The 57,671-nt window shown below is 39.1% G+C and carries 46 protein-coding genes (1 of these 46 running past the window's edge); 33 read left to right on the top strand and 13 right to left on the bottom strand.

The window, feature by feature from the left end; all coding sequences use genetic code 11:
• Positions 1-489 precede the first annotated feature (489 nt).
• From BANA01_RS21095 to BANA01_RS21150, 11 genes are all read left to right on the top strand, one after another.
• Positions 490-1,098 (top strand): DUF3267 domain-containing protein, encoded by a 609-nt coding sequence (locus BANA01_RS21095; protein ID WP_034673028.1) that lies wholly within the window; start codon positions 490-492, stop codon positions 1,096-1,098.
• 619 nt (positions 1,099-1,717) lie between these two features.
• Positions 1,718-1,987, top strand: coding sequence for a CD3324 family protein (locus tag BANA01_RS21105; protein ID WP_034673023.1), 270 nt, complete (start codon positions 1,718-1,720; stop codon positions 1,985-1,987).
• Between the two features lie 405 nt (positions 1,988-2,392).
• On the top strand, positions 2,393-3,043 hold the full coding sequence (locus BANA01_RS21110; protein WP_034673021.1) for a FusB/FusC family EF-G-binding protein: 651 nt from the start codon (positions 2,393-2,395) through the stop codon (positions 3,041-3,043).
• 106 nt (positions 3,044-3,149) lie between these two features.
• On the top strand, positions 3,150-5,066 hold the full coding sequence (locus BANA01_RS21115) for a BglG family transcription antiterminator (RefSeq protein ID WP_034673020.1): 1,917 nt from the start codon (positions 3,150-3,152) through the stop codon (positions 5,064-5,066).
• Between the two features lie 397 nt (positions 5,067-5,463).
• On the top strand, positions 5,464-7,410 hold the full coding sequence (locus BANA01_RS21120; protein ID WP_034673017.1) for a PTS fructose transporter subunit IIABC: 1,947 nt from the start codon (positions 5,464-5,466) through the stop codon (positions 7,408-7,410).
• Positions 7,411-7,476: 66 nt separating this feature from the next.
• Entirely contained in the window at positions 7,477-8,436 is a 960-nt protein-coding gene (gene manA / locus BANA01_RS21125) for a mannose-6-phosphate isomerase, class I (protein WP_034673015.1), read from the top strand.
• A 178-nt stretch (positions 8,437-8,614) separates the two neighbouring features.
• Positions 8,615-9,493 (top strand): aldose 1-epimerase family protein, encoded by an 879-nt coding sequence (locus tag BANA01_RS21130; RefSeq protein ID WP_034673013.1) that lies wholly within the window; start codon positions 8,615-8,617, stop codon positions 9,491-9,493.
• Between the two features lie 566 nt (positions 9,494-10,059).
• On the top strand, positions 10,060-13,587 hold the full coding sequence (locus tag BANA01_RS21135) for a right-handed parallel beta-helix repeat-containing protein (RefSeq protein WP_034673011.1): 3,528 nt from the start codon (positions 10,060-10,062) through the stop codon (positions 13,585-13,587).
• Positions 13,577-15,718 (top strand): dynamin family protein, encoded by a 2,142-nt coding sequence (locus tag BANA01_RS21140; RefSeq protein ID WP_034673010.1) that lies wholly within the window; start codon positions 13,577-13,579, stop codon positions 15,716-15,718. The genes BANA01_RS21135 and BANA01_RS21140 overlap by 11 nt, the downstream gene beginning before the upstream one ends.
• A gap of 71 nt (positions 15,719-15,789) precedes the next feature.
• On the top strand, positions 15,790-16,758 hold the full coding sequence (locus tag BANA01_RS21145) for an HNH endonuclease (protein ID WP_052106278.1): 969 nt from the start codon (positions 15,790-15,792) through the stop codon (positions 16,756-16,758).
• Positions 16,759-17,144: 386 nt separating this feature from the next.
• Positions 17,145-18,398, top strand: a complete 1,254-nt coding sequence (locus tag BANA01_RS21150) for an SH3 domain-containing protein (RefSeq protein WP_063254617.1) — start codon at positions 17,145-17,147, stop codon at positions 18,396-18,398.
• Positions 18,399-18,465: 67 nt separating this feature from the next.
• Here the strand turns inward: BANA01_RS21150 and BANA01_RS21155 are convergent, their stop codons facing one another.
• Positions 18,466-18,945 carry a hypothetical protein gene (locus BANA01_RS21155; protein ID WP_063254618.1) on the bottom strand — a complete coding sequence of 160 codons (480 nt, stop codon included), beginning with the start codon at positions 18,943-18,945 and terminating at the stop codon, positions 18,466-18,468.
• A 650-nt stretch (positions 18,946-19,595) separates the two neighbouring features.
• On the opposite strand from BANA01_RS21155, the gene BANA01_RS21160 reads away from it, so the two are divergent.
• Together BANA01_RS21160 and ndk are read left to right on the top strand one after the other, a co-directional pair.
• On the top strand, positions 19,596-20,111 hold the full coding sequence (locus BANA01_RS21160) for a type 1 glutamine amidotransferase domain-containing protein (RefSeq protein WP_063254619.1): 516 nt from the start codon (positions 19,596-19,598) through the stop codon (positions 20,109-20,111).
• Between the two features lie 212 nt (positions 20,112-20,323).
• Positions 20,324-20,779: a nucleoside-diphosphate kinase gene (gene ndk / locus BANA01_RS21165; protein WP_063254649.1), complete on the top strand. Its 456-nt coding sequence runs from the start codon at positions 20,324-20,326 to the stop codon at positions 20,777-20,779.
• A gap of 162 nt (positions 20,780-20,941) precedes the next feature.
• Here the strand turns inward: ndk and BANA01_RS21170 are convergent, their stop codons facing one another.
• The 4 genes from BANA01_RS21170 to BANA01_RS21180 all read right to left on the bottom strand — a co-directional run bounded on the left by BANA01_RS21170 (position 20,942) and on the right by BANA01_RS21180 (position 23,213).
• Entirely contained in the window at positions 20,942-21,910 is a 969-nt protein-coding gene (locus BANA01_RS21170; protein WP_063254620.1) for a YbgA family protein, read from the bottom strand.
• 15 nt (positions 21,911-21,925) lie between these two features.
• The gene (locus tag BANA01_RS21175) at positions 21,926-22,234 is read right to left on the bottom strand and encodes a hypothetical protein (protein ID WP_063254621.1); all 309 of its coding nucleotides are present in this window, start codon (positions 22,232-22,234) and stop codon (positions 21,926-21,928) included.
• A 231-nt stretch (positions 22,235-22,465) separates the two neighbouring features.
• Positions 22,466-22,618, bottom strand: coding sequence for a hypothetical protein (locus tag BANA01_RS29630; RefSeq protein ID WP_157411847.1), 153 nt, complete (start codon positions 22,616-22,618; stop codon positions 22,466-22,468).
• A gap of 379 nt (positions 22,619-22,997) precedes the next feature.
• Positions 22,998-23,213, bottom strand: coding sequence for a spore germination protein (locus BANA01_RS21180; RefSeq protein WP_063254622.1), 216 nt, complete (start codon positions 23,211-23,213; stop codon positions 22,998-23,000).
• 668 nt (positions 23,214-23,881) lie between these two features.
• Here BANA01_RS21180 and BANA01_RS21185 point away from each other — a divergent pair.
• From BANA01_RS21185 to BANA01_RS21210, 6 genes are all read left to right on the top strand, one after another.
• On the top strand, positions 23,882-24,055 hold the full coding sequence (locus tag BANA01_RS21185; RefSeq protein ID WP_063254623.1) for a hypothetical protein: 174 nt from the start codon (positions 23,882-23,884) through the stop codon (positions 24,053-24,055).
• A gap of 491 nt (positions 24,056-24,546) precedes the next feature.
• Positions 24,547-25,224, top strand: coding sequence for a FadR/GntR family transcriptional regulator (locus tag BANA01_RS21190; protein WP_063254624.1), 678 nt, complete (start codon positions 24,547-24,549; stop codon positions 25,222-25,224).
• 16 nt (positions 25,225-25,240) lie between these two features.
• Positions 25,241-26,410 carry a trans-sulfuration enzyme family protein gene (locus BANA01_RS21195; RefSeq protein ID WP_063254625.1) on the top strand — a complete coding sequence of 390 codons (1,170 nt, stop codon included), beginning with the start codon at positions 25,241-25,243 and terminating at the stop codon, positions 26,408-26,410.
• A gap of 66 nt (positions 26,411-26,476) precedes the next feature.
• Positions 26,477-27,802, top strand: coding sequence for an ABC transporter substrate-binding protein (locus BANA01_RS21200; protein ID WP_063254626.1), 1,326 nt, complete (start codon positions 26,477-26,479; stop codon positions 27,800-27,802).
• 67 nt (positions 27,803-27,869) lie between these two features.
• Positions 27,870-28,802, top strand: coding sequence for a carbohydrate ABC transporter permease (locus BANA01_RS21205; protein ID WP_235847197.1), 933 nt, complete (start codon positions 27,870-27,872; stop codon positions 28,800-28,802).
• Positions 28,802-29,635: a carbohydrate ABC transporter permease gene (locus BANA01_RS21210; RefSeq protein WP_063254627.1), complete on the top strand. Its 834-nt coding sequence runs from the start codon at positions 28,802-28,804 to the stop codon at positions 29,633-29,635. Before BANA01_RS21205 ends, BANA01_RS21210 begins: the two co-directional genes overlap by 1 nt.
• A 235-nt stretch (positions 29,636-29,870) precedes the next feature.
• On the opposite strand, the gene BANA01_RS21215 is transcribed toward BANA01_RS21210, so the two are convergent.
• Positions 29,871-30,158, bottom strand: coding sequence for a hypothetical protein (locus BANA01_RS21215; protein ID WP_218008410.1), 288 nt, complete (start codon positions 30,156-30,158; stop codon positions 29,871-29,873).
• Positions 30,159-31,264: 1,106 nt separating this feature from the next.
• Between BANA01_RS21215 and BANA01_RS21220 the strand changes: the two genes are divergently transcribed.
• Positions 31,265-33,841, top strand: a complete 2,577-nt coding sequence (locus BANA01_RS21220; protein WP_063254629.1) for a glycoside hydrolase family 84 protein — start codon at positions 31,265-31,267, stop codon at positions 33,839-33,841.
• A 64-nt stretch (positions 33,842-33,905) separates the two neighbouring features.
• Complete coding sequence (locus tag BANA01_RS21225) at positions 33,906-36,101, top strand: glycoside hydrolase family 84 protein (protein WP_063254630.1); 2,196 nt, start codon at positions 33,906-33,908, stop codon at positions 36,099-36,101.
• A gap of 464 nt (positions 36,102-36,565) precedes the next feature.
• On the opposite strand, the gene BANA01_RS21230 is transcribed toward BANA01_RS21225, so the two are convergent.
• Both BANA01_RS21230 and BANA01_RS21235 read right to left on the bottom strand, forming a co-directional pair.
• Entirely contained in the window at positions 36,566-37,708 is a 1,143-nt protein-coding gene (locus BANA01_RS21230) for a hypothetical protein (RefSeq protein ID WP_063254631.1), read from the bottom strand.
• 11 nt (positions 37,709-37,719) lie between these two features.
• The gene (locus BANA01_RS21235) at positions 37,720-38,901 is read right to left on the bottom strand and encodes a hypothetical protein (RefSeq protein ID WP_063254632.1); all 1,182 of its coding nucleotides are present in this window, start codon (positions 38,899-38,901) and stop codon (positions 37,720-37,722) included.
• A 228-nt stretch (positions 38,902-39,129) separates the two neighbouring features.
• Between BANA01_RS21235 and BANA01_RS21240 the strand changes: the two genes are divergently transcribed.
• From BANA01_RS21240 to BANA01_RS21260, 5 genes are read left to right on the top strand one after another with little or no spacing between them, the layout of a single operon-like run.
• Positions 39,130-40,023, top strand: a complete 894-nt coding sequence (locus BANA01_RS21240; protein ID WP_063254633.1) for a hypothetical protein — start codon at positions 39,130-39,132, stop codon at positions 40,021-40,023.
• 30 nt (positions 40,024-40,053) lie between these two features.
• Positions 40,054-41,436, top strand: coding sequence for a hypothetical protein (locus tag BANA01_RS21245; protein WP_063254634.1), 1,383 nt, complete (start codon positions 40,054-40,056; stop codon positions 41,434-41,436).
• 2 nt (positions 41,437-41,438) lie between these two features.
• A complete protein-coding gene (locus BANA01_RS21250) occupies positions 41,439-42,203 on the top strand; it encodes an ankyrin repeat domain-containing protein (RefSeq protein WP_063254635.1) in 765 nt (254 codons plus the stop codon).
• A 15-nt stretch (positions 42,204-42,218) separates the two neighbouring features.
• Positions 42,219-42,761, top strand: a complete 543-nt coding sequence (locus BANA01_RS21255; RefSeq protein ID WP_063254636.1) for a hypothetical protein — start codon at positions 42,219-42,221, stop codon at positions 42,759-42,761.
• Entirely contained in the window at positions 42,745-47,289 is a 4,545-nt protein-coding gene (locus BANA01_RS21260) for a WD40 domain-containing protein (RefSeq protein ID WP_063254637.1), read from the top strand. Before BANA01_RS21255 ends, BANA01_RS21260 begins: the two co-directional genes overlap by 17 nt.
• Here the strand turns inward: BANA01_RS21260 and BANA01_RS21265 are convergent.
• On the bottom strand, positions 47,286-47,969 hold the full coding sequence (locus tag BANA01_RS21265; RefSeq protein WP_063254638.1) for a hypothetical protein: 684 nt from the start codon (positions 47,967-47,969) through the stop codon (positions 47,286-47,288). The genes BANA01_RS21260 and BANA01_RS21265 overlap by 4 nt on opposite strands.
• A gap of 80 nt (positions 47,970-48,049) precedes the next feature.
• On the opposite strand from BANA01_RS21265, the gene BANA01_RS21270 reads away from it, so the two are divergent.
• The 5 genes from BANA01_RS21270 to BANA01_RS30675 all read left to right on the top strand — a co-directional run bounded on the left by BANA01_RS21270 (position 48,050) and on the right by BANA01_RS30675 (position 51,749).
• The gene (locus BANA01_RS21270; protein WP_063254639.1) at positions 48,050-48,415 is read left to right on the top strand and encodes a hypothetical protein; all 366 of its coding nucleotides are present in this window, start codon (positions 48,050-48,052) and stop codon (positions 48,413-48,415) included.
• A gap of 90 nt (positions 48,416-48,505) precedes the next feature.
• The gene (locus BANA01_RS21275) at positions 48,506-48,802 is read left to right on the top strand and encodes a RyR domain-containing protein (protein ID WP_063254651.1); all 297 of its coding nucleotides are present in this window, start codon (positions 48,506-48,508) and stop codon (positions 48,800-48,802) included.
• Positions 48,803-48,808: 6 nt separating this feature from the next.
• Entirely contained in the window at positions 48,809-50,761 is a 1,953-nt protein-coding gene (locus BANA01_RS21280; protein WP_063254640.1) for an NAD-binding protein, read from the top strand.
• Between the two features lie 128 nt (positions 50,762-50,889).
• Complete coding sequence (locus tag BANA01_RS21285) at positions 50,890-51,621, top strand: CBS domain-containing protein (protein ID WP_235847198.1); 732 nt, start codon at positions 50,890-50,892, stop codon at positions 51,619-51,621.
• Positions 51,618-51,749 carry a hypothetical protein gene (locus BANA01_RS30675; RefSeq protein WP_268875105.1) on the top strand — a complete coding sequence of 44 codons (132 nt, stop codon included), beginning with the start codon at positions 51,618-51,620 and terminating at the stop codon, positions 51,747-51,749. Before BANA01_RS21285 ends, BANA01_RS30675 begins: the two co-directional genes overlap by 4 nt.
• A 258-nt stretch (positions 51,750-52,007) precedes the next feature.
• On the opposite strand, the gene BANA01_RS21290 is transcribed toward BANA01_RS30675, so the two are convergent.
• From BANA01_RS21290 to BANA01_RS29635, 4 genes are all read right to left on the bottom strand, one after another.
• On the bottom strand, positions 52,008-52,673 hold the full coding sequence (locus BANA01_RS21290; protein WP_063254641.1) for an HAD family hydrolase: 666 nt from the start codon (positions 52,671-52,673) through the stop codon (positions 52,008-52,010).
• A 136-nt stretch (positions 52,674-52,809) separates the two neighbouring features.
• A complete protein-coding gene (locus BANA01_RS21295) occupies positions 52,810-53,316 on the bottom strand; it encodes a sigma-70 family RNA polymerase sigma factor (protein ID WP_063254642.1) in 507 nt (168 codons plus the stop codon).
• A gap of 517 nt (positions 53,317-53,833) precedes the next feature.
• The gene (locus BANA01_RS21300) at positions 53,834-54,748 is read right to left on the bottom strand and encodes an HD-GYP domain-containing protein (RefSeq protein WP_063254643.1); all 915 of its coding nucleotides are present in this window, start codon (positions 54,746-54,748) and stop codon (positions 53,834-53,836) included.
• Between the two features lie 821 nt (positions 54,749-55,569).
• Positions 55,570-55,737, bottom strand: coding sequence for a hypothetical protein (locus tag BANA01_RS29635; protein ID WP_157411848.1), 168 nt, complete (start codon positions 55,735-55,737; stop codon positions 55,570-55,572).
• A gap of 711 nt (positions 55,738-56,448) precedes the next feature.
• On the opposite strand from BANA01_RS29635, the gene BANA01_RS21310 reads away from it, so the two are divergent.
• Together BANA01_RS21310 and BANA01_RS21315 are read left to right on the top strand one after the other, a co-directional pair.
• A complete protein-coding gene (locus BANA01_RS21310; RefSeq protein WP_063254644.1) occupies positions 56,449-57,165 on the top strand; it encodes a hypothetical protein in 717 nt (238 codons plus the stop codon).
• Between the two features lie 6 nt (positions 57,166-57,171).
• On the top strand, positions 57,172-57,671 hold the 5' portion of the coding sequence (locus BANA01_RS21315) for a class D sortase (RefSeq protein ID WP_063254645.1). 142 nt of this gene lie beyond the right edge of the window; 500 of the gene's 642 nt are visible here — the first part of the coding sequence; its start codon is at positions 57,172-57,174; its stop codon lies beyond the right edge, outside the window.

The raw sequence follows: 57,671 nt of genomic DNA on the forward strand, positions 1-57,671 counted from the left end.
GATGCATGAGGACGATCCTGTTGCCTTTTTAGCTTGTGTCTAAATAAAGGTGCCACCTGTCTAGTAAGTGCACCAATATGTATTAGTGGAACCATGCTAACCCTCCCCATAGCACCCTTTTTAAAAGATCATACCAATAAGTAATTTAATCCACCCGAAAAACGCAATCCATAACGGGATACTTAGAGAGGTACCCCAAACTAGTCCATAAGCGAAATTTCCTTGCTCGTCCATAGAAATCCACTCCCTGATAATAGTTGTAATTTAAGTTCTACAGTATCTTTTCCCGTTAATAGATATATTAAACTATAATACTCTCCGGCTTCTGTCGATGGGACTTGGAGGCAGCCCTAATTAAAGGTTGAAAGTACCACATTCTAAAATAAAACCTGTTAAGGTAGTTGGATAAATATGTTAATATGTAGAGGGTATGCAGGGTGTGTTCATTAAACTTTTACTGAATGGAGAAATGAGTGGAGGGGTGTATGAATGAAATTGGTGAACAAACTGCCAAAGAGTGATCCTCATTTGCATCTGGACTTAATTAACAGTGATTGGGTTCCAATGAAAGAACCTAAAAATTTAATCAGTGCTATTTTGTTATCGATTCCTTTAATGATTGTCGCTGCCATGATCTCGATTGGGATGATTACTATCTTTTCTCCCCTTTCCTTAAGCGATTTCGGAATGACATCCGGTACCATATCAATATCCATTAACGTAGGCATTATATTTTGGCTAGTTTTATTTGTGATCCTTCATGAATTACTTCATCTGATTTTCGTTCCTCATTTTATTCAATCCAAAAAAACATATGTAGGTCTAACTCTTTTTGGAGGGTTTGTTGTAACGGAGGAGGAGATTTCAAAATCAAGATATCTCTTCATTACGATTGCTCCTTTCATGATTATTTCAATCATTTTGCCATTACTATTAGGTATATTTGGACTATTAACTCCGACATTAAAATTTTTAATCATTCTAAACGCTATGGCCTCATCCGTTGATCTCCTTAATCTCATTCTGATAATGAAACAGGTTCCGCAGCATGCCATTTTAAAAAATAATGGGGCCAATACTTATTGGAAACGAGGATAATTTTAGTTGGGGATTTCGACATATATTTTATAAAAAAAACAGTTCAATATTCTTTATTCATAAGGGTTTAGAGCGCTTTTAATTAAACGTTTAGTTGGTTTTCATAGTGTAGAAGTTTGTCAGGAAACCTACCTTTCTAGTTTCTATTGTCATTTTTAAGGATCATTTGTCCTTTATGTTAGCTTTTTTTCACCAATAAATTTACCTAAAAAAAGAGAAAATCCCTTCAAATAAGGGATTAAATTGATTTTAATTAAACGTTTAGTTGGTAAAATTATGGCTAACCAAACGTTTGATTAGATTCGCTGTAACCGTTGTTATATCAACATTTTTGTAATTTTACAGACATGTAGATTGTCGAAGTCGGGGATAAGTAGAAAAGAGTGAAAGTATACTTGATTACCAGGTTCCTTATGCGTAAAATTCAATTTAAAGGGGGTGCTTACAGTTGGATAATCACTTACGACTATCTGATACTTCTTCCACTCATGCAAAGCCTAATATTGGAAAGGCGATACTTTGCATGGGGCGAAACCGTTAACATTATCGCTCAAAAGGCTTTTCTACTATTTTGGCTTTGCACCTTATTTTTCAAAATCAAAATAAGGAGCGAGCAAAATTGAAATATATGAATGCAAACCACGTTTTACCCGAAAAGCTCATTGTAGAAATTCAAAAGTATGTCCAGGGAGAAACTCTTTATATACCTAAGCCGGAAACGGAGTATCAGAAATGGGGAACCTCAAGCGGCGGAAGACGGATGCTTGATCGCCGTAATGAAACCATTCGAAATTCTTTTATTAATGGCAGCAGTATTCAGCAGCTGGCTGAGGAATATTACCTTTCCACTGAAACCATTAAAAAAATTGTTTATTCACATAAAAAGTAGACGAACAGCACTGGTGAAGCTCTTTCATCGGTGCTTTTTCTTATGTAAGGCTGTGTTAATTTTAAGAATCTAAATAAACGGAAAAATCTCGCTTAACTAGTAATAATTCATAAAAGTAGCCTATATAGACGGAGAGATTCCGCCTGTTGACCCGAAATACGTGAAAACGGATAAATTTGCTTTGCTTAACCGGAAAACCTCCCCTTATTAACCCTGAAACAGGCTCCATTCTGCATTTAACCGGAAAGTCTCCGCTTATCTTTCTTCGCTGGTTACTGGAGCGGAAACCAACAGCCTTATTTAACATAGCCTTATGTAAAAAACGTGTATAAGTCATTTTTTCTATAGTAGAAGATTGCTGTATTATTTAAAATAAATGTAGCCAAATGATTGGAGATAGATAGAATGACTGAAAAATTCATTAAAAATGAACAGTTAAATTTTATAAAAAAGCAGATCGCTTTTATTAAAGACAGTACTAAAAAGAACATTCCCCAAAATGTTTTGGCTTCTGTAATTGAATTAGCGAATGCCAAAATCTTAGAGCACTTTCCAAATGTATCATTGGAACAACAAGAAATGCTGAATCTTTCTAACCTGAAAACAGATAAAGAATACGAGCAATATATCCAGCATCTTTCAGGCTATTTGCTGCCCTTTCCAACCATCACCGAGCAGCAACTGAAAAAAATGTTTCCGAAACATAAAAAACTTAAACTGCCTGATTTATCAACGATAGACCACAGCCAGTTGACCTATTTAAGTTGGAATGATCTGAGATCCAATAAGAAATTTATTGTCTATGAGCTCGAGGGGGAAATGGTCGGCATTGAATGTGAATTTGCTCCAACGAGTAAAAAAAATCTTTGTTCCTTTTGTAATAGTTTTGGTGAGGTTGCCTATTTTTCCACGGTAACAAAAGCGAAAAAGTCGAATAACCCGGATTATTACAAGGCCATCGGAAATCTTATTTGTGCCGACAGCTGCGAATGCAATAAAAAGATAACCAATGTCGATTATTTAGCAAGTTTTCTAGAAGACTCGCTAGGAAAATGATGACTTCCGATTGTCTCCTATAGCAACGGTCGCATATCGTTCTCGTTTGATTTGGTCTACATTTCAGAGTACACTTTGTATATTGTAATTTTGAGCAGGTGCAAACATGAACAGTAGACAGAAGGAATTGTTGAGATTGTTGCTTCTTCATGAGGAAGGGGCATTACAAATAAAAGATTTGGCCGAGGAACTGAGTTGTGCGGAGAAGACGGTGCGGAATGATTTGGACCGGCTTGAAGAGTTTTTAGAGGAATACGAAAGCGCGCATTTGTACCGTAAGCCTGGGATTGGAATCGGGATTGAAATCGATGAGCACGACCGCTCGGAAATCATGCGCAGTCTGTTAATGAATGAGCCGAAGACACTGGAAGAGCGCTTGTTTGAAATGGCTTTTCAGTTGTTAACGAGTCGGAAGCCTCTCACGCTCCAGTATTGGGCGGACCGCTATTATGTGCCGAAGGCCTCCATAAAAAGAGATATTGAAACGATTACCAATTGGCTGAAGCGCTTTGGACTTGAGTTGATTTCAAAGCAGCGGCTAGGGAATGTCGTTCAAGGTCCAGAGTTGAAAAAACGCAACGCTTTGGCCCACTTACCAGAATTAATTCCTGCTTTTTCGAACGGAACCAACGTCGTGCTCGATTTATTTTTGCCTTATGAAATCGACGCCGTAAGAAAGGCCTTACTCGACATGCAACATACCTATTCTATCGCTTATACCGATGAGGCATTGGATAGTTTATTGGTGCATGCTTTGATTATGGTGAAACGGACGAGGCAAAAATCACCGGTTTTTATTGAGCAGAGCGAAACGGCGGCAACTCCTGCACATAAAGAGTATCAGTATGCCACATGGCTTTTCCATCAGCTGGAAGCGGCCTTTGGGTTGAAATTTCCAGATGAGGAAAAGGTGTACTTTACCTGGCATTTGATTAGCGCGAAACGGATGGGAGAGGGTCCGCAGCAGGATCTTCCATACAATCAAGAAACAAGTAAAGTGGTTCAAGCGCTGATGGAGAGAATGGCGAAGTTGACGCTCTTTCCTTTTGAGAAGGATTTGATCTTACGGAATGGTCTTATGGTCCATATGCATTCGGTCATTAGTCGCATTCGCTATCACTTTACGATTACCAATCCGCTGCTTGCGAATATTAAGCGAATGTATCCGTACATGTTCAGTATGGTTATTTTGTCTTTAGAGGAAATCGGAAAAACCTTTGATATCGAAATCCCAGAAGATGAGGCGGCGTATATTCTCCTACATTTTCAAGCCTCTATTGAACGGCTCGAAGGGAAGCGTGAGTCTGAGAAAAAGAAAGCACTCATTGTTTGTCATATGGGAATTGGGATGTCCCATTTGCTGGAGGCGAAAATTGAGCAGCAATATCATGACATTGAGGTAGTCGCTTGTGTCGGGAAAGCGGAGGTCCATGAGTTTTTAAAACAGAATTCCGTTGATTTTATCATTACCACCGTCCCGCTTGAAAAGGGCATAACAGATACCATTGTGATTTCCCCGCTGTTTGGCCAGGAGGATAAAAAGAAATTAAGTCAGTTCGTGGAGAAGATCCATGTTCGTCAAACCCAAAACACGTTCTTGCCTTTTTTACATGAGGAGCTAGTGTTTTTCAACCTTCATAAGATTCACCGTTACGAGGTTGTTGAAACGCTGGCCATGGCCCTTTATGAGAAGGGGTATGTTCAAAAAGAGTTTATTTATAGCGCGGTAAAGCGTGAACAGAAATCGGCAACCGCTGTTGGAGGCGGAATTGCGATTCCCCATGGGGATCCTGGGCTTATTCGGAAGCCGGTTTTAGCAGTAGCAGTCTTAGATGAACCGTTGACTTGGGGGGATGAGAACGTCTCGCTTGTTTTTATGATTGCGCTCACTAAGGAAAATCAAGGTGAGATTCGTGAAATCATTGGGAAGATTTCTTCGTTGAGTGAATCGCCGCTTTTGGTGCATGAGTTGACTGAGACACAGAACTTTGAGCGGTTTATACAGGTGTTGAGGGAAAAGTAAGATTTAGGAGAAAAGCAGTGGGCATAAGGCTCACTGTTTTTTTGATTTTCGAGTAGGTATGATTATAGGCGGAGAATTTTCCGCTAATGTAAACAGAGGAGGCTTAAGAAGCAGATATAAGCGGAGATATTCGGGTTAACGGCTCTAAGTAAGCCAAAATCCAAGGATTTGAATCATATTACCGGAAAAGCTCCGTTTATTTTGAAGGATATAGGGGCATTTTCCCATTTAACCGGAATTCCTCCGATTATTTTTCACACACAGTGAACCGCCATGTTTTAAATAAACACATTTTACCGCAACTTCTGGTAAAAATATAAAAAAATTACCGGACATGAAAGCGTTATGATTTAAGTAAGCAATAACTGAATTTATTTTAGAAGTAGGAGGAACGAGCATGGCAAAAATATTAGCTGTTACAGCTTGTCCTGTTGGTATTGCTCATACGTATATGGCTGCTGAGAACTTGCAAAAGGCAGGCAAAGCGTTGGGCGTCGATATAAAGGTTGAGACACAAGGTTCCATCGGTGTTGAGAATGCATTAACGGAGCAGGATATTGCCGAAGCAGATGGCATTATCATTGCAGCGGATAAAGAAGTACCAAAGGAGCGTTTTGCTGGTAAAAAGGTAATTATTACTGGTGTTCAAGATGGCGTTCATAAGCCGGAAGAACTGATTAATAAGGTGTTAAGCCCAGAAGCCCCTGTCTATAAGCCTGAAATGGCAGGTGCTAGCAAGTCGAGCGCGAGTGCGAAAAAAGAAAATCCGATTTACAAGCACTTGATGAGCGGTGTTTCGTACATGGTTCCCTTCATCGTTGTTGGTGGATTGTTAATTGCGCTTGCATTGACGCTTGGCGGCCAACAAACTCCAGGGGGAATTGTGATTCCAGAGGATTCCATTTGGTCAAAGGTTAGTGCACTTGGTGGCACAGCGTTCATGTTCATGGTACCGATTTTGGCAGGTTTTATTGCCGTTAGTATCGCCGACCGTCCGGGACTTGTACCGGGGATGATTGGTGGTTATATTGCGGCCAATGGTAGTTTTTATGGAAGTGAAGCGGGCGCAGGATTTATCGGTGGTATTATTGCCGGTTTCTTAGCTGGTTATGTGGCGCTCGCCATTAAGAAGATTAAGGTTCCAAAAGCGGTACAACCTGTCATGCCAATTATCTTTATTCCGATTATTTCGTCGGTCATTGTTGGATTATTGTTCATTTATGTTATTGGTGCGCCAGTTGCTTCAGTCTTTGAGTCATTGACAACTTTGTTAGCCGGTATGCAAGGTGGAAGTTCGATTTTATTAGCGATTATTCTTGGTGGAATGATTGCGATTGATATGGGTGGTCCATTTAACAAGGTTGCATTCCTTTTCGGTTCTGCGATGATTGGGGAAGGAAACTACGAAATCATGGGACCGATTGCGGTTGCGATTTGTATCCCGCCAATTGGTTTAGGTCTTGCAACGTTTATTAATAAACGTAAATTCCGTCCAACGGAAAGAGAAGCAGGGAAGGCTTCCTTTACAATGGGACTATTCGGGATTACCGAAGGGGCCATTCCATTCGCTGCCCAAGATCCACTTCGTGTTATTCCAAGTATCGTTGTTGGATCAATGGTTGGTTCCGTGATTGCCATGCTATCAAGTGTAGGGGACAGAGTAGCACATGGCGGACCGATTGTCGCGGTGTTAGGTGCGGTTGATAACGTGGTTATGTTCTTTATTGCCGTGATTGCTGGTGTGCTTGTAACCGCGTTTATGGTTATTGCATTGAAAAAGAATGTTGATGGTGAAGTGGCTGTTGCTGGCGCTGGTGCAGCGGGTACGGTTGCAACACCGGTACGTGAAGAAAAGGTTGAACAGCCGGCCGTTTCTGAAACAGAAATAAAGAAGTTAACCGATATTACTAGTGAATTCTTAATCGAAACTGATTTAGCAGGTACGACGCGTGATGACGTCATTGATGAGTTGATTGCAAAATTAGATGCGAGTGGCGTATTAAGTTCGAAGGAAGAATTTAAACAAGCGATCTTAAATCGTGAAGAGCAAAGCTCAACGGGACTGGGAATGAACATTGCCATTCCGCACGGTAAATCCGCTGCGGTCAAACATCCAACCGTTGCCTTCGGAATCAAACGCGACGGTGTTGACTGGAAGAGCCTAGATGGCTCCTCTGCCAAGCTAATTTTCATGATTGCTGTTCCAGAAAAAGCAGCAGGCGATGCGCATTTAAAAATTCTCCAAATGCTTTCACGTAAGCTGATGGATGAAGACTTTAGAAATCAGTTATTGAAAACCACGACAAAAGCAGAGGCATACAAATTGCTAGAAGATATCCAATAAACTTGTTGAAAAGGGAGCGAAGAAAATTTGCTCTCTTTTCAGCTATCATAGAAGGGGAAGATTAATATGTACAAAACAGAACCAATTTTTTTACAACCGGTACTGCAGGAACGAATTTGGGGTGGCGAGAAATTACATACGGAGTTCCATTATGAAATTCCTTCCGCTCATACGGGGGAGGCATGGGTGATTTCCGCACATCCAAACGGACCAAGCATAATCAAAAATGGCCCATTAGCAGGTAAGACACTAGCTGATGCGTGGAAGGAACAAGGTGAGCTTTTTAACAAGGCTTCTAGTAACGAGGAAGAGTATCCTTTGCTGGTGAAAATTTTAGACGCTGCAGATGATTTGTCTGTCCAGGTGCACCCGAATGACCAATTCGCTCGTGAGGTGGAAGGTGTCCCTTATGGAAAAACAGAATGCTGGTACGTGGTCAGTGCAGAAGAAGGTGCAGAATTGGTGTTAGGCCACCATGCGAAAACCCAGGAAGAATTGGCTCAGATGGCCGAGCAAGGAGAATGGGATCAGCTGCTCAGACGGATCAAAGTCAAAGCTGGAGATTTTGTCTACGTTCCAAGCGGGACCATTCATGCGATTGGAAAAGGAATTGTTATCCTTGAGACACAGCAGAGCTCTGACATAACGTACCGTGTCTATGATTATGACCGAACTGATGCAGAGGGCAACAAGCGGGAATTGCATCTTGAACGTTCGATTCAAGTGACCACCGTTCCTCATCAGGATGCGATTGTTGAGCAAACCGAAACCGTTATTGGGGATTTGGTAGAGAAGAAGCTTGTTGAGGAGCAGTACTTTACTGTTTATCATTGGAACTTGAATGGGAAGGCCTCATTGGACATGACGAAGGATTTCTTGCAGGTAAGTGTCATTGATGGGCGAGCGACTTTAACTATTGGGGACAACAGTTTTGAGATTGAAAAAGGTACTCATTTTATTCTGCCGTATGGAATTGGGGGATATAGTTTATACGGTAAGGCGGAATTTATTGTGTCGCATGTGTAGTTTTTGGTCTGTCACTGCCCGGTTTTTGTCGATGATTGTTAGTCTCTAAGCGGACTTAATTGTGAGGTAGAGTTATACTGAAGATGGTGGTAACATTGGCTGGATCATTTATATAGAATGTTGCTAATTACTAAAAGATTAAGGATGAATTGCCAGAACCAAGAGATGAGGGAATTAGATGATTATCATTGAAAATGATTGGCTCAAGGTCAGTATTGAAAAACACGGAGCAGAAGTACGTAAAGTGACGCATAAGAAAAATGCTCTGGATTATATGTGGACAGGGGATGAGGCGTACTGGGGACGCGTTTCACCTGTTTTATTTCCGATTGTGGGACGGTTAAAGGAAGATCACTATCAACTGGATGGCCAGACCTACAAGATGTCACAGCATGGTTTTCTGCGTGACGTTGACTTCGATGTGGCCGAGCAGACTTCAACAACCGTTTCTTTTGAGTTTGAGTCTCTTGGACGCTTCACTCATGTGTATCCTTACGAATTTAAAGCGGTGATTCAGTACCGTCTTAAAGAGGACTCTCTGATTATTCAGTGGCAAATTCTAAATGAAAACAAGGAAGAGATGTATTTTTCCATTGGTGCACATCCTGCATTTAAGATTCCACTGTTTGAAAATGAAACCATTGAAGATTATCATTTGGAATTTACTCCGGTGGCAAATCAGAATGTGATGGAATATGAGATAAAGAATTCCCTCCTTCATGAGAAAGGAACAGCTCATGATCTTTCAACGATTCAACTCAAAAGCTCTCTATTTGCCAATGATGCTCTTATTTACAGCAATATCGATAAAGTCTCATTGGTATCGAATCAGTCAGGTTATGGTGTAGAAGTAATGTTTCGAGGTTTTCCGTTTGTTGGGGTTTGGTCAAAGTATGATGAAACCAATGATACAATTGCTCCGTTTGTTTGCATCGAGCCTTGGTATGGGATTGCGGATACAGCTGATACAACAGGTAACTTTAAGGAGAAGTTTGGGATGAATATGCTTGGTGTCGGGGAGACCTTTCAGGCTGAGTATGTAATGAAGTTTAAGTAATTGGACATGTTAATAGGAAATCCTAAGACCGTCTGACTTACCAATAAATCCTTTAGATTGTACCGTGTTTTTGGGTACATCTGAAGGGTTTTTATTTAGGAATTTCATCATGACACTATAATCAATTTTCCCTGTCAAAATTTTGATAAAGGGAAAATTGACTAGGTTTGATTTCTCAAAACATTCGTTTTAGTTTATCTGTTGGTGATTGAGAAGTGCTTCCAATATTTGTCGGTATTTGTCGAATTAGCACGGATAAAATTGTAAAAATATAGTGGAATATCTGGTAAAATAAATTAATAGGTCTTAAATTCTAGGTCTAAAATACTTGAAATTATAACGCTAGTACACAGACTAGGATTTATGCCTTAGGATTTGTGTTAGATGTAAGGGGGCTTTTTCCTGTTAAATTGGGAATATGCTCTTTATAGTAAAATATGTTTCAAGAAACATATAAAGAAGAATCTACCTGGAATTCATGTGGTGATTGTAAAGGGAATTATTAGAATAAGATAAATAATTGACTACTTTTTAATCGTTTATAGTTTACATAAGGCGGGAGCGTATTGGAAAAAGAGATTCTATTAAATCAACTTGAAAAGATCATTACTAACATAAATTCCTACAAAATAAATGGTGATGAAAAGAAAAATAGCATTAGTGCACTTGACTTTGAAATCTTAGAGAAACAGGTTAAAAACAGTGAATTTGTTATCACGGTAGTTGGAGCGATGAAATCAGGGAAGTCCTCTTTTACCAATGCCTTACTTGGGAATGATTTAATGCCAAACGAGAATCAGGCTTGTACTTTAACCTCAACCGATATTATTCATCAAGTGCATGATTTTAAAATTAAGAAAAGTTATGAATCCGGTAAAAATGAGATCATGCAAAGCGAAAATTTATCCTCCGTTTTTCATGAAGATGTCCGTAGAAGTAGGTCGGAAATTCAGAAGGAGTTCTATACATATAAGGTTAATCATCCAATTTATGGGTTGAGAAAATTTCCATTTCTTAATACGATTGATTTTATCCTTATGGATACTCCTGGCTTAAATGAGATGGAAGGTCTAGGGGTAAAAAAGGAAACAATTGAACAGGTTTTTTCAAATGCTTTGAAAAGAACGGATTTACTTCTTTTTATCATTGATGTTCAATATTATAAGGCTGAAGAAAATTTACAGATTATTGAGAAAATCAAAGAACTGCGTCCGGACCTTTTAAACCAAGTTGTGTTTGTTTTAAATAAAGTCGACAAGCTGAGAGACCGTGATGGAACTAGTAAAGATGTGGTACATAAGGTAAGAGAATTTTTTAACTCCTGGGGAGTAAACACGCGTTATTTTTACCCAGTTAGTGCAAGGAAAGCATTAATTGGTAGATTAGTTGAGCAAGATGCTCCTATTGAAAATTTTAAAGATGAAATCACATCCTTTCTTCCAACAAAGACCATTGAGATGGCAGGTCAAGCAGTTACAGTTCAGGTTCCTATTTCTTCCGCTTATCCACAATTGATTGAGGATAGTGGAATTATTGCTTTAGAAGATCAAATCTTAGAAGAAGCCTATCTTCAAGTTGAAAATAAATTACTTCAGTCTACCCTTGTTCGGCTCTCACAGCTTACAGATCAGGTAGATACAGCATTAAAAAATGGAATCAGTAGGAACCAAACAGAGATTTTAAAAGTGCAAAGCAATATTGATTATTTAAAACTTAGGTTATCTAGTTTGGAGAGTATACATGAAGAGGAAAGTAAGTACCGAAATGAACTAGAAGCTATATTACGGAGTATCCAGTCGCAGGCGGAGACGATGAGGAGGGAAATGCCCTACTCAAGTAAACTTACAGCTATGCCAGAAAAGAAATCTAGTTTTATATTTACATCCTCGTCAGATGCCCTTCAAGCAGGTATTAGCAAATTTGACGAATGGTTTTATAAGAATACTGAACCTAAATTTCAAAGTATCCTGTCTCACTATCAAGCTATGCTGGAATTTAATACTAATGAAAGTAACTACTTTTATATTATCAGTCAGTCGGTATCAAGAATTTTAAGAGCGATGAATCGTGTCATTTCTATTAATTCGAAAAAATTGCCGGATATAAAGTTTCATAACCTTATCGAGCGACTAGACATTCGTCCGCAAGGGCTTACTAACATACCATCAGTAGACTGGAAATATAAGCAGTTTTCAGAACAAGTTACCACAGATTCTAAGACCACAGAATGGGAAGAAAGTTTTCTTATCTTTTTTACCCAGAAAAGAAGTAAAACAGATTACGCCTATATTAGTACCGGTGCCTTAGGACGAGCTGAAAGACATATTCAAGCAACCTTGGATAAGTATAGTAAAGAGTGGCATTTGGATACGATTCAAAAGCGTTTTGTCGATACATCTAAGTATGTGCAGGAGATGGTCCTTAAGCCATTAACGCAATTACATAATAAGGTAACATCGTTAATAAAAGAAACTTCTGAAGAGTGTTTTCGATTAGAGTCGATCCTGGCCAATCTTCAGACAGAAGTAATCGATATGAAGGAATTAAAGGATGATGTTTGTTTCCGAACCGATATCGTATCCAGAAGAAAGTCAATTACAGTCACGGCGAAAAACCAAAATTTAGACTCCATTCTCTCTAAGGTAGAGAGTGGTACCACAATCTATTTAGATGAAGGTACATTTATCTTAAAACAGAACCATGAGTTGAATAAGAGTATTTCTATTGTTGGCTTAGGAATAGATTTATCAAAAATTAAGATTGAAACAGGAGCCGGAATCACAGTAAAGGGAAGTCAGGGTTTGTTTCTTGAAGGAATAACATTTGAAAGCTCTAAGGTCGAAAGGATAGCTGAGCTTGATTGTTTGGAGTTCTTCGCTGAGAGCTGCAAATTCGTTGGTAACCGCAGTCGAAGTGCGATTTTTATAAAGGGAAAAACGGAAGGCTTTATTCAAAGATCAAGTTTTTCTGCCTTTGATAATGGAATAACACTGCTTGAGCAAAGTAGAGTGAGAATAAGAAATAACGAATTTATAACAAATAATTGTGGGGTTCATTTGATTGACCACGGTTGGATAGAGCTTGCTGATAACGTATTTACAGACAATATAACGGGCGTTACATTTGGGGATTCTTCAAGTGGAGCCGTTGAGAGAAATAATCTTTCAAAAAATACCTTGGGAATGGTTATAAATGATTTTTCAAAGCCTGTCATTATGAACAATCAGTTTAATCACCAAAAGCAGTATGGAATTTCAATCAACAAACATGCAAATATCATAATTGATAAGAATCTTTTTACGAGTAACACCGTCGGTATAAACTGCTCAGATAATTCCAAAGCAGTGATTTCTAAAAATACGTTTTTACATAACCTCAAAGAAGGAATAAGGATTGGAGGTCATTCATCCGGAGAAATCAAAGAGAATCGAATTGAGCAGAACCATATAGGGATTACCATTGCTTCAAAAGGGTCAACCGAGTTGTCACAGAACCAAATAATAGGGAATTTAAAACATGGTGTTGTATGTAAACAAGGAAGTGTGCTGATGGCTAGCTCTAACCAAATTCAACTTAATCATGGCAATGGGTTGAAGTGTGAAGGAAATAGCCAAGTCACACTTCTGGAGAATATTTTCTCATCAAACCGAAACGGGATTCACCTTACAGGGCAGTCAAAGTTTGACCTTGTGAACAATCAATGCCTTGAAAATAAGGAAAATGGTATAACGATTCAAGATCAATCTATAGGGCGCATCCATCATAATCAGTTTAACCAAAACAAGAATGGAATTCATTTATCCGGGAAGTGCAGGGTATTTTTAGTTGAAAACCACAGCAATGATAATATGGAAAATGGAATTGTCTGCCAAAATAAGGTATCTGGGAAAATTTCAAATAACTCGTGCCAAGGAAATGGATCATACGCCATCCTCCTAGAAAAACCACTTCTCATTCATCTTAGGAAAAATAGTGGTAAAGGTAAGATCGAGCGTCTATCCTCCATCCACTATTGGTTTAATCAATGCAGAAAAGCACTATCAAATCTTAGAGCCATCATAAAGAAAAAGGAGATTTTCCACAATGAGTATTAAAAAAATTCAATCCTTACTTGCTGAAACAGAAAGTATTATCCAATATATCTCTCAAGATCAATTTTTGAAAAAAGATGAAAGAGCATTAGCGATATTATCAAATACGAAGAAAAACTTAACAGATAAGAGGTATGTCGTTTCTGTCATAGCAGCAATGAAGGCAGGAAAGTCGACAACATTTAATGCTTTACTTGGTCGGGACGTATTACCGAACGAAACAGAGGCATGTACAGCTGCCATTACAGAAATTAAACATTCTGAACAAGCAAGTTCTTATGTACAGAAGATATTCCGTAATGGTGAAGTGGTGAAAATTGTTAGCAGTGGAGACAGAACGTTAGAGGAAAATTTCTTGCAAGATGTTCGGGAAAGCCGAAAGAAAAACGAAGTAGCTAGTATCGAAAAGTACTTTTTAGAAAGTCCAATCTTAGCGATTGAGAAATCTCCTTATCGGGATATTGTGCAGAACTTTATCCTTGTTGATACTCCTGGACCAAATGAAGCAGGAGATGGACAGTTTGATGTGACTGAGTTACAGAGAATAGGTCTTGAAAAATTAAGAGACTCTGATGCCTTAATCATGCTATTTGACTATCAAACTTTTAAGTCTGATACAAACGCAACCATTCTCCAAAATATCTTTGAGAATCGTGAAGATTTAGAGAAGGACCAAGAGAAAATATATTTCCTTATTAACAAAATAGATGCGATGCGTGAACGTGATGGATCAGTTGAAGGGGTAATTGAAAATGTCAAACAACTTATCCGGCAATATGCCCCTGTAATAAAAGACCCACAAGTTTTTGCCTTTTCTGCTAAGCAGGCAAACCTTGCTCGGGCAGTGTTAACGGGTACAGCAACGAGTGAGTTGAAAAGGGAAATGAAAGATAGCTATGGTTCGAAGTATACGAAAGAAATTCAGCACGAGGGAACTACTTTTACAGTGATACCTGAGCCAGATTCTTTTGCCCAGCAATTACTTGAGGATAGCAACATACTTACTATTGAAGAAAAGATTATTGAACGCATGTTCTACCAGTCTAGTGAAAAAATGATTCATAATGCTATCGAGCGGCTTAACCAAGTAACAGGTAACATTTTGAATTCTGTACAAGCTCAAATTGATCTTTCTACTCAAAATGCTGAAGGACTTCACGCTTCTGTTGAAGGAAGTAAAAAGAAAATTGATTTACTTAGAAATGAAGGAGAGTTCTTAAAGGCTATTCCAAGAAAGAAATTTTCCGAACTAATCGAAAAAATCAACACCATCCTACGCGGAATACAGGGTAATGTTGATAAGGCAATTGAAAATAATATGCCTTCCCGCAGAGTAGTAGAAGGGACAGATGAAAATACTTTGCGACAACAAGTCCAAGCCATTCAACAGACCATGGTACAGGGCGTGCAGTTAACTCTGAATCGGGATGTGGATAAAATCCAACGTCTCGTTATGGATTATCAAACTCAAATCAATCAGGAACTTAATCAAGGATTCCAAGCACTTTCTCACAAAGCGAACGATTTGATTGGGAATTCCATGTCGTTAAAATTTCAGGTGTTCAATATGGGAGATATATCAAAGAATATATCCTTAGGAAGTGATATCCAAGTACAAGAGGAAACCATTAGTGTTCCTGGAGATGATAGTGGTACGATGATGTCAAGAATTATCAAAGGAGCAGGTATTGGACTTGGAGCTGGTATTGTTATTCCCGGTGCAGGGAACATTTTGGGAGCAGTTATTGGAGGGTTAGGCGGTTTATTAACTCACTTCTTGTCAGGGGATGCGGATGTTCGTGAATCACTGAAGGTTTATAAAATTCAGTTAGACCCAATGAAGGAAGAAATGGTGAAGCGTTCAAAAGAATCAGTAAAAGGTGTTATTAAGGAACTTGAAAAAGAAATTAATGCTTCTAGAGAAAATTATATAAAGTATATCGAAGCACAACTGGATATCTTTATCAATAACCTGAAAGAGCAGCTCGACACTATCTTATCTGAGTACAATAAGAATAGAGAAAATATCCAACAACATTTGTCCAATATGGAGTCCATAAAAGAAACCATTCACTATTATATAAAAGAGATTAAGGTAATTGAAGCATTAGAAGATGAAAAGGTTTCTAATTAAAACTTTTAAACAGGCTGATCAGTTGGTTAGCCTGTTTTTTTACAGAGATTTCCAAATTAGGAGGTCCAACTATGGCATTTCTAAAGGATACGGGAAAAGTGTTAGGTGAGATTGCAGGGTATGTAACAGGTGAGCCTTTGAAATATTTAGGTAAAAAGATTAATAGCGAATATATCCAGGAAATCGGAAAGGAAATAAAAAAAGCAACCGAGAATACTGGTTCGATGCTAGGGAATGTAGCAGAAGGCACGTGGGAAACATCTTCAGGAATAATAAATACGGATAATGAAAAAAGAGATGCGGGATTAAATGAACTAAAAAAATCTGCAGCCACTATGGCAAAGGGAGTAGGTGGATCCCTTAAAAATACATATAGTAACGGGAAAGATGTGGTTACTGGAATTACAACAAACAATAGGGATCAACTTCTACAAGGGGCTAAGGGTTTAGGAAAAACAGCAGCCGTTGCTACCCTTACTTTTGGTGTCTTAGATGCGTTGGATATTATGGATTTTGATGGAGTAGATGACAAAGTAGAAGCATCAATGTTCGATCAAGATGACAATTTACTATTAAAGCTAGATAATACTGATTATGGTAATAGCCATGAGCCGCTGATTCAATTAGATACACGTAATGAGGCTCTTGATGGAGGGAGCCATTCCGTAACGGGTATTGAGTTTGAATTACAATCTGTCACTCTTCCATCTGGCCAACAAGTAGAAGGGGTATTCCCAGAGTTTGATAGTGAATACACCATTTCCCTGCCGGAATCCATGTACTTAGATAGTGATAATACTCAGTTTTCCTATGCTAACCAGTCATTAGATGAATCTATTAACCAGAATCCTAATTTAGAACATCAGTTCACGGATGATCAACTTAAGCAAATTGATTCCAATACAACACCTGATGGATATGTTTGGCACCACGATGCAGAGCCGGGCAAGTTGGAATTAGTAGATGAAAAAATCCACGCAGAAACGGGACATACTGGTGGAAGAGAGATATGGGGCGGTGGAAGCGAATATCGTAAATAGCTTAGCAAATACAATCGCCACGAACGGAGAAAACTATCATCTCATAGATTAAGGAATTTCTTTACGAGCTTCTTTTTCAGTATAAATAGAATCAAAAGGAAAATATCTAATATTAAGGTAATTCTTAACCGAAAAGCGTCATATTTTAGGAAATCCTTAGGCCGTATGACTTCCCAATAAATCCTTTAGATTGTACCGAGTTTTAGCGTACATCTAAAGGATTTTTATTTTGGAAATTCGTCATGAATATGGTAACGGGACCATATTAAACTAATTTCGACTATTTTTGACAAATACGGTCATTAAATCAAATTACCCATCGTAACCTGTAGTAGTAAATATTATCGGGGACTTTCAACTTAGAGTGATTAGGAGTAGAGATTATTTTGACTACAGATTTATTTTTAGATGGAGAATTAATGCTAAGCAGGAAAGAAACTCACGGAAAAAACAAGCAGCCAAAGGATATACCAGCGTTCACTTCAAGAATGGAAAAGCGGGAATATTATAAGAGTGTTAATCATTTTGATATCCGGAATGTCTTAGATGTGAAAGGATTCTTAAACGATATCCGTGACAATTGGAATACATATGTAGCAAAGGTGAGTCAATGGATTCAGAAAAATCCAGTAAAAAGATTAGTTGTGACGGGGATTTTTACCGTAGTTCTAGGGATTTCCTCCATCACGGCGAATGCACAGCCTTTGATAGAGGAATATACCTATCAGGTAAAAAGTGGTGAAAAAATCGAGACTATTGCTGCAAAACATGGTGTTACCCCACAAGAAATATTAGATGCTAATGGGGTGACTTCCATTGCAGGAAAGAAAATATTATTACCAAAAGTAACAGACCAAATCGTTACCGCCACTGTACTGAATATTCGTTCGCAGCCGACCACAAAAAGTAGTATTATCGGAAAGTTTAAAAAAGGTGAAGTGGTTAAGATTGCATTTAAAGAAAATGGATGGGCGGGTATTCTGGTTAAAGGAAGAGTTTGTTTTGTGAGTATGGATTATCTTACAACCAAACAAACAGTTGAATCACGTCCAACTGCAAAAACCATGTATGTAACGGCAACATCGTTGAGAGTAAGGCAGGCTGGTTCTATGAGCAGTGCGATCCTTGGTTCTTTAAAATTAAACGATCGTGTGGCCGTGGTATCCACTTCTAATGGTTGGGCTAAGATTGATTTTAATGGAAAAGTTGCGTATGTGAGTGCAACCTATTTAACGAATGAAGAATCTAAACAAACAACTAATGATCCGGTGATTGAAACAAACACTTTTGTGATTAAAAGTGGTGATACTTTTACAAAAATCGCTAAAAAAGCAGGTGTGTCTGTGGCACAGATTCAAAAATTAAATCCAGGTGTTGAACCAACAAAGTTGAAAATTGGACAAATCATCAAGATTCCTTCCACTACTGAAGCTGCGGCCAACCAAATAAGAGTAACGGCTCAAATCGGTGGAGTGGACCCTAAAGGAACCTTTCGTTTTATCACGGCAGATGGTACCACCCATGACGCCAAAGCGTCGGGCAACTTGATCAATGAATTATTTGACCTTAAAGGTAAGGAAGTCACATTATCTTTGGAAGGTAAGAGAGGGCAATTATTGAATTTAGTTTCCATTGTGTAGGTAGTCAAGGTAGAGGCCAGTTTTTGAAACTGGTCTCTTTAAGTGCCCGTCACTCCCCGGTTGTTTATTATGAAATAGAATGAATTAAAAATAGAATGGCAAAAGCAATCCCAGACCGCAAATGCCACTTCCGGTCCATTCTCTGATATCGAAATAGTCCTGATATAGGAACTGGAAGTAGGACTAGCAAGGAAAGCAATCCGCTTATATTACTAAAATCAAATTTGAAGCCGTACATAAAGACAGCTACCGTATGTACGATAATAAAGGCTATGGCAATAATCGCGGCTGGAGTATGCCATTTACGAGCAAAGCGGAGCAAAGTGGACAACCATTTTTTTATCTGGCTTTGACATTTCAGTATACGAAGCCTCATAACACGAAGAAGGACATAATAAGAAAGTACAAAAAGTAAGACAAACCTTGCAATGGAGCCAAAATCTTTAAATGTATGTTCGAACTGCTTGCTGTGCAGAGTAGTTAATGAAAGCTGCAATAGTCCCTTAAGTTCCCAAAGCGTTATCAAAGAAGCGATAATAATGGCCACAATTAACCATAATCGTTCCTTCCTAGGAATCCATTCTTTTTTTTTGAACTTTGGTCTCCCGTGTATTCATTTATCTGTCCTCCTATAAATATGAGAAGTGTATACACTCCCATAAACCCATTTCCACTTAAGAAACCAAAAAAAAAATACTTCACATCTTTTAAATTAACTCTGTAAGAACCATTCCTTCGCTTTCAACTCTACGTTGTTCAAATACATATAATTGCCCTGATGTTTTTTATAAAATAAGCCAATTATAGTTAAAATAACCTTCCCAATAATTTTAATACAAATCCAACACGATTAATGAGGTTAAGAGAACTTAACAAATAGGTTATGAGAATAGATAGGCGGAGATTTTCCGGTTAATGTAAATAGAGGGTGCTTAAGGAGCAGATATAACCGGAGAATTCCGACTAACTGTTCTAAATTGGACCAAATCCAAAGATTTGGATCATATAAACGGAAAACCTCCCCTTATTTTAAAGGAAATAGGGGTAATCCCCAATTTAAACGGAATTTCTCCGTTTATTTTTCAAACGCATTGAAATCACATAACAGAGCCTTAATATTGGGCTTAATAGAAAGACTATATTACAAGTTTCACCCAATAAATATAAGGGTACTGTATGGATGAGGAGTTGATGATAATGAGTAAAAAAATTGCTGTTTTAGTAACGAATGATTTTGAGGATTCCGAATATCTCGAACCTGTACAGGCCTTTAAGGAAAAGGGGCATGAGGTAACCACCATCGAGATGGCAAAGGGAAAAACCGCGAAAGGAAAGCAGGGGAAAAGCGAAGTCGTTATTGATGAAAGCATTGATGATGTATCTCATGAGGAATTTGATGTACTTTTCATTCCAGGCGGATTTTCACCGGATATTCTTCGTGCCGACGAGCGTTTTGTTCGTTTCGCAAAAGCATTTATGGAAGCTAAAAAACCTGTATTAGCCATTTGTCATGGACCTCAGCTGCTTATTACAGCGAAAACGCTTGAAGGGCGTGACGTCACAGGCTATAAATCCATTCATGTTGATCTAGAAAATGCTGGCGCTAATTTACATGACAAGGAAGTGGTTGTTTGCCAGAACCAGCTGGTCACAAGCAGACAGCCGGAAGATATACCGGCATTTGTGCAAGAATCCTTAAGAGTAATAGGATAACAGATAGGCAGAAGGGGCTCCTTCTGCCTAAACTGTTGGGGTCTGACCCCCTGTTAAGTACGTATTTCAAAGTCAATCTAGTTTTTTGATGAAAGGTATGAAATCTGTGAGATGTTGCCATAATTGTGGATAGAATGATCAACCTTTCAAAGAGAGTACCGCTTCATCTTAGGTTGGTGGTTGAATATTTACTTAGGGGTGATGATATGGCAATGCAGCGCACATTCATTATGGTAAAGCCTGATGGAGTGAAACGACAGTTAATAGGAGAAATCATAAAGCGCTTTGAGCAAAAGGGATTTAGTCTATTAAATGCAGAGCTTATGACTGTGGACCGTACAAAAGCTGAATACCATTATATGGAACATCAAGATAAGCCGTTTTTCGGTGAGTTGGTGGACTTTATTACATCTGGACCCGTTTTTGCAATGGTCTGGGAAGGGGAAAATATCATTGAAGTTTCCCGGCTTATGATTGGAAAGACAAGTCCATTGGAAGCAGCGCCGGGTACAATCCGTGGGGACTTTGCATTTACAAAAGAGGAAAATGTCATTCATGGTTCAGATTCTCGCTTAAGTGCAGAACGGGAAATTGAAAATTTCTTTGGTTTATTGAATAGACATACCTTAAAGAATGATTTTCCATTCGAAGACAGACAATCTAGTTGATTCATAAGTACCAGCCAATAGGCTGGTATTTTTAATGTTGCTTCCCGCTAGAGATATGTAAAAAGCAGCCTGATTAGGATTAGGTTTGAATCAGGCTGGTTCTTCTTGCAGTGATAGGGACTAGTAGCCAAGTAAAAATATGTCTTTTTATATGAAATAATATTAGTAATCTCGACCCTTTCCGGAATCAGTGAGATCGTTTAGCTGTTCAGGATAGGGTTGAAAAATGGTTTGATCTAATAAATAGTCGGCCTTGAAACGAACTGCCCAGGAGTTTAATACCATTAAGGGATTGCTAAGCGGGATCCTTTTTTCACGATATTTTTCAATTAAGGTTAGTAGGAATGCCTTTTCTTCAGGCAGAAGCTGTTTAGAGAAATAACCCAATATGTGGTACATGGCATTTATGTTTGATTTAACCGATCGAGAGTGTTCTAAAAGTTCATGTAACTTTTGTTCGTATAAGTCAAATATATTCTCCAGGCTTTGGTTTTCGCCATTTGAAACGATTCGTCCCAGTTCTTTTTGTTTTTGTTGATGATAGGCCATGAATAAGTATTTATTTTCACTCTGAAACTGTACCAGAGCCTGAATGCTTTTTTGTTTTTTCCTTTCTCTAAACGAGGCAAGCAGGAAAAGTTTTGTAAGGAAATTTTCTCGAATGAGATAATTCTTTAGTCTGCCTTCATCCATAATGGCCAAATGATGTTGGCTGTCCACGATCTTTCTTGCAAAAACCCCAGCAGTTTTTCCGGTAACCATTCCTTTTTCAGAATAGACCTTACTATCTTTTATTCCACAGGTTGGCGAACGACTTTTCAATATATATCCATCAATGGGTTTATGGATTTTTTCGATAAAGGATTCGGCATAATGCTTCATAGAATCTGTTAGGTCTATGCCTGTAACTGGCTGGACGAGGCGAAGACCTTGTTGTTTCGACTCAACCAGACGGACAGGATTTCTAGGTGTCCCCAATCCAATGTCAGCCTCAGGACAAACGGTTATCACTTCAACATACTCTCTCAGTGTATTTAAAAAATGATCTTGAATGATATCTCCATTAAAGCGGCAGGCATCAAAGCCCAAACATCTGCTAACCACAACAACAGGTTTTATGAATTGATTCATATATTCATCACCTTATCAATGGAATTGTGATTCATACAATGATTCCCAATTTGAATCCGTCAAATAAAGAACTGATGGTGTAACTGTTCGCTGGCTTCTAAGAACTCCTTTACCACCGATGGCAAACTTCAACTTAGTATTTGTTTCTAAACAGGCTTGAATCCACTTTTCTACTCTCACCAAAGGAGCGGTATTGGTCATGGAAATGGCGATAATAGAAAGTTTCTTGGTTTCAATTAATTCTAATAACCCATCAAAAGGGGTATTCGGCCCTAAATAAATGAATTCGTTTCCCTTTTTCCGCAAGAATAGGCTAAACAACATCAGTACAATATGATGATCTTCGCCCTCAGGACAAAAGGCTAATATTTTGGGCAGTGACTTGTTTACAGGCAGTATTCTTAAAAACTGAGCAAACCGGTTAATGACGAATTGAGAGGCAAAGTGTTCGTGAGCAACCGTAATTTTGCCATTTTCCCAGGCATCACCGTTGAATTAGCTTTTTCTTTATTTGAATACGAAGATGTCTCCATCACATTTGGCAGAAATACTTTATCAAATTTTGTTGTTAGCTTCTTGCGTATTCATTTCAATGAGCGCCTGATACAATGTTGCTTTTATGTCCTCAGAAGAACGGCTAATGGTTGGGGATTCAGCAGGATTGGATGTGGACTGATTTAAAAGTTGGACAGCCTCACTAATTTTCATATCATTCTCTGTTGTTTGCTGTTTTAACCATTTTAGTATTTCTACATCCTTTTAAAAACAGCCGCGTTAATCAATCCGACGACCTATGTCTTTGAAGGCATGCGTGCCGTCATAATTAATGGCTGGGGTGGAGGAGATATTTGGAAGGCTTTTATTGTTATTATTTTATTCTGCATTGCTACCATCAGTTTTGCTGCTTTTAGTGCTAGGCAGGCTGTGAGCAGAGGGTAGGGTTTTACAAGACGAATTGAATTCACACCTGCAAAAACAGTACGAAATTTGAAGGTTTAAGGAGAAATATAAAAAAAACAAGCCTGATTCGGTTGGTTTGAATCAGGCTTGTTCTTCGGAGTTAGGGTGGATTTCTAACTCAAATCATTTAATCTTTGACAAGAGGCTGATCAACAACGTCGGAGTCGAAGATGGTGGTTGAACTTTGTCCAGTGTAGGTATTGTTTTGGACTCCTATATTTTCTGAACCGGAACCAACAAATGTTTTTGCCGAACCTTTAGGGGAGATGAATAACGTATCGCCAAAATTGATGATACCGCCACTGACATTATCGATCTTTAAGTTCCCTGGAATAATGGTCATACAGAACATCCTTTACCGTTTAATAATTCAATGTATGTAAAATTCCCACATATAGTGCTATGGGCAGATAGGAATACCAAGGGGAAGGATTTTTAATGACAATTATTGCAATTCTTTATTTAGGGAAACCCTTAATGTTACTGGGTTTATACTCAATCTAATTAAACGATTAGTTGGTAATTGAACTTGACGATAGTTACATGAAATTGTATTTTAATGGGTTTTATTGGCCGTTTTGAAGATAATTTCTAAAAGTCACAAACATACTTCGACAATTATTTTTTATGAAAACAGGAAAAAGTTCATTAATAAGTGGGATTATCTACGATTTAATCAAACGTTTAATTAGTTAAATTCGAGTTAACTAATCGATTGATTAAAATAGCTATAAATGATGTTAAGCCTAAGTTTATCCCCCAAGTTGGTAAAGAAACTTGTCGTAAAGAGGATCTAGTGAAAAGGGAAAGGTTTGGATGTAAAAGAAGGGGGATTCTTACATTTGTGTACAAGATCTCTTTAGCTTGGTAACTTGGACGCCGCTTTTTTGTTCGGTTTCTTACATTCCTAATTCTCTCGCTAACAGAGTCATTTACTAATAATTAATGAGTGAAAAGGGAAAAGTATTAGTTGGTGTTTATACACCACAACTTCGATGTGGAGGGATATTCATGAATATTCGCGAGGGCTTGATTCCAACGGTATTAGGTACGGCGGTAACGGCAACTGGATATGCCTTAAAACAAAAACGAGGTTCCAACAAAATGATAGCAAATACTGTTTTCGGATTCGGTCTTGCTCACATTGTGTTAGGGGCCATCGATCTTGTGGAACATCGACGTTAGGTAAGGTAAAAGGCGGGCACCATTGAGTGCCCGTCTTTTTATGCTGGGGTCTGACCCCTGCTGGTTCCAGTTGTTGCCTGTGTCTGCACTTGGTTGGGGGATCAGGTTAAGCAACCGATCTCATAAATAGACGGAGAAATTTCTCTTATTTAGTAAATATAATTAAATTTGGCTCCAATAGACGGAGGAATTCCGCCTATCGTTTCGAAAAACGTGAAAATGGGTGATTCTGCTAGCATAATCGGAAAACCTCCCCTTATATACCCCGAAGTCACCTCTATTCTGAATTTAACCGAAGAAGTTCAGCTTATATTTTCACTAACCTTTAACCCTTGCCGCATACAGCAAGGGTTTTTCCCTGTACAGCAAATTCTGTCGGATTTTGACCAAAAGTTAGAGTTGACTTGACAAAATATTCAGAATAAACTTAACCTATCCGATAGGTTGACAGTCATAGAGCACACAAAATTAATTCTTAGAAGGTGACAGTCATGAAGAGTATTAAAAAGGTTTCCATGCATGAGATGATTGCGGATGAAATCAAGAGATTTATTCGCGAGCACCAGTTAAAGAGGGGAGATAAACTTCCATCTGTAGCAGAATTAACATCTATCCTCGGTGTGAGCCGTTCCAGTATCCGCGAGGGCTTACGGTTCCTTGAAGGCTTTGACATCATCGAAGTTCAAAATGGAAAAGGAATTTTTGTTAAAGATGGTGATGCTTTAAAAATTGAGGCGAAAATCGATGTGGAACAGGAAAAAAACTCTCTTTTACATATTAGTGAGCTGCGGAGAGCACTAGAGGGGAAGGCGGTGGAGTTAGCTGCCATCAGGGCCTCTGAAGCGGAGATTGAAGAAATGGATCGGATACTGACGGAAGTTATTGCTCTAAAGGATGCCGGACTAGACTCCTCTGAAGTAGATTGGGAGTTTCATAAAGCCATTTATCGGGCGTCACATAATCCGCTATTAGAGAGTGTCGCTGAGTCAGTCTCTGACACGTTTAACCGGCTTTGGAGCAAACCCTTTGGTATTGTTCATATTTTTACAGATACGATCCCTTTTCATCGGACCATGCTCGATGGAATTAAGGACCGGGACCCTGCTTATGCGTTACAAGAGTTTAATAAATTTATAGACATCGTAGAAGATACTCTGCGAAAAATATAGGAAAGAAGGAATAGGCATGACGAAACAGTCCTCAAATGAACATATCGTCACTCATCTCGGTGATGAATATGATCGGTTTCATGGAGCAGTGGTTCCACCCATCTATCAGAATTCGCTGTTTGTATTTGAAAACTTCGAGCAGCTGGCAGCAGCGATGAAAGATGAGCAAAGCAGTTACCTGTACTGGCGCGGTACCAATCCAACCGTTGAAATTGTGGAGAAGAAATTGGCTGCACTGGAAAAAGGGGAGAGGTGTAAGTTGTTTGCCTCAGGGATGGCTGCCATCTCATCAGCAATCTTAACCTTTTTACAATCAGGCGATCATGTTTTAAGTATCAGCAATATTTACGGTCCTACAACGAAGTTCTTTACCTATATTGAAAAATTCGGCATCTCTCACACGAATACCCTCAACACAGACCTCGAGGCAATCGAGTCATTGATTCGCCCCAACACCAAAGTAATCTACCTAGAAAGTCCGACCACCATGTCCTTTAAACTTGTTGATTTAAAAGCGATCGTAGCCCTAGCCAAGCAGCGTGGGATTAAAACCATTATTGATAATACCTGGGCTACACCTATTTTCCAAAATCCGATTACCTATGGAATTGATATCGTTGTCCATTCTGTTTCCAAGTATTTAGGCGGACATAGTGACCTTGTTGGCGGAGCCCTAATTACGAGCAAGGAAATCATGGATCATCTTTTTTATCATGAATATCAGCTGTTTGGTGGTGTCATGCCGCCGTATGAAGCATGGCTTTTAATGCGCGGGCTTCGGACCCTGCCGATTCGGATGAAGGCACATCAGGAAAGCGGGTTGAAAATCGCTTCCTTTTTAGAAAAAAATCCTGCTGTCAAACGGGTAAATTACCCTGGATTAGAGAGCTCTCCAGATTACAGGCTTGGAAAAGAGCAGCTAAAAGGCTATACAGGCTTGATGAGCTTTGAGCTTAAGAATAACACGTACGAATCTGTTCGGAAGGTGGTTAATAGCCTAAACCATTTTCAAATCGGTGTATCCTGGGGTGGTTTTGAAAGTCTCGTGATTTCACCGAACTATGGATATAACGTCGAGCAATTAGTGAAAGGCGGGTTGGACCCGGGGTTGATCCGAATTTCGGTCGGTTTAGAGAATGTCGATGAGTTACTAGAAGATTTAGAAGCAGCATTAAAATCTGTTTAACTATCGGTATAAAAGGGGGCGGTCCCTTTTGTATATAATACAAACATTTCAAGGGGGAGTATGTTGATGCTTCATCTCAAAAAGGGATTATGGGTTCTTGTTTCATTCATGTTGTTTGTTGGCATCTTGGCAGGCTGCACGAGTTCAGAGGTAGATAACTCCAGTGGTAAAGAGGATAAAGATGGAAAAGTTACATTAAGGATGATTGAAAGTATTACAAGCCCAGCTAGAACGACACTCTTAAAGGAAATGATCGCTAAATTTGAAGAGGAAAATCCAAACATTAAAGTAGAATTGATTTCTCCTCCTTTGCAAAGTGCTGATGAAAAAATCACACAAATGCTTATGGCAAAAGAGGATATTGATGTATTAGAAGTTCGTGAGCAAACGGTAAAGAACTGGGCTACTAACCAATTTATTGAAGACCTATCAGCCTATACAAGCAAGTGGGAAGACTGGAATTCGTTAACGGAAACGATTAAGCACGGTGCAACAGCTGTTGACGACAAACCTTATTATATTCCCTACGGTGTATATGAAAAAACGTTATTCTATCGGAAAGATTGGTTTGAAGAAGCTGGAATTGAGGTTCCGGAAACGTGGGATGAGTTAGTTGACGCAGCGATTAAATTAACCGACCCTTCAAAGAATCGCTATGGCTATAGCTTCCGTGGCGGTGCAGGCTCTTCGGATTATATTGAATTTATGACATGGTCATTCCTAGGGGAAAAGATTGCGACAAAGGACGCATATTTCACAAGTGATGGTAAGGTCATGTTTGATACACCAGAAGCCAAGCAGGTGCTCGATACCTTTGTCGAAGTATATAAGAAGGCGTCTCCTCCTGATTCGATCAGCTGGAGTTACCCGGAAATGGTTCAAGGCTTTACTTCCGGAATGACTGCGATGTTAATTCAGGATCCAGAGGTCATTGTAACTGCTGAGGAAAATATGAAAGAAGGAACATGGGATACAGCTCCACTGCCTAAAGGAACTCCATCAGGTGTGGCACAGCAGTCGGCAGGAACAGCAGGCTGGGGAATTGGTGCTTTCTCCAAGCATAAGGAAGAGGCATGGAAGCTTGTATCGTTCTTATCAAGTCCTGAACAAAATTTATTTTTCGCGAAGGAAAACTCACTTATTCCGATTCATTTAAGTGCCGGTGACGACCCTTATTTCAAAGAGGGCTACTTTAGCGCTTATATTGAAATGAGTGCGAAGCCAGAAGAATTCTTAATTGCTGATCGTCCTGTCCACTATAAGGGCTATGCGGAATACCGTGCTTTAGCTGAAAAGGATATACAGGCTCTGTTATTAGATAAGCTATCAAAAGAAGATGTATTAGCAAAGTGGACTGATTTTTGGAAAAAGGAAAAAGAAAATCATAAATAAAGAAAATGGAGGGCAGTGGGGAAGACTGCTGCCCTTGTTTCTTTTTTCGGAGAGGAGAATATGAAACTTGAAAATACAAACTGAAACAGTTACAGAAAGAGGCTTGCCATTGTTTCGTATGTCAAAACATGGTCTTTTCATATTCCTTTGTTTACTCCCAGCCATTATACTTGTTTCTATCTTCACCTATTATCCCTTGTTAAAAGGGGTGATCATGGCGTTTCAAAATTATTCAGCCTATGATTTAATGAACATTCGATTTATCGGTCTAGAAAACTTTAAAACCATCATGGCTGATATAGGCTTTAAAGAGTCACTCGTTAATAGTTTCTATTGGGTCTTTTTTTCGTTAATTCCTCAATTCTTTATTGGATTTATCGTCGCCTTGATGTTGAGAAGGAAGTTCAAGGGGAGAGGGGTTTACCAAGCCTTTATCTTCTTTCCATGGGCGATGTCGGGTTTTTTAATCGGGTTGATTTGGCGCTGGATGCTGAATGGACAAGGCGGGGTAATTAATGACCTGTTGATGAAGCTTGGAATCATTGATACAGCTATCCCTTTCTTAGCGGATCCTACTTGGGCTATGGTTTCCGTCATTGTTGCAAATGTCTGGTACGGGATTACCTTCTTTGCGATTATGATTTTAGCTGCCTTACAATCCATCCCGGAAGAATTGTTTGAAGCAGCAAAGATTGATGGTGCCGGCTATTTCCAACAGCTTTTTAACATTACCGTTCCATATATTTTGCCAACACTGATTGTCACAACGTTGCTTCGAGTCATTTGGATCTTAAATTTTCCTGATTTAATCTACTCACTAACAAATGGTGGACCTGCCGGTTCAACACATATTCTATCCACCTATATGCTGGAGAAAATCATGTTTGGACAAAACTACGGACAAGCGGCTGCTGTTGGAGTTATTATCATTTTTATTTTAATTTTCTTTTCCATTTTTTATCTGCTAGCAACGAAATTCAATAAAGCGGGTGATTTTTAATGATGAGACAAATAACGTGGAAACTGTCAATTAAGGTTGTGTTCTTATCCTTATTTCTTGTCTTCACAGTGTTCCCGCTGTATTGGATTTTCGTTACTTCATTAAAACCGTCGAATGAAATGTTTACCATCCCCATCCAATATTGGCCGGAAAACGTTACCTTCGAAAACTATATAAACATCATTAAGATTTCAAACTTCGATGTCTATATTATGAATAGTTTGATTCTCTCCTTGATTGCAGGTGTTATTTCCTTAATTATTGCTACACTTGGCGGTTATGTTCTAGCCCGGTTTGAGTTTAAGGGTAAAACGCAGGTAATCTTTGCTTTCTTCATTACCCAAATGATTCCCTTATTTATTGGGCTGGCACCGTTATATTTGTTAATGTCGAAGCTGGAGCTGATTAATCGATTGCCTTCGTTAATGCTCATGTATACGGTGATGATGGTGCCGTTTTGTACGGTTATGATGAAGGGGTTCTTTGAAAGGATTCCGTCAAGTTTGGAGGAGGCGGCCATGATGGATGGCTGTTCACGGATCACTGCGTTATTTAAAGTGATCATTCCTGTCATGCTGCCGGGATTGGCTGCAACCTTTATCTTCGCCTTTGTACAGTGTTGGAATGAATTGTTCTTAGCGGTTATGTTCATCGATAAAGAAGAGGCCAAAACCATTCCAGTTGCCATGAACTCGTTTATTACGAAATTTGATATCGATTGGGGATCGATGTCAGCCGCAACCGTATTATCTGTAATACCGACATTGCTGTTGTTCGCTTTTGCTCAGAAGTATATTGTGGAGGGGATGACACAAGGTTCTATTAAGGGGTAGTGATGGTGCTATCCCTTAGTTGGGGTCTGACCCCATTCTCTAAGCACCCGATAGGCGGAGAAATTTCTCTTAATCAGTAAATAGGATCAAATATGGCTTCAATAGACGGAGGGATTCCTCCTATTACCTCGAAAAACATGAAAATAGGTGATTCCGGTTGGCATAATCGGAAAACCTCCCCTTATATACCCCGGATTCACCTCTATTCTGAATTTAACCGAAAAACCTCCGGTTATTACTTTTTCCATTCTGGAAGTTGGGTCTGACCCCATTCACCCGATAAAGGTTTACTTTTAAATCCTACTCCTGAAACTTTATATTCCTTTTTAGACATTAATCCCTCAGTAATCGCAGGTAATATTTGAGCTTCTTTACCGGCTATTCTAACCTCCCTTGTTACTCTCATTACATTACTCTTATAGCCTTTATATTTATTGGCATTTGCCACTTCTAGGGCTGCTTTTTCAACAGCTTCTTGAATGGTATTGTAATATTTCTTAGAACCACCTATGTTAATAAACATTGCTTTTTCTGTCGGATCGACTAGTACCATATAAACTTATAGTCCGATTGATTGAGACGGAATATTAAAATAAAAGTTTTATTATTTAATTCTTTACTGAATTTCTACTAAAAACAAAAAATCATAAAGATTATAATAACGGGACTTTGTTCCTGCAGACTAAAGTATACAAAATTCACTGAAATTCTACAGTTTTTTGACAACTATCTTTCCCTGCATTCGACATGCTTTTCTATGCCGTATGGATAGAAAAGCCGTATTTAAAAGGGGGTTCAGCGTTTCTAATTAAACGTTTAATGGATATCGATAATTGTTGAAAACTAGTATTCTTTGAAATTTATCATAGATTCTGGTATTTCGTGAAAGATTTCCAACTCATTTTTCGACAATTATTTTTTTGAAATGCATTTGGAGTTCGTTTTTCCAAGAGGGTTTGTCAGGTTTTTAATCAAATGATTAATTGGAATAGAAGAAGGGGGAAAAAGGTCGAAATGTGGGATATCCTTGCCATTAATTCCCCGTTAAAGCCCTAGAAATTGCAAATAAAACCGGACCCCATCCAGCTGCTCCAACTATGAAAAATGTCCCGCATAAATTTTGAAAGTGCTTTCAAAAATAGGTTTTTAGACTCTATGAACCTCTTGTTATATTGGTTATGATTCCCAGTGTAGGAACGAATATCAAATTCGCATGTTACTGACTCGATCAGGCAGGGCGGCACTATGGAATGGGGATTTCCCCGTTGCTTAGTGGTGCCCTGTTTTTTTTTTTGGCCGAGGCTATGGGAGTGGCTCTGCTGGCATTCTCCTAAACACTCTAAAGAGCCGGAGCACCTTGATACCTGAGGTTCGTCCCTGATTGTTCAAAATGATAACAGAAGAGGTGGTTTTGTTGGCAAAAAGTAAAGGAATAAAGGCCGTTGTTCAGCTTGTTTGGTATCCGGATTAATGGTTCCGCTGGATATTCAAAACATAGGGGAAGCAAAGCAGCTGGGGCTACTCATTATACGAAATCAGCGTCTTTGAAACACAAAACTAAGATAAGGCAACCAGGGGGGAGGATTAAGAACCGTCCCTGCTGGAAGCGATTTGAGGAGGAGTAAACGAATGACTTTTTTTAAGCATGGTAAGCAGAAGTTTGTGGCTTGTGTTACGTTCATGCTGTGTTTTCTGTCAGCTTTTCCACAGGGAACACCACAGGCATCTGCGGCTGGCACAGGAGTCCTAGACGTAAATCCGACACCGCAGGAGCAAAAAATATCAGAGGATAAAGGGTTTCCTTTGACACCGGATGTTGGGATTGTGGTAGGCAAGGATACAGATGAACAGGCGATTCATGAGGTTCTTCGGGCATTGAAGGACGCAGACGTCAAACGAATCGTCCGGATCAATGCCGGGGATAAGGTGACAACTCCTGTTACCATCTGGATTGGCGGACCTTCGGAAAATAAGGATACAGCCCCTGTTTTAAATCAGATGGGTGTGGAAGGACCTGAAGCAATGAAGGATGAGGGGTATGTACTCGCTTCTAAGCAGAAAGGAAAGAAGCAGATCGTTCTTGCCGGTAAGGACAAGACGGGGACGTATTATGCTGCCAAGACATTCAAACACTTGATTGGGGAGCGGGAAGGAAGAGACTGGATTCCGGAGGCAGAAATTCGTGACTGGCCGGAAATGCCGATTCGCGGCTCAATCGAAGGATTTTATGGCCCGCCATGGACTCATGAGGACCGGCTCTCTCAGTTAGAATTTTACGGGGAAAATAAACTAAATACATATATTTATGCCCCGAAGGATGACCCATATCACCGAGAAAACTGGCGCGATCCTTACCCTGAGGAAGAATTAGCGAGAATCAACGAGCTGATTGATAAAGCCAAGGAGAATCATGTAAAATTCACCTTCTCCCTGTCGCCTGGTCAATCCATTTGCTATTCTGGGGACCAAGATTTTGAATTGCTGAAACAGAAGATGGAAACGGTGTGGAACTTGGGTGTCCGGTCTTATGCAATTTTTCTAGATGATATTGATAAAAACTTTTACTGCCAGCAGGATCGAGACAAATTTGCGGGCGATGCCGACCCGGTCGCGGCCGCCCATGCGTTTCTATTAAATCGTTTTACGGAAGAATTTATCGACACACATGAGGGGGCAGAGCGGCTGATTACCGTTCCAACGGATTATACCGGAAATGGGCCATCCCCTTACCGTGATCGATTTGCTGAATTGCTCGACAAGGACACGGTTGTTATGTGGACAGGTCAGAAGGTTGTGTCAGAGCAGGTCACTGCCGAAGAGGCAGAAGAGGTCTACGGAGTATTCAAACACGATATGTTATTATGGGACAATTACCCGGTAAACGACTTTGACCGGAATAGCTTGTTCTTCGGTCCGATTGTCGGACGTGATGCGGATATATCCAAGCATGGTGTTGTCGGGATAACAGCGAACCCAATGAATGAAGCCGAGGCTTCTAAACTTCCTTTATTTACGATAGCTGACTTTACCTGGAACCCTGCGGCCTATGACCCCGTGGATTCCTGGGAGCGCAGTATTCAAGCCTTCGGCGGAGAAGCGGCAGAAACCTTAAAAACAGTTGCGGAGAATATGTATTCTTCACCGATCAATTCCACAGAGTCACTTACCTTAACGCCCTTGATCGACGCGTTCTGGAAGGCCTATGTGGCAGGGGATGCCGATCAAGCGGCACAGCAGTTAATAGCTGAATTTAGAAAGCTCCAACAGGCGCCTGCTAAACTTCAGCAGGAAATGGATAATGAAAAGTTCCTTCAGGAAATAGCGCCTTACTTGGAGAAATTATCTATTTATGGCAAAGCAGGCGAAACGGCTGTTCAATATGTGATGGCCCAGAAAAACGGTCAAACCGACCAGGCAGCTGCATTAAGGGATCAGTTGATTACCTTGTTCAACCAATCCGAGCAGATTCCGCAAAAAGTAGGGCAGGGAGTCATCCAGCCATTCTTAGTTAAAAGCGCCTTAATCGTACCGCCATTAGAGCTTACGCTGCAGCCGGTTATTGAACAGTTCTGGGAGGTGTATGATAGAGGCGGTGCCGATCAAGCAGCCGAGCAGTTAACCGCTGAATTTGAAAAGCTTCAGCAAATTCCGGAAGCTATTCGCTCAGACATTGATAATGAAGCCTTTTTAAAGACCATTAATCCTTACCTTGAGAACCTTACTATTTACGGGGAAGCTGGCAAGGTGGCGGTCCAATATTTAATGGCACAGAAAGCCGGCCAGTCCGATGAGACCAATTTTTATAAAGAACGCTTAAAAACGTTAATGATGCAGGCCTATCAGCAGCCGCAGGAAATTGGCAAAGAGGTGATTAAGCCGTTCTTAATCAAGACTATGTGGAGAGACCTCGATGTAGTCGATTATCGAATACTAGATGGGGTCAATAAATCCCGCGGAGCCGGGCAGTTGATTCAATATACTCCGGCCTACGGAGAGACGAGCCGAACAAACCCATGGGGATATGAAATCACCGTTGTTGAAGGGAAAGTCGTCAAAAAAGGCGGAAATAATTCCACCATCCCTAAAAACGGCTATGTCCTAAGCATTCACGCGAATGACTGGCTGCGAGACAATACGACCATCGGAACCACCATTCTAATCGAAGACGGCGTCGTTCTGGTTATATCGCCAGAACTGACAAACTAGCAATCTCTCAATCTATATCAAAACGAGCGCTGAAGAGTTTCATTAAAGGAGGAGTTAACGAGATATGGTTTTTTCAAAGCATTTGAAAAAGACTTTGAGCATTTGTTCCACCGTCCTGCTGTGTGTTCCATTAATGTCGCTAAATGGACCAGCCCAGGTATCTGCGGCAGCAACAGGAGAACTTGCCATAAATCCAACACCGCAAGTACAAAAGGTAACGGATAAAGGGTTTCCTCTGACACCAGACGTGGGAATTGTGGTAGGTAAGGAAACAGATGAACAGGCCATCAGCGAAGTGGTTGAGGCCTTGGAAGCTGCGGACGTAAAGCGGGTTGTATCCTTCCAGGCCGGGGAAAAGGTAACAACCCCTGTTAGTATCTGGATTGGCGGTCCTTCGGAAAATCCGGATTCGGCAGCTGTCCTAGACCAGATGGGGATAGCCGGCCCTGAAGCATTAAAGGATGAGGGGTATGTCCTAGCATCCAAGCAAAAGGGGAAAAATCAGATTGTGCTTGCCGGTAAGGACAAAGCGGGAACGTATTATGCTGCCAAAACGTTCAAACATTTGATTCAAGAACGGGAAGGAAGAGACTGGATTCCGGAGGCAGAAATTCGTGACTGGCCGGAAATGCCGATACGAGGCTCGATCGAAGGGTTCTACGGCCCGCCATGGACTCATGAGGACAGAATCTCCCAGCTGGAATTTTACGGGGAGAACAAACTGAATACGTATATCTACGCTCCGAAGGATGATCCTTATCATCGCGAAAACTGGCGTGATCCTTACCCAGGGGAAGAATTATCGAGAATCACCGATTTGATTGATAAGGCCAAAGAGAATCATGTCAAATTTACCTTCTCACTGTCGCCTGGACAATCCATCTGTTATTCCGGCGATGAAGATTTTGCCTTGCTGAAGCAAAAGATGGAAACAATCTGGGACTTGGGTGTCCGGTCCTATGCGATTTTTCTAGATGATATTGACAAGAACTTATACTGCCAGCAGGATCGAGACAAATTTGCGGGGGATGCCGACCCGATCGCGGCCGCCCATGCCTATCTATTAAATCGTTTTACGGAGGAATTTATCGACACACATGAGGGAGCCGAGCGGCTGATTACCGTTCCGACAGATTATGCAGGCAACCAAACCAACACTTACCGCGAGCGCTTTGCAGAGCTGCTCCATAAGGATACGATTGTGATGTGGACAGGACCGGATGTGGTGTCCAAAGAAATCACCGCTGAGGGAACCCAGCAGGTGTGGGAGATTTTTCAACATGATTTGCTTTTATGGGATAATTATCCGGTGAACGATTTCGAACGAAATAAATTATTCCTTGGTCCGCTGGATCAAAGAGACCCTGAGTTAACGAAACACGGTCTCGTCGGCTTAGCGGCCAATCCCATGAATGAAGCAGAAGCTTCCAAAATTCCTTTGTATACCATCGCCGATTATACCTGGAACCCGGCTGCTTACACTCCGGAAGCTTCGTGGGAGCGCAGTATTCGCTCATTTGGCGGGGATGCAGCGGAAGACTTGAAAACATTCGCGGAGAATTCCTACTCATCTACGTTAAATGACCAGGATTCTCTGACCTTAACACCATTAATAGAAAAGTTCTGGAACGCTTATGGCACCGATAAGATGAACCCGGCTGCCGACCAGCTCCTGGCTGAATTTGAGAATTTGCGGACAGCACCAGAGGGACTGCGGCTAAACCTTGACAATGAGAAATTCCTTCAAGAGGTAGAACCGTATTTAGAAAAAATGGAACTGTATGGAGAAGCTGGTAAGCTATCAGTTCAGGCATTAACGGCAGAGAAGGATAACGACACCGAAGCAGCGATAGAATACAAAGAACTTCTGAAATCTTTGTTAAAAGAGATTGATGCGATTCCGCAAAAAATTGGTGAGTCTGCAATCAGACCGTTTCTTGTCCAAGGTATTTGGGGCCAGCATGTTAAATCACGTGCCCTAGACGGTGTCAACACAAAACGCGGAGCCGACCAGCTGATTCAATATACACCAGATCACGGGGCGACCACTCGAACCAATCCTTATGGCTATGAAGTCACAGTGGAGGATGGCATTGTTGTCAAAAGAGGAGGCAATAATTCTGCAATTCCTGCTAACGGCTATGTACTAAGCATCCATAACAGCAATTGGATGGAAAGGAATTGGCTCGACGTGCATGCCGTTATTGGCGCAAACGTACTGATAGAAAATGGGCAGGTTCTCATCACGCCTCCTAAGTGAAATTAAACCATGGGGACGGTTCTCAATCTATGAGAACTGTCCCTGCGGTATTTTCATTAGCTTTTTGGGTGTATACTTTTTAAACCGGTGGATATGGTTTAAAACTCGCAGGTATGAGAGCTTATAGGCTGAGGATTTCCGGCTAAGTATATAGAGGAAACGTATAAAGCATGTATAAGCGGAGATATTTCGATTAACTGCTCTAAATAAGACAAATTCCAAAGATTTGGAGCATATAAACGGAAAAAATCCCCTTATTTTTAAGGAATTATGGGTATTCCCAAACTAGCCGGAATTTTTCCGTTTATTTTTCAAACATAGTGAAATCAACATTCAGTTATAACAGAGCCATAACTTAAGACGCCATCATGCCAAGCAGGTTCTTAGGAGATTGTGATTCAAATGCCAAAACATCTCGACCATTGACAAACAACAACAGATCATCACGATTCAACCTCCACTATCTATTCAGTTACCTGAAAGTTAATAGTGTAGGCTTGTTCCCAATCATCAAAAGGTAAAATGTTGAGTTCAGATATTCCTGGTTGAACGCCAATAATCGTTGTTTGCTTATCCATATTCCAAGTGATGGGCCCGGAGCTAATCATAAGTTCATCATAAAAATTATTTTTATCCAGGGAATCTGTTCGTTGGATGACAATTTCTTCTCCCACTTTCAATGAAATGGTGGCGCCTTCCTCATAAGAGGCTGTGATTGTTCCATCTTCATGGAAGGCATATTCTAGCATAAGTGGGCCGGCTCCTTCTTCATTTTCATTTATCTCAGCCGTTGGTACCAAATCTTCCGGTATGTCAAAGATAACATTTCCACTTGCGGCGGTAAGTCCATCTACGCCATCTGTAAATTCACCTTTCACTAAATAGACCTTTGTTTCGCTTTTAACCTCGTTCCTTGATTGATCATAACCGATTGTTGCGTTCATGGTAATAGTCCCTAAGTAAGCTAAGCCATTCGCTTGAATGAACTTTTTGATTTCATCTTCCGTAAAGTTAACAGCTTCTTCCGGTGCTGAGGTTAGGGTGACTTTATCAATTAACCATTGACCGTTTTCCTTAATGGCTGTGATATAAAAATTATCCGCAAATTCATTATAATTTGCGCCGTAGATGAGCGGTTCCACAAGTGATTTAACCGTTACTTTTGTTGGTGTGTTTTCAATTATCTCAAATCTTGTATCATAATTTGGATGTGGCAGCCCTTCTCCACTTGTGGCAATAATGGTCTCCAGAAAGTCCTTATGTTCGTTCATATAGTTCCTTGATACGAGAGTAGAAATTTCCTCTTCATATTCCCGGTTATATGTATTGATAAGTTTTGCATCATAGTGAAGCCGTTCTGTTAGAAACGTGTAGCTTGTTTCCAGCCATTCAAAATATTGATCCATTACAGAGCGAATTTCGGAATCGGTTAAGAGTGCCTCAGTTGAAGAAGGCTTTTCTTTCTTGTCCTGTTTTTCTTCAGGAGCTTTTGTAATGGTTTCTTCTACTGTTTTGCTCATAAAGAATTGATAAGCCCCGTATGTTGCACCACCTATGCAGAATAATGCTAATAAGGGAAATAGCAGTTTTACTATTCGTTTCATCATTCCAAATCTCCTTAATTGACTGGTGCCAAATTCTCTTCAAATTGTTGAAAGTAGGCCTCGGATTCTTCGAGACTAACTTTATCTTCTTTTATAAGTTCGGTCTTTCCTGTAGCGAAGTCCGTAATTTTATAGGTATACAGTTCATAATAGAGCTCAACATCGGCATTATTGTACCAAGCAGTAAGAAAGGTATCTTCGCTGAGTGGATATACATGGTCACCACTGTAAAAAAATCCGCTGCTGTTGCCATCTGTGTCTTTTACTTCAACGATTTTTTCATCATGGATATAGAATAATTTACTAGAGTATGAATTCGAAGATTCTGTTTGTTTGACGACAATAAAATTAGGCTTGCTTCCGATGACTCTCCCGCTATTACGTTCCATGTTGAAAAGCCAATCGCCAATTTTTTCGGATTGCTTGATATCATCGACACGGAACTCATAAGAACCTTCGCGAATTAAATCAAACTCATTCGCACCGGCCCAAGTCATGTCTGAAGGATAGCTCTTCTCTTCAATGGGAACGATGTCAACCTTGTGCTTGCCACCAGCAGTGTCTAACACTTCATCCCAATGATAGACTGGCTCTTTCGCTGCTGTTTGGTTACTAATAAACTCTTGAAGTCCTCTTAGTTGGACAAGGGCCTCTTTATTTTGATTCTCTACATAAATGAGTCCAACCTCTTTTGCGTAATAAGCAGTACGGCCATCGCTTGATTTAACCCGGACAACATCCGCAAATTTACCAGCGGAAGTAGTATAGTAATCTAGTAAAGCTACAATCTCATAGTTCATACACTCATTCTCTTTATTGCATTGCTGCCACGTTTGACCGAGCTCAATTGGATAACGTAAGGCAGGGGATTCACTTAGACCATCTCCTATCATCAAACCATCTTTTTCCTCAATCATAATGGTTTCTTTGGTCGATCCATCTCCCATGGACTGATTCCAAATTTGTTCATTCGCGTTCTCACTTTTAATGGTTTCAACGACAAAGGTGTCATCACTATATTCATATGTATAGGTTTTTGTCGGGTCACGCAAAAAAGACGCATCCTGAAACTCATTTAGAATCTTCTGTTGAGGCTGTTCTTCTTCTATTTGTTCCTTAATGATTACATCATTATCACTGCAAGCGGACAGTAACAGGAGGAAAACGAATAAGATGAAGTTCCTTCCTTTTCTCATTTTAGTTCGACCCCTTTGTAAAAATATTCTAAAAAACATCTTAACAGGTATAGGGAAGAAAGACTAGATTAATAGAGTGAGTGATGACTAAAAAAGCAAGAGAATTATGATTTCAATCGCTTGAATTAGACCGTTCTGTTCAAACTTTCGTCACATTTTACCAAAAAAATGTTATAATATGGTGCTAAAGGCGGGAATTCACTAGAATTTTTCGGAGGAAATGAACGGATGAAATACAGGGCCATAACAATCAGTCTATTAAGCGTTATTATATTCTTTCTTGCAATAAGTTCTTATCTACTAGTAAGTGCAACCAATAGTGCTCCAACTGTCATCTATCTTCCCTCTTCAGCCGTGGAATCTCCTGCTCTTCAAGATTCATCACCTAAACAGGAGATGGAATCCGCAAAGCAAGGTAATTCACTCATTTCATGGGAAGGAAAATGGAGTCGAAATAGTCAATCTTCTCCGGGGACGTTAACGATAACAGACGAAACGGCAGCAGGTTTTTCTTTCAACTTAATGAGCCTGAGTGGAGTCAACGTTGGGGAATTGGCGGGAACTGCAACGGTTCATGGTGAGCGGGCAACTGGCAAGCTTTCGGAGGAATTTGAATCGGAGGAAGAAGAATGTACCGTTTGGTTTACGAACAAGCAAAATGAGATTGAAATTGAAAAGGTGACGCCTTCCTGTTATAACTGGGCAGGAATGGGTGTGGATTTTACTGGTAAATATAAACAGGGAGATGCGGAACCTGTTCAAAGGACTTTAGTAGGAAGTGTGTTTGCTTCAGCTGATGATGACGCAAGATTTCGAGTGTTAGTGGGGGAAGATTATTCTCTCTTTACGGATAATTTCATGTTTATATCCGATGAAGAAAACTTGGATCATTTTGGTGCGACAGTAAAAGCTGGTTACATTCGTGGCTTGGCACCCATTAACTATGGAATCATTATGTACGATGATACCTATATATGGGCAGCCGTATCCCATCTGCCAAATGAGAACGAAATCCAGTTGAATTATTATAGCAACCACCCGGATTATCGTGATAAGTTGCCAGTGACGATGGAGAACTATGTCAAAGGTAATTATGATACGTTAATTTTGAAATCAAAATAAAGGGTTCACTTTTTAGAAAGGATTTAGAATATGGAAAAGTTAAACATTCAGTTTGAGGAAATTGAGACTCATGATCTTGAGCAAGAAGCTCAAACGAAGGTACTTCATGAGCAGGCAGAAAGTGAAGATGTTCCACAACCCATTCGTCTCCGTAGAACCGTTACGGTCGCTGCGCTTGCAGGGTTTGGAGCTTTTATTGTAATGGGAATCCTTTCATTCTTGTTAAAAAAACCGCTATTACCTTTAATGAAATCCTTATATAGCGAAATGCTTGCAGATGTCCTCCCAAAGGATGGGGAGGAACTTCAGACCATTATTGAAGGACTTGACTGGAATCATATTTTCTTGGCTTTCTATCAGCAATTTGGTTCCATTATGCTGCAAAGTACTCCCCAAGGAGATATGTTTACAGAGGGAGGGGAGATAAGCAACCTATTCGTTCACTATCAATTAGGTGTCGGTTTCCTCCTTATTGTTCCATTTGCTGTGCTTTATATCACTTATCATCTAAGTAAAAAATGGCTGGATCAAGACAAAAATACAAATCGATTATTTATCTTTTTAACAAGTCTCGTAAATTCCTTTTTACTTGCGGTAATGGGACTATTCAGTCGTCAAACAGCGCCCTCAGCGTTTAAAGGAGCAGATTACCAATTTTCCTATTCATATGTAGCAATCCTTGCCTTTTCATTTATTACGAGTGTGCTATTTTTATATCTTCTTATTTTGAGACAGGAGCGAAAATGGAAAAAAGGAATCAGTTATCATGTCAATGCATTTTCCGAAGCCTTGAAAGTAACAATCCAAATGGTGGTTTTGACTTATCTCGTTTTGTTTATTGGTGCATTTATAGGTGTAAATAAAGATGCCATTGATGAGGATTCGCTATACTTTGGATTATTATTTGCGCCTCTGTTCCTAGGAGTTTTGTTATTTAGTCCTTTGAATATTATTTCAGATGAGTCAGGAGTGCAGGAGTTCCTAACCTATTCTTTATCAAATGGTGTTTATTTAGAGAACGAGCGTACTTTTGATGGGATGGTTGAAGTTTTTACATACGTTGACAATACGCTGGTTCTGAAAATAGTGTTTTATCTGCTAATCGTCTATTTCTTTTCTATCTGTGTCCGTAAAGGATATTTGATTACAAAATATACAAACAAGAACCCGATGAACGAATTGATCATTTTTGCAAGCAGCCTTGCTGTGATTCTCACAATGGTTATGTATTTATTTCATTATGATCTTTACGTTTCAAGCAAGGTATTCACCTATGCACATGATTATATTGAAATGAAAATCAACGTAGAGGAAATTCCTGTCCTTCTTCATTCGTTTGTAATTGGCAGTTGTTGTTCTATTGTTGGGGCGGCTATTTATATGTGGAAATTCCGACGCAGACAGGAGGGATGATAATGTCGAGGGTAGCAATAGGTGTGCTAATGTTGCTGATCTTAACAGGCTGTTCAAGTTTTAATGTCTATAAAAGTGATAAAAATACCTATGAACAAAATGATTTAATGAGAGCTGTCTATTATCAGGATCTCAATAAAGTAAAAGAACTCGCTCAAGATTCGTCGTTGCTTCATGAAAGAGACGTGCGAGGAGCCAATATACTCCATTATGTGGCCAAGTACGGAACTGCTGAAATGGCTAAACTATTGATGGAGCTTGATACGAAACCGTTGTTAACGGAGAAGGCGGGAGCGAGGAATAAAACGCCCCTGCAGGAGGCAGTGGTTGAAGGGAATGATGGGGTAGCGAAAGTATTCTATCAAGCTACTCCGGCAGATAGTAAAAATCAAGTTGATGATGAGGGGCGTACCTTGCTTCATTTAGCTCTTGTGGGAGAGCAGGGATGGCTGGTAACGAAATTGTTGCAACAAGGGATGAATCCGAATAGTCAAGATGATGACGGAAATACTCCGATGCTCTCGTTGTTGTATTGTTTAGAGGACAATATCTGTGATTCCAATCATTCGAGTACGAAGAACTCTACCCGTGAAATGATTGATTTTGGATTGAATCCGTATCTTGAAAATTACGAAGGGAAGTCTGTCATGTCGATCCTTGAGGAGTATCGTGGTGCCGACCTCCTATTTTCAGGTTCAAATGAGAAGGATAATAATTTAGCTCGAGCTGCCTTATTTATCCGAACACAGCTAAGGGAATTTAATTAAAAAGAGGTACAAAAAATGGAGTTCATGTTAACGATATCGGTTATCATTCTTTATCTAGTGTTTTTTTTCATCTGCCTTGTCTGCTTTGATCGCTATTTTTTTCAAAAAAATATAGGAATCTTATCCTACTTTTATATTCTAGTTTATAGCATGTTTATTCCTATGACCCATACGGTTTTTTTCACAGGATCAGCCATCATCATGTTTAATGCTTTCTATGGATCCGTTCCATTTTCATGGACCGTTCCGGTGCTTTGTATTTTAGCTGCACTGATACTTGGAATTGTGCCAACAAGTCTTTCTGGTAAGACAAAAGGGCTTAATGCCTGTCTAGTCATTACACCGACTGTATTATTCGTAGCTGGGGTGTTTGTTATGGTCCTAGATCCTTGGTGGAATCAGCAACTTTCAAAGCATCTTCATCCGTCGTTCCCGTCTTTGGGATTATTACTGTTAATCAGTAATGGATCCATGCTGTTGAGTCATCTTAGTTGGATTTTATTTGGTCAAAAATTAGGTCTTATTCGAGGAGGGGCAGGGCATGCCAAGGTCAAGTAAAATATTTCGCTTATTTGTCAGCTCTACCTTTACCGATTTAAAGCACGAGCGAACCGCATTGCAACGATATGTTTTTCCGCGTTTGAAGGAATTATGTGAACAGTATGGAACAAAGTTTCAGGCGATTGATTTGCGCTGGGGGGTTCCTACAGAGGCTCAGCTTGACCATCGAACCATGGATATTTGTATCAATGAGCTCCGCCGTTGTAAGGAGCTTTCTCCTAAACCCAATTTTTTAATTCTCTTAGGAAACCGGTACGGCTGGCGGCCTGTTCCTAATAAGATTGAGAAGCATGAATTTGAAATGATTTTAGAGTGGCTGAAGAACCACGATTTGTCTGGTTATAACCTATTCCAAGAGTGGTATCAAGAAGATCGTAATCAATTGCCTTCTGCTTACCGTTTATTGCCTCGAATGGGAAAATACGAAGAGGTTGAAGTTTGGGAGGGCATTGAGGGCAAGCTGCGGTCCATTTTTGATGAAGTCGTCGAGCAGCTTCCGTTTTCAGATGAACAAAAAGATCACTATTTGTTGTCGGCAACTGAACACGAGATTCGGGAAGGGGCCTTTAAGCAAGAAGACGCTGCGGACCACGTATTTGCGTTTTTTCGTGAATTCAACCATCCACCCGAAACCTCTCATGCACGGGACTTCATTGATTACACAGAAAATGGCACGGTGGATGAGGTGAACCAAGATCGTCTTGCTCAGCTAAAGCGAGACATTGAAGAATTTCTGCCACAAGAAAATATTCGTTCTCATCGTGTTGATTGGGCTGGTGATGATATTGATGTGAGTTACTTACCAGACTTTTATCAAGATGTGCTGACCAAATTAGAAGGTGTCATTAAAAGGGAATGTGAAGAAATATTAGAAATTCCTGTTGCGATGAAAGAGAAGGATATTCATGAGCAGTTTTCGAAAACGCACTCGCAATTCTTTATTGGCAGGGAAGAACAATTCCTGCAAGTCGAACAAAAGCTGGAGCAATCGTTGAATCCAATGATCATTTCCGGAGAGTCTGGAGTTGGAAAAACGGCTTTTGCAGCCGCACTGGCTAACAATTTAAAAGAGAATGGTTCGATGGCACACCTTGTGCAGCGTTATATTGGGGCGTCCTCTTTTGGATTAAATTCCTTCGAATTGCTGCAATCTATCTTGGTTGAGCTGGAGCCAGAACGTGCAGTAGAAATTTTTGAAATGCGTACCATCGATGAGTTAGAAGATGAGTTGCTGGCCATAGTGGAAAAAGCCTCATCTGCAGAACCAATTGTGATTGTGTTGGATGGGCTAGACCAATTACAGGACCGGCGAATTTTGTCCTCTTTGTTTGTAAAAGAGTTACCTAAGTACGTCACCATCATTGGAACAGTAGCAAAGGATAGCATTTTCTATTCCGCTATGAAGAGAACCTTTTCGGAAAATCATTTCATTGAGATTGTACATATGAGCAGGCATGAAGGGAAGGAACTGCTTCGTTATTGGCTTAAACAAGAGCGTCGAACCCTGCAGCATGAACAGGAGCAACTTGTGCTGCAGTCGTTTGAAAAGAGCCCCTTGCCTCTCTATTTAAAGCTGGCATTTGAAGAGGTGAAGTTGTGGACCTCATTTCAAGAGACGCGACCACTTCTCCCCAGCATTGATGGAATATTAGAGCAGTTCTTTGAGCGATTGTCTCATCCATCCAACCATGGATCTGTTTTGATCAACCATGTGTTCGGCCTATTGGCAGCATCAAGGAACGGCTTAGAAGAGGCTGAGCTACTGAACTTGTTATCGGAAAGTACGGATGTCATGGAGGATTTTTACAAAAAGGCAAAGCATGAGTATCTCGGGAAAAACTTGCCTGTTGTCATTTGGGCACGCTTGTTTAATGATCTTGAGCCCTATTTGATGGAGCGAAATGAGAATGGTTCCTATATCTATAGTTTTTACCACCGTCAAATTGGTCGAAAAATTAAAGAGACCTATTTAAAGCAAGTTTTTCATAAAAAAATCGGTGACTATTTTCAAGATATGCCGAATTTTTTGGATGGAGAGGAAAATAAGATTCCAAATCATCGGAAGGCATTCGAACTTCCACTCCAATTGTATCATTCAGGATATAATCGACAGATGGAAAGCTTGTTAACAGATTTCAACTTCCTCCAGTCAAAGATTCAAACCAAACTTTCTCATGATTTACTGCGAGACTATGAAAATCTGAAAAACTTGCAAGCAGATTCAAAGAATTCCACAGAGTATACAGATGATTTTTCGCGCTTTTGTCAAATTCGGCATAGCTTACTTGTGCAGTTCCCAGACCAAATTTTACCGTTTGCGATCAGAATGCCTGAAGGTTCAAAGGTATTTCTTGAGGCAAAACGCTGGTATGAAGAGAGAAAAATCCCATACCTTCTATCCAATCAAGGTCAAGATCTTGATTTAGATTATTATCAACATACCTTTCAATTGCCTGATATTGATTTATCCTTTTGTAAATGGCACCCAAATGGCCGGCATTTGTTAACGATTCATGACGATATTATTAAAATTTGGGATATCCATACAGGGGAAGAAGTTATTCAGCATTATCCTGGAATTGGGGCGATTAAACAGGTTGTTTTTTCTGAGGGGGAAGATTTCCTAGCGCTTTCCAGTCAACATAAACTGAGTATCTTGGAATCATCTACATTTAGGCTTGTTTACGAGACACAGGTAGAGGAGACCATTTTAAATCTAGCTTGGAGACCGAATGGTGAAGACCTAGCCTTTGGCACAGAAGAAGGGATGGTTGGAATCCTTCATTTGCCATCTCAAGAGAAAGTGACTTTTTGGCCCATTGATCAGAATGTTCTTCAATTAGCTTGGAGACGTGATGGGGATGAACTTGCAATCTGGTATCAGGCAAATTTTAGTTCGGATTATCGAAAAATTGTGATCTGGGATGTTCAAAACGAGACTGAAAAGAAAGTGCTGCGCTCGAAATATCAACTCCAGCCAGGTACCTCACGCTATCATTACATGTGCTATGACGAGATGGGCTTCTTATGGACTAGTGAAAGCACTGGCATTATGGTTTGGAATGTAGAACGGGGCGTAAGGGAAGATAGTACCATTGGTTTAGATATCGGCCGGCATTATTTTTACCATTCTCATATTCTTTCTGTTTTAGATAAAGGCGACATCTTTATTTGGGAAGGACAATCAGGATATGGCAAGCTTCGACTTGCCTTGCCGCCATCCGAAACCTTGCTGACAATTGATTTTAAGGACGGTCTCCTTGCTACTATTACCGTTGACGGAAAGGTAACAATTTGGGATCTTCGTAAGCTGGATGAAAAGAGCAGAATTAGTGATCAGGTTAGTTGGGCCTATAACCATCCATTATGGGTATTTGCCCACTATGCACAATGGCTGAACACATTGTTTGGAGCCTTTAATGTACTCATACCACGTAGAAAAGCCTTATCCAAGCAGGTAGAAGACATCTTTGCTGCCAAACAGGTTAATACCCAATTTATCGATTCGCTGATTATTTCTAGTTCGCTTTCTTCCTCAAAATCTTATTTAGCGACAGGGCACCTAGGCCAATATATGCAGATTCATAATCTCAAAGATGACTCTATCATTAAATATCAGCCATTTAAATCAGGGAATATCCGTTTTTGTGAGTTATCTGCAGATGAAAAATTAGCAGCATTTGGGACAAAAGATCAAGTTTGGGTTGTGAATATTCGCAACGGTAATGTTAAAAAGACGTTTACATCCAGCAGTGAAATCATTACCGCAAGTTGGTCAAATAACGGACAAGTGATTTCGATTGCACACTCCGATGGATTGATTGATTTACTAAATCTGCATGTAAATGATGGGAAAAGCTTACATCTTGAAGTAGATTCTGACAGTGCGGGTCAAATTCTTATGAAGTGGAGCCCGGATGGTCGATTCTTGTCTATTTGCATCGGGAATCAATTTTATGTCTATCAGGTAACGGTTACAAGTGGAAAATTAGTGGAGAAATTACTAGCCAAGGGAAGCTTAAATCAACAGGTGGAAAATCATGAATGGAGCCATGATAGTAAACAAATTGCCTTTTTAGGGATGCAGTTTGAAATTATTGTTGTTCAGGTCCATTCGAAGCAAGTCGTCCAACAACTGGAATGCTTCTCAACCAGCATATCCGAAGCCCTTTCAGCCTACTTACACGATATTGTATTACTGCCACATGAGAAGATTGCTAGTTTAGAAGACATGGCCAAACAAGAAAGCGAGCATGCAAATCTGCAAAGGATTCAACGGTTTGGCCAAGTATTGGGTGCGAATTCCCTGCTGGCTTGGGATGAAACAGGAAATTATCTAGCTGTGGGGCTGGGCAACTGGCTAAAGGTTTTCATGCTTATAGAAGGTAAAGAAACAGCGCTTTTTTATACTAATGAACCGATGATTAGTTTGTTCTGGAACGGAGAGAAATTACAGACAATTGAAGGAAATACGATGAAAAGGAAGGAATACTATTTTCCGCAGAAAAAAGAAGGGGCCAGCTAAAAGCTCCCTTCTTCTCCTTTTGTTAGGAATTCATTTTCATAGAATGGCCCAGATTCAGTTGGAACCTCAATGGAAACAATTCGCTTTGATTTTGGAAACAGATCCATGATGAGGGTATTGCCAATCTCACCTTTTAATTTTTCTAGTGTAAAGGTATAGTCGTGTTTTGAATCAAAGTAGGCAGTTTGGTAGACTTGATGATTGGTATCAATGAGTTGAATCCCATATCGGTGCATGTTACCGTGAGCATCATATGGAATTTGACCATATAAACTGTTATCGATTGGACCAAAGAATTTCTCTTCGATGGGGATAACCTCAGCTAACGTACTTTTCGTTTGAACGGGAAGGTCATCTTGGAACGCTGTGAAATATTGCTTCATCATCATTAAGCCGAACAGGCTTGAAAAAATAAGAAGCATGGTTAAAACACCAATCCAAAGTATATGTATGATGTTGCTAGGTGCTTTTTCATGCCATAAATTATTAAGAAGCCGGCTGATAAATAGGCAAATGAGGAAAATGGCAAAGTATGCTAGGAACTTCCCTTCAAAATAAAGCTGATATTCTGTATGCGGCTTAAAAAATAGGAAAAGCGCAAACCCGAAAATGGGGAATGCAACAACAAAGGTTAACATCAGAATATTTATAAAACGAAAATAATAGTTGAAATAGTACATAAGTCCACCCCAAAAAGATAATCTATCATTATCGTAAAACAAATGAAGCAATAGGTAAAGAGAGTTAGGGGCGTTTAAACTTGAGATTTCTATCTTTATTGATTAATTCTATTTTTATAGTAATAGGATTTGTTTTTCTTGCCATGATCGTTGGTGATTTCGGATTCCAGACCGTGCTTAATTTTCTTCTTGCCATGGCCATCTTATATGGATTATTCCGTCTGAAAAATTTTTATTTCGGTAAAAAATTTGTACGGATGCAGTACATTAAACGGGCAAAAAAGGGTCAACAAACTCATTTTTTGTTGAGAGGTCTGAGTATTACAGGCTTCATTGCGGGAGTAGTACTGTTTATTTTAGGTGGAACAAATTATGTTGTATCGGGTATTGGATTCTATCTATTGTTATTTTCCATTGTCTTGGGTGTTTTTTTGTTTAAGCGCTGAAGATTAGCGAGAGAAGCAGCTAGTAAGCTAAGAGAAATGATACCTGCTGATTTATTTACAAAGAGACTTAGAGGAGAAAGGGTGGGGGGAATGACGTATAAACCAGAGCCGATTGTGACAACGGAAATTGAGTTGCCCGTAGAAATCTTGGGACTCAAGGAGGAATTAGCTAGAAATATTCATGAAGTCTGGGCATCACAAAGAATAGAACAAGGATGGATCTATGGACCAGAGCGGAACGATCGGAAAAAAACGCATCCGAATCTCGTTCCATATGAGAAGTTAACAGAAGAAGATAAAGATTATGATCGGAATACCGCAATGGAGACGTTAAAAATGATTTTATCATTAGGATTTAAAATTGAAAAAAACATTCGAAAGGAATAAGGAAAAGTGAAAAAATACATTTATACTCATGCCACTGTCCTTATCTATAGTTTATATACCCTGATAATGGTTGCTCTTTTATGGGGATTTCATCTAAAAGAAGGGACTCCCAATTACGTCTTAGCAACGATCATTACAATCGTCCTATGCGGATATTGGTTTATCTTTTATTACCGTATCCTTAAGAAAAACCGTATACAGGTTTTATTATTTATTGTTGCGGTCACGACAGGAGTTTACGGTTTTAAATTTCAGGCAATCGAAGAGTATTCATTAACAAATGCATTGTATTCAACCTTTCGTCTGTTCTTATTAGATGTAGACCCTGTTTTCTCAAAATCAGCCAGTAAATTTACAACCTACCCTCTAGCCATTGAGATTTCGCGCTGGACGGCGGCTGCCTACACGATTTCAACTTTATTTTCATTAATATATTTGTTTTTCAATCAATCTCTCAAATTAGCTTTATATAGGATCTTCGGAAATCATATCGTTATTTCTGGTTATCATAAAAAAAGCAAAGTGTTGATCGAGAACCTGCGCAAACAACAGAAAAAGGTTGTTTTAATTGTAGAAGAAATCTCTGAATCGCAAATGACATATTTACGAGAGTTAGGAGTTATTTTACTGATTGGAAAACAAGGAAGCACCTCTTTATATAAGAAATGCAAACTATCAAGTGCAGAGTATTTTATTATTTTTCATGAAGAAGATTCGAAGAATTTAAATGAAATACTCTCATTAAATGTGTTCGTCAAGGAAACGGGTGTATCACTGAGTCTAAAACAGGTTATCGTACATCTAGGTTATCACCAATCATATGAGCTGTTTGAAGAAATCGAAACAGATCTCTCCTTAAAAACAAACCGAGCGGACTATCTTCCTGTTAAACCATTTAATCTACAAAAATTAGTGGCAGAAAAACTATTTAATGAATATCCGCTTCATGAGGGTTATGAAGAACGACTTCGGAGTCCAAACGGAGAAGCATTACATTTGTTAATTATTGGATTTGGTCAAACCGGACAACATTTGGCTGTTCAGGCAATAGAACGGGCACATTATATAAATTCTGCACAAATCAAAATAACGATCCTGGATAAACATGCTGAGAAAGTAAAAAAAGACTGGTATGATAACTATCCAAAAAGTAAAAGGGTTGCGGATTTAACGTTTCATACGATCGATATCGAAACAGATTCGATTGATGATTATGTCCTTGCGAAAGAAGCGGGCTACACGCATATTTTTGTTTGTTTAAAAGATGATTTTGAAGATCTTAAAGCAGGCATACAGCTTGGTAAAACGATTCCTCACCTTCCGATTTACTTGAAATTAAGTGAAAAGGCCCAAATAAGTCACTGGCTGCACACAAACACAGAGAAGTTTAATAAGCTTTATCTTTTTGGAAACTATGAGGAAGCATTGACTTATGATTATGTTGTCAATGACCAATTAGAGAATCGCGCAAAAAATATTCATGAAGCTTATAAAACGAGCAAGGAAGTAGGGTCGAAAAAGAAACAAGGAACGTGGGACCAACTTTCAACCTTCTTAAAAGAATCCAATCGGAATCAGCTCAATCATGCTGAAGTAAAACTTATGCTTATGGGATTAAAGGCAGTTGCAGCAGATGAAATAGCGAAGAGCGGTCAGAAAGCCTTAACAGCAAAAGAGTACCTAGCAGTAGCGCAGGAACAGCTTGCGTTACTAGGGGCTGCTGAACATCAACGTTGGAATGCTTTCCATTTTCTAAGAGGCTGGGACACTCTTGAAGAAATTGCTGATGGGAAAACAAAAGACCCAGACAAAAGGCTTCATGCTTGTTTGGTCACCTATGATGACTTGAAGAAAATCGAAGAAATAACAGGCGAAGATTATCAAAAGTATGACTGCGATGTCGTGTTGGAGCTTTATCAAACCATGCAGATGGGTAGATATGGGATTGTAAAAGAATAATGGAAAGATCAAGGGGATGGTTCTTGTGGTCCAAAAAACATTAAAATGAACCCTGAGAACCGTCCCTCTGGCGTTTTCCTAAGAATGGCTATAATAGTACTATTTTGTATTTTAAGGAGAGAATAAACTTGCAGGAAATTATTACGACAACACCCCTCGCAGAGAGGTTTGAATTCGCTTTTAATCGAATACATAAATGTTTATTAAAAATGGTACGAAATGCTAGAAGTGATGGATTTAAAGACTTATTGAATCATGGCGGAAGTCATGCGATTATCCGAACCTACAGACGGGATTTATCTCAATATGCAAAGCTGCGCAACTCTATTGTCCATGAGAAAGTGAAGTCAAAGTTCTATATAGCAGAGCCTCATGAGGAAATTGTTTTACATATTGAAAAGATTGCCATGCTTTTTGAGCAGCCTATGAATGCTCTGGAAATAGCAAGTAAACCAGTTCTATATTACAAAGAGGAAACACCATTAAAGGATGTCATGAAAGTAGTTGACAAGTTATCATGCACGACATTTCCTATCTATGATTCTTCAGGTTATAAATGGCTACTTACTTCCGAAGGGATTATTCGTTGGTTATCGAAGCAGCCTTTAACGGGAATAAACATTGAGAATACCCCAGTCCGTGATATTTTTCGTTACGAAAAACATCATGAGGTTGTTTATGTAAATCAAAATGTTGATATCTATCATGTCGAAGAATTGTTCGAGGATTACCATTTGGCGCATAAAAAATTAGAAGCTGTTGTTATTACTGAAAATGGTAATATGTCTGAAAGGCCATTAGGGATTATTACTTCTTGGGATTTGGTGGAAATTGATGCGATGGAGCAGGAGTCGGAATGATTAGGGTGGTGCCTGTCACCACCCGGTTTTTTTCGAAGGTTGATAGTTTAATGGCTGTGTTAAAGGTTATGGTTGATTTTAAGAATTTTAAGAATGTGCAAATAGACGGAGGAATTCCGCTAAATTAATAATTTCCATTAAAAAAGGCTCAAATAAACGGAGAGATTCCGCCTATTGGCTTGAGAATTTCAAAAATGAGAGGTTTTGCTTTACATAACCGGAAAACCTCCGCTTAACTATCCCCAAACAGGCTCCATTCTGCATTTATCCGGAAAGTCTCCGTTTATTTTACTTAGGCTGGTTTCTGAGGCGCAAACCAACAGCATTATATAACACATCCAAAATAAAAAATAGCCCAATCCTATATAGATTGAGCTGTTCCTACATTATTTGTTTAATACTAATCGGTTGAATTGTTCCACTGTCTCAAAGTAATATTTTGATTCCAATTTCATTTGTTCTTTGATTTCGGGAATAGTGTGAGACCATCCAGCTGCCGCAAAATCAACATTACAACTCCTTGCCATCTCCAATCCAGGCTTTAGGTCATCCACCATGAGTGCTTCGGTTTCATGTAGATTAAAGCGTTTCAAGATTTCCTTTATTGGATATGGATGTGGTTTTCTTTGATGTTCAGGGAGCTCCCAACCAAAGACTGCGTCTGGCAAGAACCCGCAATGGATAGAATAATCTCTTTCAATTCGACTTCTCTCAGAATGGGAAACAACCGTCACAATTCCACCTCGTCTTTTAAACTCTTGGATGGTTTCAGTAAACATTTCATAAAAGTCTGGTACAGTTAATTCCGTATATTTTTTCCACACCTCTTGTTGATGTTGTTGCTCTGCGTTTGTAAATTTTATAATATCTTTACATAAAGAAGAAAAACCTGGATTAAAACAGTATTTAACAAACTCTTCGAGGTGAATAGGTTCCTCATTTGGCCGTAAATTTTTAAGAGCTTCTACAAATGATGGATAATGTATATCTGGAGTGCTTTTTACAGCTGTATCATCGTGATCTAAGATTAAACATTTATATTTTAAAGTCATTTAATATCCCCCAATATGAACCTCTAGTATTTTGATATTCTACCATAATTTCTCTAAAATTATTAAAAGCCTTCTTATATATTAAACAGTATTTATTTGATTCAGATTTGCAGGTAAAAATTACAATTTATAACGTTTACGATAACGTACGGAACTCGCTTTCATAATTTGATTTCTTTTCCTTCAACTTTCTTATTGCCCCTGATTTCCACTGCTTAACGGCTGAAACTGAAACCTTCTCTCTTTCCGCTAATTCCTTAATGGATAGTTGGACGATAGACATAGCCATTACCCATTTCGCTTCTTTTTCCGTTAGACCATTACAATAATCTTTAATGGTTTCCGTCTCAAGATAAAGAGATTCCTGCCCCTCAATCGTTTCCCAGTATTCCTCCTTTGGATGGATAAGTCTTTCATTAACTTGGTTGTTTTTCGACATTTGCGTTAACATTTTTCCTTTGATGTAGGTGTAAGCGTAATTTGAAAAGCTGCCTTTTCTTTCATCAAAGGACTGACTAGCTTCCCAAAGTCCAATTAACCCCGTCTGATAGAATTCATCTTCATTTTTATAGATGTGCAGGGTTTGAATAATCTTATGAATCATGGGCTGAAACTGTACAACTAACTCGTCAAAGCTCTCCACTGGTAAGATCCTTCAGGCAGCGCGCTTCCGATTTATTCCTAGGTAGCTCTACCTTAATCGATTCACGGGAAACCTTCGAATCAGGGAAAAATGAATTTAACAGTAAAAAATAGATTTAACGGGTAAAATTCTATTCAATTTGGAACAAACAACACTTTAATAGGATTTGTTTTTTGAAAAGGATATGAGTTAAGGAAATCAAGAATAGTAGCATATGGAAAGTTCAAGAATTTGAAATTTTTCGTTGTGCAGGAGGTTTTTTCGACAATAATTTCCCCTGAAAAACAGGTTAAGGGGCTTTATAAAAGGGTTTTTCGCACTCTTAATCAAACGTTTAATTAGTAGAGTTGGTATTAACTAATCGTTTGATTGAAATCGCATTAGAGGTTGTCAAATCAGGGTTTAATCGACACTTTAAAGGAGAATATTGTCGAGAAGATGATCTAATAATTACTTCAAGAATTTTTTAAAAAACAGGAAAAGAGATACGAGATCTTTTCCTGTTTTGTCATTTTATTTATTTTTGTGTTTTACCTAATATATCCGTTTCCTTGATTATACTCAAAAACGCATCTACTACTGCAGGATCAAACTGTGTTCCTTTATTTTGGCGAATCTCATTCAGAACAAAATTCAAATCCAATTCATTTCTATAAACACGTCTGGAAATCATCGCATCAAACGCATCCGCAACACCGACAATCCGAGCAGATAACGGGATTTCGCTGCCTTTTAATCCTTTTGGATAGCCTTTTCCGTCATATCTTTCATGATGATATAAAACAATATCTAAAACACCATTTTTCTTAAAACCATCAACATGATCAAGTATGTTATATCCAATTACTGGATGTGTCTTTATTACCTTATATTCTTCTGGAGTTAATTTTCCTGACTTGGTCAAGATATGTTCAGGAATACCAATCTTTCCAATGTCATGCAATAACCCCCCTGTACGAATAACATTGCACAGGTCTTTAGAAAGATTCATCTTCTCAGATATTTTAACAGCGTATTTTGAAACATTATCAGAATGGCCAGAGGTATAAGGATCTCTGGAATCTAAAGCGTTAATAAGGGATACTGTTAAATCTAAAACATTCTTTTTAACTTTTTGAATATAAAGCATTGTACCTGCGGAAATATACGTAATTAAAAAGTAAATAAATAAGTAAATAAAAAAAACACTTTCTTCTGCTTTTGGTACAAAGTAAAACCTTAAAATAACTACTAATACAGTGAAAGTGAACAAAAAAACGGGTTTATTATAATATCCCATACCTAAAAAAATAACCGATACGATATAAAACATGAAGAAATTATCATTTTGAGGAAAAACAATGCTGAGAAATAAAATTAATGATAAAAATATAAAAAACCCATAACGAAAGTAAATATAATTTCCTATTTTATCAACTAACTTATCTTTCATCTCATCTTCCCTTTTATTCAATTTATTGAAGAAATGTAAATTAATTTCCTTCAAAAGATACCATACTTTTTCCCGATAAATCCTAATTTCAAACTAGAGAGTTTTTTCAGATTAATTAACCTTAACAAAGGTAAACAATGAATAGGTTATTTTCCATCTTTATTTGCAAATAAATTTATAATCAGAAAGACATAATAACATAATCAATTGAAAATCCATGTAATAAGGTGTGGTTATTCTGTCTTCTAAAAACCATCGGTTATTTAATATGGCAATAATACTAATTTCTTGGCTTACAGTACCTCTATTAGGGCTGCATAATATCAAAAAATTTTTACCTTCATCATTAGCAGCTGTCATATTGTGTAGTTTAGATGCTCTGATTGGGAAGAGGCGCAGATGGTGGCGCTTTTATAATAAACCACATTCTTTTCTTAAGAACGAAATGCCTTTCCTCATCGGACCAATGTTAGTGTTATCTCTATGGTTGTTAAAATGGTCATATGGAAATTTTAAGAAGTTTCTTATGTTAAATGCCTTTGGGGATATAATTTTTGTTTATCCATTCTCAAGATTATTTAAAAAAGTAAGACTGTATAGACTCGAAAAATTCAACGAGTTTCAGTTCTTTTTATACTTTTTTTACAAGGCTTTTTTCTTATATGGATGCCAATATCTCTTCGAAAAATACAAAAATCCTTCAACTTAACAAGAGCTTTGATTTCTAGAAAAGAGGCCTTCGGTGCTTTTTTATTTTGGTAAAAGGGGATATAAATGGTGAAAGCATGGAACCTGCTATATGCAGTGGATCATGCTTCTAATCAATGAACTAAATTATAAATAAATGAAGCGAGTGCTAACAATAGTGCTCCAATAAAAAAACAAGCAATAAAGATTAGAAAAAACGAGTTTTCTGATTTTCTTAGATTATCTTTATAGATTTTTTGAATTTGTCGTTGTTTTAAATCAAATGGACCTTTCTTTGGCATTATTAATTCGCCACCTTAATTATTTATCAAATTAGACTAAAAAATTTGAAAAAGGTTTCTAATTTTCAAAAAATTAAAAGGGAGGAAAGCAAAAAACTTTTTATGCACTTAACAAAATATCTTTATTTTTTATTCATAATTTTGACCTTACCACGGGACATCTTCATTCATAGTTTATGGTAAAGAAATTTGTAAAGAAGTGCACGTAAGTTAACGGGTAGTTTGTTCCTCGGGTTAATTGTGATCTTCCATTTTCCTGAATAGAATATCATTACTTATTTTCTTTTCATCCTGGTTTGTCAATGTGAGTACTGCTGCCTTCCCGTCACTGGGAGATCCGTCTGAAAAATACATAGGAAATAGTGAAAAACAGGATATAAAATGAGAAATAGGTAAACTGAGACAAAAAAACTGACTTATCTAGAATCCCTTGAGAGCGGAAAACCTCCGTTTAAATTCCCCGAACGAAGCTCTATTCGTAGTCTAAGCGGAAAACCTCCATTTTATTTAAATATCACTTGTTACTTCAATAAAGCCATAAGATTTCTATGTTTCATTTTAGAAAAAAGAGTAATAGAATAAGAGGGTTATATAAGAATTTTTATCCATACTTTTCACAAAAACTGACAATTTTCACATATTTCGTTTGAGAAAACTAGCAAATTATGTTATCTTTTATAGATACATAAATATAAAATAGAGGGTGAAGAGATGAATTTTAAATCAACTTTGAAAAAGGGGTCTGTGATTGCAGCACTTAGTTTGGGTTTAACTGCATTTGCTGCGGTTCCAAGTAATGATGTTTTAGCAGCAGGAAATACAGATTCTCAAGCACAGAAATTGGTAGATTCTTTAAAGGCATTAAATATTGCAGAGGTAGATTATTTATATGCTTACTTGCAATCTATTACGTTAAGTGACGCCGAGTATAAAGGAATTCTTGACAATACTCAAAAGGTGAGCCAGATCTTAAAGGGTGCAGCGAATCCAGAAGATCTTCCAAATGCACAAAAGGTAGAAGTAGCACGTTTATTCTTAGAGAGCGTGAAACTAGCACACCTACAAGCAGCTATTACAGATGAAAAAGGGAATCCAATTGACATCACAACGTATAAGGCTGGATCTTCCACACTTGTCATTCAATTAAAGGATCTAAATGGTAACGTACTTGCAGTCGTGAATCCGAAGAAGGAAGATTTAAATCTAACTGTTATTCAATCGAAATTGAATGCATTAAAAAATGCTGTACAAGCTAAAAAACAATTAGATAAAAAAGGGACATTCGTTCCAATGCCAAATGCTCCACTTCCTAACACAGACAGCAACACCGTAGATTACATGGCACTAGGCGGATTATTAATTCTATTAGGCGGAGTTGCGGCTGTTCCGGCGGTACGTTTGGTACGCAAATCCGAAATCGAAGCATAAGAAACCATGGAAAAAATAAGAAAGAAAAAGCGGAAAAAGAAGTGGTATCAGAAGTGGAAATGGGTACTGCTTAGTTTTCCAATTTTACTGATTGCAGCCGGTGTTGGCATTGTTGCTTATTTTGGATGGGATTTATCAAAACAGACAGTCTTATTAGCGCACCAAGTAGTTGATGAATACGAACCAGAATTACCTAATCAGACATTTGACCAGCCATGGCCAAAACTGCCAGACCCAGGTTCATCGATTGGTGAATTGCAGTTCACTTCAATTGACCTTAATGTTCCTGTTGTCCAGGGCACCCATGACAATGAGTTGAAAAAAGGTGCTGGCCATTTTGCCGGCAGCGCGCTGCCAGGTCAAGGCGGCAATGTCATCTTAAGCGGACACCGGGATACTGTATTTCGGAAGCTCGAACACCTAAAAGTTGGTGAGCAGCTGACCTTCAGTACTCCGTATGGTGATTTCGTTTATGAAACCACAGACTTCAAAATCGTCCCAGCTGA

The organism is Neobacillus niacini NBRC 15566, from assembly GCF_001591505.1.
Lineage (GTDB): Bacteria > Bacillota > Bacilli > Bacillales > Cytobacillaceae > Neobacillus > Neobacillus niacini.

Coding starts and splice junctions, on each gene's coding strand:
- BANA01_RS21095 (WP_034673028.1), top strand. CDS start 490: ATGAAATTGGTGAACAAACTGCCAAAGAGTGATCCTCATTTGCATCTG.
- BANA01_RS21110 (WP_034673021.1), top strand. CDS start 2,393: ATGACTGAAAAATTCATTAAAAATGAACAGTTAAATTTTATAAAAAAG.
- BANA01_RS21115 (WP_034673020.1), top strand. CDS start 3,150: ATGAACAGTAGACAGAAGGAATTGTTGAGATTGTTGCTTCTTCATGAG.
- BANA01_RS21120 (WP_034673017.1), top strand. CDS start 5,464: ATGGCAAAAATATTAGCTGTTACAGCTTGTCCTGTTGGTATTGCTCAT.
- manA (WP_034673015.1), top strand. CDS start 7,477: ATGTACAAAACAGAACCAATTTTTTTACAACCGGTACTGCAGGAACGA.
- BANA01_RS21130 (WP_034673013.1), top strand. CDS start 8,615: ATGATTATCATTGAAAATGATTGGCTCAAGGTCAGTATTGAAAAACAC.
- BANA01_RS21140 (WP_034673010.1), top strand. CDS start 13,577: ATGAGTATTAAAAAAATTCAATCCTTACTTGCTGAAACAGAAAGTATT.
- BANA01_RS21145 (WP_052106278.1), top strand. CDS start 15,790: ATGGCATTTCTAAAGGATACGGGAAAAGTGTTAGGTGAGATTGCAGGG.
- BANA01_RS21160 (WP_063254619.1), top strand. CDS start 19,596: ATGAGTAAAAAAATTGCTGTTTTAGTAACGAATGATTTTGAGGATTCC.
- ndk (WP_063254649.1), top strand. CDS start 20,324: ATGCAGCGCACATTCATTATGGTAAAGCCTGATGGAGTGAAACGACAG.
- BANA01_RS21170 (WP_063254620.1), bottom strand. CDS start 21,910: ATGAATCAATTCATAAAACCTGTTGTTGTGGTTAGCAGATGTTTGGGC.
- BANA01_RS21175 (WP_063254621.1), bottom strand. CDS start 22,234: ATGTTGTTTAGCCTATTCTTGCGGAAAAAGGGAAACGAATTCATTTAT.
- BANA01_RS29630 (WP_157411847.1), bottom strand. CDS start 22,618: ATGAAAATTAGTGAGGCTGTCCAACTTTTAAATCAGTCCACATCCAAT.
- BANA01_RS21180 (WP_063254622.1), bottom strand. CDS start 23,213: ATGACCATTATTCCAGGGAACTTAAAGATCGATAATGTCAGTGGCGGT.
- BANA01_RS21185 (WP_063254623.1), top strand. CDS start 23,882: ATGAATATTCGCGAGGGCTTGATTCCAACGGTATTAGGTACGGCGGTA.
- BANA01_RS21190 (WP_063254624.1), top strand. CDS start 24,547: ATGAAGAGTATTAAAAAGGTTTCCATGCATGAGATGATTGCGGATGAA.
- BANA01_RS21195 (WP_063254625.1), top strand. CDS start 25,241: ATGACGAAACAGTCCTCAAATGAACATATCGTCACTCATCTCGGTGAT.
- BANA01_RS21200 (WP_063254626.1), top strand. CDS start 26,477: ATGCTTCATCTCAAAAAGGGATTATGGGTTCTTGTTTCATTCATGTTG.
- BANA01_RS21210 (WP_063254627.1), top strand. CDS start 28,802: ATGATGAGACAAATAACGTGGAAACTGTCAATTAAGGTTGTGTTCTTA.
- BANA01_RS21215 (WP_218008410.1), bottom strand. CDS start 30,158: ATGTTTATTAACATAGGTGGTTCTAAGAAATATTACAATACCATTCAA.
- BANA01_RS21220 (WP_063254629.1), top strand. CDS start 31,265: ATGACTTTTTTTAAGCATGGTAAGCAGAAGTTTGTGGCTTGTGTTACG.
- BANA01_RS21225 (WP_063254630.1), top strand. CDS start 33,906: ATGGTTTTTTCAAAGCATTTGAAAAAGACTTTGAGCATTTGTTCCACC.
- BANA01_RS21230 (WP_063254631.1), bottom strand. CDS start 37,708: ATGATGAAACGAATAGTAAAACTGCTATTTCCCTTATTAGCATTATTC.
- BANA01_RS21235 (WP_063254632.1), bottom strand. CDS start 38,901: ATGAGAAAAGGAAGGAACTTCATCTTATTCGTTTTCCTCCTGTTACTG.
- BANA01_RS21240 (WP_063254633.1), top strand. CDS start 39,130: ATGAAATACAGGGCCATAACAATCAGTCTATTAAGCGTTATTATATTC.
- BANA01_RS21245 (WP_063254634.1), top strand. CDS start 40,054: ATGGAAAAGTTAAACATTCAGTTTGAGGAAATTGAGACTCATGATCTT.
- BANA01_RS21250 (WP_063254635.1), top strand. CDS start 41,439: ATGTCGAGGGTAGCAATAGGTGTGCTAATGTTGCTGATCTTAACAGGC.
- BANA01_RS21255 (WP_063254636.1), top strand. CDS start 42,219: ATGGAGTTCATGTTAACGATATCGGTTATCATTCTTTATCTAGTGTTT.
- BANA01_RS21260 (WP_063254637.1), top strand. CDS start 42,745: ATGCCAAGGTCAAGTAAAATATTTCGCTTATTTGTCAGCTCTACCTTT.
- BANA01_RS21265 (WP_063254638.1), bottom strand. CDS start 47,969: ATGTACTATTTCAACTATTATTTTCGTTTTATAAATATTCTGATGTTA.
- BANA01_RS21275 (WP_063254651.1), top strand. CDS start 48,506: ATGACGTATAAACCAGAGCCGATTGTGACAACGGAAATTGAGTTGCCC.
- BANA01_RS30675 (WP_268875105.1), top strand. CDS start 51,618: ATGATTAGGGTGGTGCCTGTCACCACCCGGTTTTTTTCGAAGGTTGAT.
- BANA01_RS21290 (WP_063254641.1), bottom strand. CDS start 52,673: ATGACTTTAAAATATAAATGTTTAATCTTAGATCACGATGATACAGCT.
- BANA01_RS21300 (WP_063254643.1), bottom strand. CDS start 54,748: ATGAAAGATAAGTTAGTTGATAAAATAGGAAATTATATTTACTTTCGT.
- BANA01_RS29635 (WP_157411848.1), bottom strand. CDS start 55,737: ATGCCAAAGAAAGGTCCATTTGATTTAAAACAACGACAAATTCAAAAA.
- BANA01_RS21310 (WP_063254644.1), top strand. CDS start 56,449: ATGAATTTTAAATCAACTTTGAAAAAGGGGTCTGTGATTGCAGCACTT.